General features: G+C 62.4%; 51 protein-coding genes and 1 pseudogene (2 of these 52 cut by a window edge). 25 read left to right on the top strand and 27 right to left on the bottom strand.

Annotated elements, in window-relative coordinates:
- Positions 1-825 carry the 3' portion of a pseudouridine-5'-phosphate glycosidase gene (locus tag H7R73_RS17945; RefSeq protein ID WP_010675445.1) on the top strand. Its footprint begins 84 nt before the window's first position, so the window shows 825 of its 909 coding nt (coding positions 85-909); its start codon lies beyond the left edge, outside the window; the stop codon is at positions 823-825.
- A gap of 73 nt (positions 826-898) precedes the next feature.
- On the opposite strand, the gene H7R73_RS17940 is transcribed toward H7R73_RS17945, so the two are convergent.
- A complete protein-coding gene (locus tag H7R73_RS17940; protein WP_103259644.1) occupies positions 899-1,624 on the bottom strand; it encodes a carbonic anhydrase in 726 nt (241 codons plus the stop codon).
- A 645-nt stretch (positions 1,625-2,269) separates the two neighbouring features.
- On the opposite strand from H7R73_RS17940, the gene H7R73_RS17935 reads away from it, so the two are divergent.
- The gene (locus tag H7R73_RS17935; RefSeq protein ID WP_010675443.1) at positions 2,270-3,025 is read left to right on the top strand and encodes a DNA/RNA non-specific endonuclease; all 756 of its coding nucleotides are present in this window, start codon (positions 2,270-2,272) and stop codon (positions 3,023-3,025) included.
- 208 nt (positions 3,026-3,233) lie between these two features.
- Entirely contained in the window at positions 3,234-3,581 is a 348-nt protein-coding gene (locus tag H7R73_RS17930; protein ID WP_103261091.1) for a DUF2541 family protein, read from the top strand.
- 31 nt (positions 3,582-3,612) lie between these two features.
- Here the strand turns inward: H7R73_RS17930 and mog are convergent, their stop codons facing one another.
- Positions 3,613-4,143, bottom strand: a complete 531-nt coding sequence (gene mog, locus H7R73_RS17925; RefSeq protein ID WP_010675441.1) for a molybdopterin adenylyltransferase — start codon at positions 4,141-4,143, stop codon at positions 3,613-3,615.
- A gap of 407 nt (positions 4,144-4,550) precedes the next feature.
- On the opposite strand from mog, the gene H7R73_RS17920 reads away from it, so the two are divergent.
- The 7 genes from H7R73_RS17920 to proX all read left to right on the top strand — a co-directional run bounded on the left by H7R73_RS17920 (position 4,551) and on the right by proX (position 10,711).
- Entirely contained in the window at positions 4,551-4,889 is a 339-nt protein-coding gene (locus H7R73_RS17920; protein ID WP_103259646.1) for a DUF3135 domain-containing protein, read from the top strand.
- A gap of 232 nt (positions 4,890-5,121) precedes the next feature.
- Positions 5,122-5,919, top strand: a complete 798-nt coding sequence (locus tag H7R73_RS17915; protein ID WP_182951344.1) for a threonine/serine ThrE exporter family protein — start codon at positions 5,122-5,124, stop codon at positions 5,917-5,919.
- Positions 5,916-6,383, top strand: coding sequence for a threonine/serine exporter family protein (locus H7R73_RS17910; RefSeq protein ID WP_010675437.1), 468 nt, complete (start codon positions 5,916-5,918; stop codon positions 6,381-6,383). Before H7R73_RS17915 ends, H7R73_RS17910 begins: the two co-directional genes overlap by 4 nt.
- 24 nt (positions 6,384-6,407) lie before the next feature.
- The gene (gene folA, locus H7R73_RS17905; RefSeq protein WP_103261092.1) at positions 6,408-6,899 is read left to right on the top strand and encodes a type 3 dihydrofolate reductase; all 492 of its coding nucleotides are present in this window, start codon (positions 6,408-6,410) and stop codon (positions 6,897-6,899) included.
- A 472-nt stretch (positions 6,900-7,371) separates the two neighbouring features.
- Positions 7,372-8,568, top strand: coding sequence for a glycine betaine/L-proline ABC transporter ATP-binding protein ProV (proV, locus tag H7R73_RS17900; protein WP_103259648.1), 1,197 nt, complete (start codon positions 7,372-7,374; stop codon positions 8,566-8,568).
- A complete protein-coding gene (proW, locus tag H7R73_RS17895; protein ID WP_103259649.1) occupies positions 8,565-9,713 on the top strand; it encodes a glycine betaine/L-proline ABC transporter permease ProW in 1,149 nt (382 codons plus the stop codon). Before proV ends, proW begins: the two co-directional genes overlap by 4 nt.
- Positions 9,710-10,711 (top strand): glycine betaine/L-proline ABC transporter substrate-binding protein ProX, encoded by a 1,002-nt coding sequence (proX, locus tag H7R73_RS17890; RefSeq protein ID WP_039040327.1) that lies wholly within the window; start codon positions 9,710-9,712, stop codon positions 10,709-10,711. The genes proW and proX overlap by 4 nt, the downstream gene beginning before the upstream one ends.
- A gap of 98 nt (positions 10,712-10,809) precedes the next feature.
- On the opposite strand, the gene H7R73_RS17885 is transcribed toward proX, so the two are convergent.
- The 3 genes from H7R73_RS17885 to H7R73_RS17875 are packed head-to-tail and all read right to left on the bottom strand — an operon-like array spanning position 10,810 to position 15,105.
- The gene (locus H7R73_RS17885) at positions 10,810-11,616 is read right to left on the bottom strand and encodes a phosphoadenylyl-sulfate reductase (RefSeq protein ID WP_103259650.1); all 807 of its coding nucleotides are present in this window, start codon (positions 11,614-11,616) and stop codon (positions 10,810-10,812) included.
- Positions 11,606-13,318, bottom strand: a complete 1,713-nt coding sequence (cysI, locus tag H7R73_RS17880) for an assimilatory sulfite reductase (NADPH) hemoprotein subunit (protein ID WP_042865065.1) — start codon at positions 13,316-13,318, stop codon at positions 11,606-11,608. The genes H7R73_RS17885 and cysI overlap by 11 nt, the downstream gene beginning before the upstream one ends.
- Complete coding sequence (locus H7R73_RS17875) at positions 13,318-15,105, bottom strand: assimilatory sulfite reductase (NADPH) flavoprotein subunit (RefSeq protein ID WP_103259652.1); 1,788 nt, start codon at positions 15,103-15,105, stop codon at positions 13,318-13,320. The genes cysI and H7R73_RS17875 overlap by 1 nt, the downstream gene beginning before the upstream one ends.
- A gap of 198 nt (positions 15,106-15,303) precedes the next feature.
- Between H7R73_RS17875 and H7R73_RS17870 the strand changes: the two genes are divergently transcribed.
- Entirely contained in the window at positions 15,304-16,116 is an 813-nt protein-coding gene (locus H7R73_RS17870; protein WP_182951343.1) for a PhzF family phenazine biosynthesis protein, read from the top strand.
- A 107-nt stretch (positions 16,117-16,223) separates the two neighbouring features.
- Here the strand turns inward: H7R73_RS17870 and lysS are convergent, their stop codons facing one another.
- Both lysS and prfB read right to left on the bottom strand, forming a co-directional pair.
- Entirely contained in the window at positions 16,224-17,759 is a 1,536-nt protein-coding gene (lysS, locus tag H7R73_RS17865; RefSeq protein WP_041215694.1) for a lysine--tRNA ligase, read from the bottom strand.
- A gap of 20 nt (positions 17,760-17,779) precedes the next feature.
- Positions 17,780-18,878 (bottom strand): peptide chain release factor 2 gene (gene prfB / locus H7R73_RS17860; RefSeq protein WP_102948437.1). Its coding sequence is split into 2 segments (ribosomal slippage): positions 17,780-18,802 and positions 18,804-18,878, totalling 1,098 coding nucleotides; the frame shifts between segments, so codons are not numbered across the junction.
- 252 nt (positions 18,879-19,130) lie between these two features.
- Here prfB and H7R73_RS17855 point away from each other — a divergent pair.
- Complete coding sequence (locus tag H7R73_RS17855) at positions 19,131-21,002, top strand: methyl-accepting chemotaxis protein (protein ID WP_041215693.1); 1,872 nt, start codon at positions 19,131-19,133, stop codon at positions 21,000-21,002.
- Positions 21,003-21,286: 284 nt separating this feature from the next.
- Here H7R73_RS17855 and gltS read toward each other — a convergent pair whose 3' ends face one another.
- Positions 21,287-22,486 (bottom strand): sodium/glutamate symporter, encoded by a 1,200-nt coding sequence (gene gltS / locus H7R73_RS17850; RefSeq protein WP_041215692.1) that lies wholly within the window; start codon positions 22,484-22,486, stop codon positions 21,287-21,289.
- Between the two features lie 489 nt (positions 22,487-22,975).
- Here gltS and ansA point away from each other — a divergent pair, with 489 nt between their 5' ends.
- A complete protein-coding gene (ansA, locus tag H7R73_RS17845; RefSeq protein WP_010675424.1) occupies positions 22,976-23,983 on the top strand; it encodes an asparaginase in 1,008 nt (335 codons plus the stop codon).
- Between the two features lie 251 nt (positions 23,984-24,234).
- On the opposite strand, the gene H7R73_RS17840 is transcribed toward ansA, so the two are convergent.
- Complete coding sequence (locus H7R73_RS17840) at positions 24,235-24,528, bottom strand: YeaC family protein (RefSeq protein WP_010675423.1); 294 nt, start codon at positions 24,526-24,528, stop codon at positions 24,235-24,237.
- 60 nt (positions 24,529-24,588) lie between these two features.
- Positions 24,589-26,022, bottom strand: a complete 1,434-nt coding sequence (locus H7R73_RS17835; protein WP_103259654.1) for a glyceraldehyde-3-phosphate dehydrogenase — start codon at positions 26,020-26,022, stop codon at positions 24,589-24,591.
- A 211-nt stretch (positions 26,023-26,233) separates the two neighbouring features.
- On the opposite strand from H7R73_RS17835, the gene H7R73_RS17830 reads away from it, so the two are divergent.
- Positions 26,234-27,037, top strand: a complete 804-nt coding sequence (locus H7R73_RS17830; RefSeq protein WP_041215690.1) for a DUF2989 domain-containing protein — start codon at positions 26,234-26,236, stop codon at positions 27,035-27,037.
- Positions 27,034-27,591, top strand: coding sequence for an NUDIX domain-containing protein (locus tag H7R73_RS17825; protein ID WP_045525756.1), 558 nt, complete (start codon positions 27,034-27,036; stop codon positions 27,589-27,591). The genes H7R73_RS17830 and H7R73_RS17825 overlap by 4 nt, the downstream gene beginning before the upstream one ends.
- Positions 27,592-27,653: 62 nt before the next feature.
- Here H7R73_RS17825 and sppA read toward each other — a convergent pair whose 3' ends face one another.
- A complete protein-coding gene (gene sppA, locus H7R73_RS17820) occupies positions 27,654-29,498 on the bottom strand; it encodes a signal peptide peptidase SppA (protein WP_045525758.1) in 1,845 nt (614 codons plus the stop codon).
- A 321-nt stretch (positions 29,499-29,819) separates the two neighbouring features.
- Between sppA and H7R73_RS17815 the strand changes: the two genes are divergently transcribed.
- The 3 genes from H7R73_RS17815 to H7R73_RS24425 all read left to right on the top strand — a co-directional run bounded on the left by H7R73_RS17815 (position 29,820) and on the right by H7R73_RS24425 (position 34,121).
- Positions 29,820-31,847, top strand: a complete 2,028-nt coding sequence (locus H7R73_RS17815) for an NADPH-dependent 2,4-dienoyl-CoA reductase (RefSeq protein ID WP_103261093.1) — start codon at positions 29,820-29,822, stop codon at positions 31,845-31,847.
- Between the two features lie 107 nt (positions 31,848-31,954).
- Complete coding sequence (locus H7R73_RS17810) at positions 31,955-32,503, top strand: NAD(P)H nitroreductase (RefSeq protein WP_010675416.1); 549 nt, start codon at positions 31,955-31,957, stop codon at positions 32,501-32,503.
- 538 nt (positions 32,504-33,041) lie between these two features.
- On the top strand, positions 33,042-34,121 hold the full coding sequence (locus H7R73_RS24425; RefSeq protein WP_103259656.1) for a methyl-accepting chemotaxis protein: 1,080 nt from the start codon (positions 33,042-33,044) through the stop codon (positions 34,119-34,121).
- A gap of 20 nt (positions 34,122-34,141) precedes the next feature.
- On the opposite strand, the gene H7R73_RS17800 is transcribed toward H7R73_RS24425, so the two are convergent.
- The 4 genes from H7R73_RS17800 to H7R73_RS17785 all read right to left on the bottom strand — a co-directional run bounded on the left by H7R73_RS17800 (position 34,142) and on the right by H7R73_RS17785 (position 38,456).
- Positions 34,142-34,690 carry a sugar O-acetyltransferase gene (locus H7R73_RS17800; protein WP_049048223.1) on the bottom strand — a complete coding sequence of 183 codons (549 nt, stop codon included), beginning with the start codon at positions 34,688-34,690 and terminating at the stop codon, positions 34,142-34,144.
- A 73-nt stretch (positions 34,691-34,763) separates the two neighbouring features.
- Positions 34,764-35,741 carry a D-2-hydroxyacid dehydrogenase family protein gene (locus tag H7R73_RS17795; RefSeq protein ID WP_103259657.1) on the bottom strand — a complete coding sequence of 326 codons (978 nt, stop codon included), beginning with the start codon at positions 35,739-35,741 and terminating at the stop codon, positions 34,764-34,766.
- 288 nt (positions 35,742-36,029) lie between these two features.
- Positions 36,030-36,908: a 50S ribosomal protein L11 methyltransferase gene (gene prmA, locus H7R73_RS17790; protein ID WP_010675412.1), complete on the bottom strand. Its 879-nt coding sequence runs from the start codon at positions 36,906-36,908 to the stop codon at positions 36,030-36,032.
- Between the two features lie 531 nt (positions 36,909-37,439).
- Positions 37,440-38,456 (bottom strand): zinc-binding alcohol dehydrogenase family protein, encoded by a 1,017-nt coding sequence (locus tag H7R73_RS17785; RefSeq protein ID WP_182951342.1) that lies wholly within the window; start codon positions 38,454-38,456, stop codon positions 37,440-37,442.
- Positions 38,457-38,556: 100 nt separating this feature from the next.
- Between H7R73_RS17785 and H7R73_RS17780 the strand changes: the two genes are divergently transcribed.
- Positions 38,557-39,429 carry a LysR family transcriptional regulator gene (locus tag H7R73_RS17780; RefSeq protein WP_182951341.1) on the top strand — a complete coding sequence of 291 codons (873 nt, stop codon included), beginning with the start codon at positions 38,557-38,559 and terminating at the stop codon, positions 39,427-39,429.
- On the opposite strand, the gene H7R73_RS17775 is transcribed toward H7R73_RS17780, so the two are convergent.
- From H7R73_RS17775 to H7R73_RS17725, 12 genes and pseudogenes are all read right to left on the bottom strand, one after another.
- Positions 39,430-40,854: a PTS transporter subunit EIIC gene (locus H7R73_RS17775; protein WP_109112679.1), complete on the bottom strand. Its 1,425-nt coding sequence runs from the start codon at positions 40,852-40,854 to the stop codon at positions 39,430-39,432.
- An 87-nt stretch (positions 40,855-40,941) separates the two neighbouring features.
- Positions 40,942-42,399 (bottom strand): sodium/pantothenate symporter, encoded by a 1,458-nt coding sequence (gene panF / locus H7R73_RS17770; protein ID WP_103259659.1) that lies wholly within the window; start codon positions 42,397-42,399, stop codon positions 40,942-40,944.
- Entirely contained in the window at positions 42,389-42,637 is a 249-nt protein-coding gene (locus H7R73_RS17765) for a YhdT family protein (protein ID WP_039040309.1), read from the bottom strand. Before H7R73_RS17765 ends, panF begins: the two co-directional genes overlap by 11 nt.
- A gap of 193 nt (positions 42,638-42,830) precedes the next feature.
- Positions 42,831-44,171, bottom strand: coding sequence for an acetyl-CoA carboxylase biotin carboxylase subunit (gene accC, locus H7R73_RS17760; protein ID WP_039040308.1), 1,341 nt, complete (start codon positions 44,169-44,171; stop codon positions 42,831-42,833).
- Positions 44,172-44,186: 15 nt separating this feature from the next.
- Positions 44,187-44,648 carry an acetyl-CoA carboxylase biotin carboxyl carrier protein gene (gene accB / locus H7R73_RS17755; protein ID WP_010675405.1) on the bottom strand — a complete coding sequence of 154 codons (462 nt, stop codon included), beginning with the start codon at positions 44,646-44,648 and terminating at the stop codon, positions 44,187-44,189.
- A 36-nt stretch (positions 44,649-44,684) separates the two neighbouring features.
- Positions 44,685-45,134: a type II 3-dehydroquinate dehydratase gene (gene aroQ, locus H7R73_RS17750; protein ID WP_039040307.1), complete on the bottom strand. Its 450-nt coding sequence runs from the start codon at positions 45,132-45,134 to the stop codon at positions 44,685-44,687.
- A gap of 283 nt (positions 45,135-45,417) precedes the next feature.
- Positions 45,418-47,364: an acetate--CoA ligase gene (gene acs, locus H7R73_RS17745; RefSeq protein WP_048207056.1), complete on the bottom strand. Its 1,947-nt coding sequence runs from the start codon at positions 47,362-47,364 to the stop codon at positions 45,418-45,420.
- Between the two features lie 175 nt (positions 47,365-47,539).
- Positions 47,540-48,847 (bottom strand): annotated as a pseudogene (locus tag H7R73_RS17740) (putative bifunctional diguanylate cyclase/phosphodiesterase); the annotation flags it as partial.
- 199 nt (positions 48,848-49,046) lie between these two features.
- Positions 49,047-49,328 (bottom strand): PAS domain-containing protein, encoded by a 282-nt coding sequence (locus H7R73_RS24585; RefSeq protein ID WP_103259660.1) that lies wholly within the window; start codon positions 49,326-49,328, stop codon positions 49,047-49,049.
- A 106-nt stretch (positions 49,329-49,434) separates the two neighbouring features.
- On the bottom strand, positions 49,435-49,803 hold the full coding sequence (locus H7R73_RS17735) for a hypothetical protein (RefSeq protein ID WP_103259661.1): 369 nt from the start codon (positions 49,801-49,803) through the stop codon (positions 49,435-49,437).
- Between the two features lie 7 nt (positions 49,804-49,810).
- Positions 49,811-50,479 carry a molecular chaperone TorD gene (gene torD / locus H7R73_RS17730; RefSeq protein ID WP_039040303.1) on the bottom strand — a complete coding sequence of 223 codons (669 nt, stop codon included), beginning with the start codon at positions 50,477-50,479 and terminating at the stop codon, positions 49,811-49,813.
- Positions 50,480-50,629: 150 nt separating this feature from the next.
- Positions 50,630-50,917: a hypothetical protein gene (locus tag H7R73_RS17725; RefSeq protein ID WP_042883236.1), complete on the bottom strand. Its 288-nt coding sequence runs from the start codon at positions 50,915-50,917 to the stop codon at positions 50,630-50,632.
- 341 nt (positions 50,918-51,258) lie between these two features.
- Between H7R73_RS17725 and glyA the strand changes: the two genes are divergently transcribed.
- The 6 genes from glyA to ribBA form a co-directional block, all read left to right on the top strand.
- The gene (gene glyA / locus H7R73_RS17720; RefSeq protein ID WP_010675397.1) at positions 51,259-52,512 is read left to right on the top strand and encodes a serine hydroxymethyltransferase; all 1,254 of its coding nucleotides are present in this window, start codon (positions 51,259-51,261) and stop codon (positions 52,510-52,512) included.
- A gap of 87 nt (positions 52,513-52,599) precedes the next feature.
- Positions 52,600-53,034, top strand: a complete 435-nt coding sequence (locus H7R73_RS17715) for a hypothetical protein (RefSeq protein WP_182951757.1) — start codon at positions 52,600-52,602, stop codon at positions 53,032-53,034.
- Positions 53,035-53,168: 134 nt separating this feature from the next.
- Complete coding sequence (gene nrdR / locus H7R73_RS17710; RefSeq protein WP_010675395.1) at positions 53,169-53,618, top strand: transcriptional regulator NrdR; 450 nt, start codon at positions 53,169-53,171, stop codon at positions 53,616-53,618.
- Positions 53,619-53,895: 277 nt separating this feature from the next.
- Positions 53,896-55,005, top strand: coding sequence for a bifunctional diaminohydroxyphosphoribosylaminopyrimidine deaminase/5-amino-6-(5-phosphoribosylamino)uracil reductase RibD (gene ribD / locus H7R73_RS17705; protein ID WP_039040300.1), 1,110 nt, complete (start codon positions 53,896-53,898; stop codon positions 55,003-55,005).
- A 55-nt stretch (positions 55,006-55,060) separates the two neighbouring features.
- Positions 55,061-55,714, top strand: coding sequence for a riboflavin synthase (locus H7R73_RS17700; RefSeq protein WP_039040359.1), 654 nt, complete (start codon positions 55,061-55,063; stop codon positions 55,712-55,714).
- 137 nt (positions 55,715-55,851) lie between these two features.
- A protein-coding gene (gene ribBA / locus H7R73_RS17695) for a bifunctional 3,4-dihydroxy-2-butanone-4-phosphate synthase/GTP cyclohydrolase II (protein ID WP_039040299.1) crosses the window boundary here: on the top strand, positions 55,852-56,371 show its start. Its footprint extends 590 nt past the window's final position; only the first 520 of its 1,110 coding nucleotides appear in the window; the start codon lies at positions 55,852-55,854; its stop codon lies beyond the right edge, outside the window.

Raw genomic sequence — 56,371 nt, 5'->3', positions numbered from 1 at the left:
ATCATCTCCCACGGCATGCCCTATCCCCAGAACGTGGAGACGGCGCGCCAGGTGGAGCAGGTGGTGCGGGACAACGGCGCCGTGCCGGCCACCATCGCCATCATCGATGGCCGCCTCAAGGTGGGTCTGGATGCGGGGGCCCTGGAGGCGCTGGGCCGGGCCGGCCACGCCGCCACCAAGTGCAGCCGCCGGGACATCCCCTTCGTGCTGGCCAACAAGGGGTTGGGGGCGACCACTGTGGCCTCCACCATGATCATTGCCGCCATGGCCGGGATCCGGGTGTTCGCCACCGGCGGCATCGGCGGCGTGCATCGCGGCGCCCAGGAGACCTTTGACATCTCGGCTGACCTGCAGGAATTTGCCCAGACCCCGGTGGCCGTGGTCTGCGCCGGCGCCAAGTCGATCCTCGACATCGGTCTGACCCTGGAGTACCTGGAGACCCAGGGGGTGCCGGTGATCGGCTACCAGACCGAGGAGCTGCCCGCCTTCTACACCCGGGAGAGCGGCTTCAAGGTGGATTACCGCCTGGAGAGCCCGGCGGCCATCGCCGAGGCGCTGCGTCTGAAGTGGGAGCTGGGGCTGGCGGGGGGCGCCGTGGTGGCCAACCCGATCCCGACCCAGTTTGCCATGCCCAAGGCCGACATCGACGCCGCCATTGCCCAGGCACTGCGTGAGGCGGACGAGCAGGGGGTCAAGGGCAAGGCGTCCACCCCCTTCCTGCTGGCCCGGGTGTGCGAGCTGACCGGTGGCAACTCCCTGGCGGCCAACATTCAACTGGTGCTGAACAACGCCGCCCTGGGGGCGCGCATCGCTGCCAGCCTGTAAACACCTTTGCGAAAGATGCAAAAGAGGGCCAATAGGCCCTCTTTTTATTGCGTGAATCGGTGAGATAACCCCCTTATTCCAGCACCAGTCGCCCGTTGAGAGGCTGGACGGGGCGGTTGTTGGGGTGGTGCATCACCGCCTTGAAGGCATCGATCTGGGCCTGGCTGGCCTGGACCGGCTCCTTCATCACCAGCCAGCGCACTCCTTCCGAGCAGGGTGGGGTGGTCAGGGACCCGCTGAAGCGGTAGTAGTCGTGCTGGGCGGGCAGCAGTTGCTCTGCCGAGATGGGTTCCTTGAAGGCATGGATCTCCCCCGCCTTGGCTGGCAACACCTGCCAGGCCTGGCTCAGGGCCCCGTTGGCCTGGCCCGGCTCGAACATCACGGCGACCACCGCCAGCTCCCCCTTGTCATTGGCATGGACCAGGTGACCCTCCAGGGGGTAGGACCTGCCTTCGATGAGGTTTTCGCTGGGGGCGTGGAAGTGGAACTGCTTGAGCTCGAAGTGCATGCCGTCGAGCTCAAGGGTGCTGCCGGGGGCATAGTTGACCTGCACCGTGTGGCCGTTGTTGACCAGCGTCTTGCCACCCGCCTGATAGTGGAACTGCAGGGGGGCCAGATCGGCCTTCACCAGACCCGAGAGGTTGACCGGCGACTGGTTGCTGCCGGCACACTGGCCATATTCCGGGGTCAGGCTGGCCCATTTCGCCGGGCCGACCTCGCCGCTGTATTCCCAGTGTGTGGTGGCGGCAAAGGCGGCAGGGCAGAGCAGCAGGGCGCCAGCCAGCAGGGACTTTTTCATCATGCATCCTTATCCTGATTGAAAAGCACGGCCATTCCTGGCCTTCCGGCAGGAAAGCCTCGTCAATGGCATCGTTGGAAACGCAGGGTACGCGGTGCCAGACCGGATTAATTGTTATGAAAGGTCTGTCGTCATCGTTATTTGAAGCGTGGCATGAGGCGGCGTCATGATGTATTCCGGCAACGGGGCACGCTTATTCATGAAGGAGAAATCCTGCGGGCATTTTTGCCATGAACGGCCCCCTTTCATGGCGCCCCAAATAGATGACGGGCTGATTCTAGAGGGCTTTTCATGGCTCCGTTTGATCTCGAGCAAACAAGCGCGGACTAATTATCGGGCTTGAGGATCCCTTATTTCGTTGGGATTTGTTCGATATTCCCTGACCCGGCCAGGGGCGTGCGTGGCGGGAGCCGGGCGCTGCGCTGACAGAGTGCCTCGGTGTTGACCCCTTATCTCTCTGATAGTGCTGGAGAAATTCCCCCCTCAGCACAGTGATGGCGGGATGACAATCCCCCGGTTGGCGGCGCCTTGTTTGCGGTTTTGCCGTCCTCTTCACATTTCCGGATTGCTCGCTATTTGTGCGATTGCCTTACTCATCCGACCTGGTGTCAAATCACTCCGCCTAACACAAGGAGTGGCATAATAATGAATAATATCAATAAATTAGTTCTGGCTATCGGATTCACTCTCACCACTTTCCCGAGCCTGGCGGCGGGATTCCAGTGCGGGGAGCACGTCACCCTGGGGGTACCCGGTCAATCCAGTCAGCTGTTGTGCCGGGAGGGCTATGCCGCCGGGTACAACTACGACACCAAGGTCTCTGACTGGGTCTCTTACCGGATGACGGCCGCCAGCGCCCAGGGCCAGGTGCCGCGCAAGGATGCCTTCGCCGAGGACAAGGAGGTGCCGGTGCAGTTTCGCGCCACCCTGTCGGACTACAAGGGCTCGGGCTATGACCGCGGCCACCAGGCACCGGCGGCGGACATGCGCTCCACCGCCAACACCATGAAGCAGAGCTTCCTGCTCACCAACATGACCCCGCAACTGCCGGCGCTCAACCAGGGGGCCTGGCGCATCCTGGAGGAGAAGACCCGGCAGTGGGCCATCACCTACAAGAGCGTGCAGGTGATCACCGGCCCCATCTTCACCCACTCCGATGGCGCCATCGGCAACGGCGTGACCGTGCCCCACGCCTACTACCGGGTGGTGATGGATCTGGCGGGCAAGCGGGCCATCGCTTTCATCCTGCCGCAAGAGAACGTCTCGGCCAGTCGGCTGGCGGACTATGTGGTGACGGTGGATGAGGTGGAGGAGCAGACCGGGCTCGACTTCTTCACCGAGCTGCCGGATGAGCAGGAAGAGGCCATGGAGTCGCGGCTGTCGGCCATGTGGGGCGGTTAGCGCGTCCGGCAGGGGTAACGGGGGCCCAGGCCCCCGTTACCCACACGGGCTTCCGGCCATTGTCATGGCCCCTGGTACAGGGCCAGTACAGCTTGGGTCTGGCATCGGGTCCTTATCATGACTCCTTTTTTCAGGAGGCATCATGTCAGCGCTGTTTTCCCTTCACTCCTCGTCCACTCTTGCCCGCGCGTTGCGCATCTGCGTACCCATGGCGCTGCTGGGGGGGGCTGTTCCCCCGGCCATGGCCGACGAGGATATCCGCTTGGGGCAGACCATTCTGCTCGGGGTCGGCGATCATCCCGCCATCATTCCCATGCTCGCCTGCCGGCCGACCAAATCCATCATGGTCAAGGCAGGGCGGGAGTTGACCCTGGAGCGGGTCAAGGTGTTCTACGGCAACGATCGCAGCAAGACCCTCTATTTCGACAAGGTGTTGAGAGAGGATCAGGAGTCGGGGTGGCAATCCCTCGGCAGCCGACTCTGCATCAAGCGCATCGAGGTGTACGGCAATTCGGAAGGGAGCAGGGCGGGGGTCAAGGTGTATGGGCGCAAATGAGCAAAGGGCGGGGGAAATCCCCGCCCAGTGCTTATTTCTTCGGGCGGAACGGTTTGATGATGGCCTCGTCGCACTCGAGATAGGGCCCTTCCATCAGGTCGATGCAGTAGGGGATGGCGGGGAAGACCGCATCCAGGCACTCGCGGATCGATTTGGGCTTGCCCGGCAGGTTGACGATGAGCGAGCTGCCGCGCAGGCCGGCGGTCTGGCGCGACAGGATGGCGGTCGGCACGAACTTGAGGGACTCGGCCCGCATCAGCTCGCCAAAGCCCGGCATCATGCGATCGCACACCGCCTCGGTGGCCTCCGGGGTCACATCCCGCCTGGCCGGCCCTGTGCCCCCCGTGGTAACGACAAGGCAGCACTGCTCCTCGTCCACCAGCCGAACCAGGGTCGCCTCAATCTGCTCCTGCTCGTCGGGGATCACCTGATAGACGGGCTCCCATTCCGAGGTCAGGTAGGCGTTCAGGGTGTCGATGATGGCCTTGCCGGAGAGATCTTCGTAGATGCCTGCACTGGCGCGATCGCTGACGGTGACGATACCGATTCTTGCCTTGCTCATGGTCTGCCCTTGGTTGCCGCAATAAAGTGGTAAATAAAATAACATAATCAGTGAGATATGTTAAACCGCCGGATGGTACAAGGGGAGGGCATCGAGCCTGGGGGAGAGTCGAATGAAAAACAATTTTGAGAAAAGTCCGTTAATAAGGAATAAGGCCGAGAAAAATGACGCTGAAATTTTATAAAAAAACTGACGCAGGCCGGATTCGGTTAATTTCATGAATCATAAGGAATAAATGATTTTTTCCGCCAACGATGCGCAATTCGTGCCAAAAACCGGACTCCTGTGGCTCGGCGGTGAATGACCCAAAATCGCCACCATCCTATATAACCTTCCCTAGGGACAGTGAAATAGTGATGTGCCCGGCGTCGTTCCATTCCATGGGCGAGGTCCGGCCAGGAGGGTATATGGAGCTGCCTGATTTCGATACCCTGAAGTACTGGGCGCTGGCCGAGCCGGAGCGACTCGACGCGCTACTGCACCAGCAGATAGAAACCTTGATCGCCCAGGTGGGGCCAGAGCGGCAACGTCGGCTGCGAGGTCTGCAATTTCGCATCGACTGCCAGCGCCGCCTGGCCAGAAACAACCTCGACAGCTGCATCCGGATAGCCAACATGATGCATGACTCCGTCTACGCCATGCGCCAGCACATTCTGGATCTGCAGAATGAATCTTGTCAGGAAATGGCAGAGCCCCCGCGGCCGGATAATGTGATAGCGTTTTCCAGTTATCTGAAACGGAAATAATTAAAGGCCCTGTTCAAGATATAAAAAAACAGGGTTTTTATTAATTTGTTTCACCCCTTCTCAAACAAGTTGTTAAGCAAGTTGGGTGAATTGTTTTTTATTTGCTGCAAATATTACCCGGGCGGCTGAATAATAGTGACCAGTGCCCGCAGTCCGATAGAGATGGATGAAGGTGTATTTATTTTGGGGTAATATCCAGACACATTTCATCTTGCTATGACTCAAAGGGATCATGAGAAGCATCACACCAGGAAGGGTGCTGTCGCGAGAGCAGCAGACGGAGATCACCCGGATCATCGTCAAGGCGGGCCAGATGCTGGCCCAGTTTGGGGCGGAGAGCCGCATCATCGAGCAGACCACGGTCCGCCTGGGCATGGCGCTCGGGCTGGAGAGCGTCGAGATGGCCATCTCTTCCAGCGCCATCGTCCTCACCAGTCTCTACCAGAGCAGTTGCGTCACCACCACCCGCCGGGTGCGGGAGCACGGCATCAACATGCAGGTGGTGTGCGAAATCCAGCGCATCTGCATCATGACGGAGAAGTCGCTTATCGGCGCGCGCGAGGTACGTCAGCGCCTCGAGGCCATCACGCCGTTCCACTATCACCCCTGGCTGGTGGTGCCCATGGTGGGGCTCTCCTGCGGTGCCTTCAGCCTGCTGTTTGGCGGTGACTGGCCCATCTTCCTGGTGACCTGCTGCTCGGCCTCGGTCGCCATGCGGGTGCGCCAGCTCATTGCCCGCCATCACCACAGCCCCCTCATCAACTTTGCCGCCACCGGTTTTATCGCCACCCTGCTCGCCTCCAGCGCCACTTTCTTCGGCTGGGGCGAACAACCCTATCTCGCCATGGCCGCCAGCGTGTTGCTGCTGGTGCCGGGGTTCCCGCTCATCAATGCGGTCTCCGACATGGTGAAGGGTTACTTCAACATGGGGCTGGCCCGCTGGGGCTCGGCGACACTGCTGACCATCAGCGCAGCCATAGGGATCATTCTCGCCATGTCGGTGACCGGTATCTGGGGGTGGAAGGTATGATGGAACTGCTCTGGCTGCTGGCCAAGGATGCCTTCTGGTCGGCCATTCCGGCGGTGGGCTTTGCCATGCTGTTCAACGTGCCGCCACGGATGCTCAAATATTGCGCCATGGGGGGCGCGTTGGCCCACAGCCTGCGTACCCTGCTCATCCACTACGGCATGCCCATCGAGTGGGCCACCCTGGCAGCGGCGACCACGGTCGGCTTTGTCTGTGTCTACTGGTCGCGCCGCCTGCTGGCACCACGCCCGGTGTTCAGCGTCGCCTCCATCATCCCCATGATCCCGGGCAGCTACGCGTTCAAGACCATGATCGCCATCGTGGAGCTCAATATCTCCGGGGTGACCATGGAGCTGCTTCAGAGCGCGGTGGAGAACGGCCTCAAGGCGCTCTTTATCGTGGGGGCCCTGAGTTTCGGTTTGGCGATTCCGTCTCTGGTCGTGTATCGTAACCGCCCCATTATATGAATGGTGAAGCGAGAAACTGATACCGTGAAGATTTCAATGATTGCTGCCCTCGCGAAAAATCAGGTGATTGGTAAGAACAACCTGATGCCTTGGCATATGCCCGCCGACTTGGCCCATTTCAAGCGGATCACCCTGGGCAAGCCGGTGCTGATGGGGCGCAAGACCTTCGAGTCCATCGGACGGCCGCTGCCCGACCGCCGCAATCTGGTGATTAGCCGTAATTCTGACTATCAAGCGGATGGTGTGGAGATGGTCTCTTCGGTGGAGGCTGCCTTGGCTCTTCTTCAGCGGGATAATGTAGAAGAGCTAATGGTGATAGGGGGTGGCTATCTTTATGAACAGTTACTGCCAAAGGCTGATTATCTCTATCTGACTCGGATTGATTTAGCTGTGGACGGGGATACCTGTTTTCCGAGTTTCTCGGAGGATTACTGGCAGAAGCTCAATAGTGAGTTCCATCAGCCTGACGAGAAGAACCCCCACCCCTACTGTTTCGAGACCTGGCAGCGGCGCTGAGTCCTCTGATGCCATGAAGAGCCCCTTGCGACAGCCGGGGGCTTTTTTGTGCCCTGTTGCCGCAAAGAGAAGAGCGCTGAACCGGCATGGCTGAAGGTGCCTGAAGCAATACCGGGATGCGCGGCATCAAAATGATTAGTAATGTAATCAAGTGACCATTCATCGCCCCGATGGGGGCCGTCCTCCCCACCCTCTCTTTTCGCCTGCTGCTAACGCCTTTTAATCATTAATGAAATGTGCTGCAAGTGCATCGATACTGTGGCGACCCTGTCTATTATAGGCGTTTTTATCGTGATTTAATGGATTTTTATGAATGAAAATAACTAATAAAAATCAATGACTTAAATTTAATCCTTTTAAGGTGGCTTCAATTGATTCTTTTGTTTGGGTGTGAAATTGCTTAGTGTTAAAAGTAATTGGCTCACGTTCGACGGTTTGCCAGGCAAGGCGTCGGCCAAGAAAAAAGGACAATATGACAGTCAAACTCGAGGTCAAATCCCTCTACAAAATTTTCGGCGATCAGCCGGATAAAGCGTTCAAACTGCTGGCGAAAGGGCATGATCGCGCCAGTATCCTGCAAAAAACCGGGCAGACCCTGGGGGTCCAGGATGTCAATCTGGCCATCAACGAAGGGGAGATCTTCGTGGTGATGGGCCTCTCCGGTTCGGGCAAGTCCACCCTGGTGCGTCTTTTCAACCGGCTGATCGAGCCGACCCGCGGCCAGGTGCTGATCGATGGCGAGGATATTGCCGCCATCTCGGAGCGCGAGCTGCGCCGGGTGCGCCGCAAGAAGATCAGCATGGTATTCCAGTCTTTCGCCCTGATGCCGCACCTGAGTGTGCTGGAAAATACCGCCTTCGGGCTGGAGCTGGCCGGTGTACCGCTGGCGGAGCGCCAGCAGAGCGCCCGTCAGGCGCTCCATCAGGTGGGGCTGGGACAGTGGATAGAGGCTTATCCGGATGCCCTCTCCGGCGGCATGAAGCAGCGGGTCGGGCTGGCCCGGGCCCTTGCCAATGACCCTGACATCCTGCTGATGGACGAAGCTTTCTCCGCGCTGGATCCCCTGATCCGCACCGAGATGCAGGATGAGCTGCTCAAGCTGCAGGCCAGTCAGCAGCGCACCATCGTCTTCATCTCCCACGATCTGGACGAGGCGATGCGCATCGGCGATCGCATCGCCATCATGCAGGATGGCCAGCTGGTGCAAGTGGGCACCCCGGACGAGATCCTGAACCAGCCCGCCAACGACTATGTGCGCGCCTTCTTTCGCGGGGTGGATCTGGCCCATGTGTTCAGCGCCCGCGACGTGGCCAGCCGCAAGCAGGTGCCCCTCATCAAGAAACACACCACCGACGGGCCGGGCAACGCCCTGCGCCAGCTCAAGGAGCTTGAGCGGGAGTTCGGGTACGTGGTGGATCGCAGCCGTCGCTTCCTCGGGGTCGTCTCGGTGGAGTCGCTCGGTCAGGCGGTAAGGGCCAAAGGCAGCCTGGAGCAGGCGTTGCTGGCGGACATCCAGCCCATTCTGGCGGACACCGCCCTCAATGAACTGATCAGCCAGGTGGCGGCAGCCCCCTGTCAGGTGCCCGTGGTCGAGGAGGATGGCACTTACCTCGGCCTCATCTCCAAGGCCAATCTGCTCAACACCCTGGACAGGAGTACCCCGGCATGAAGCTGATGAATCCCCGTTTCTTGCTGAGCGGGCTGCTGGCCCTGGTGCTGCTGGCGAGCCCTTCCCTGCGGGCCGATGAGGTGGCGGCAGATCCCTGGAGCGCACCTGCGTCCACCGAGGTGTCCGATCCCTGGGGCAGTACCGACACCCAGGCCACCGACTGGCAGAACCAGATCGAAGCCGCCGACACCACAACCGCCATCGACTGGCTGGATCCTTTCCAGCAGGCGCTGGTGCCGCTGGATACCTGGGTGGAAGGGGGCATCGGCTGGCTGGTGGAGAACCTGCGGCCGCTGTTCCAGCTGATCCGCGCACCGGTGGAGCTGACCCTGAACGCCATGACCCATCTGCTGCAGACGGTGCCCTCCACCCTGATGATGGGGCTCCTGGCCCTGCTTGCCTGGCAACTGGTGAACGGCCGCATGGCGCTCGGCACGCTCGTATCTCTTGTGGGGATCGGGCTCATCGGGGCCTGGTCCGATGCCATGGTGACCCTGTCCCTGGTGCTGACCTCGCTGTTCTTCTGCGTGCTGCTGGGGTTGCCCACCGGCATCCTGCTGGCCCGCAGCGAGCGGCTCTCCACCTGGACCCGGCCGCTGCTGGATGCCATGCAGACCACCCCGGCATTCGTCTACCTCATCCCCATCGTGATGCTGTTTGGCATCGGCAACGTGCCCGGGGTGGTGGTGACCGTCATCTTCGCCCTGCCGCCCATGATCCGGCTCACCATGCTGGGCATTCGCCAGGTGCCCACGGATCTGGTGGAGGCGGCCCACTCGTTCGGTGCCAGCCCCTCCCAGTTGCTGTTCAAGGTTCAGCTGCCGCTCGCCATGCCCACCATCATGGCCGGGGTCAACCAGACCCTGATGCTGGCGCTCTCCATGGTGGTGATCGCCTCCATGATCGCGGTGGGGGGCCTCGGCCAGATGGTGCTGCGCGGCATCGGCCGGCTCGACATGGGGCTCGCCTCCATCGGCGGCCTCGGCATCGTGCTGCTGGCCATCGTGCTCGACCGCCTCACCCAGGCGATGGGGCAACCGGATCGCACCCGTACCGGCCGCTGGTATCAGCACGGCCCCGCCGCCCTGCTGCTGCGCCTGGCCGGCCGTGACAAGAAAATCGATTACAAAGGAGTAAACGCATGAGACCGATCACCAAAGGATTGACCCTGGGCACATTGCTGCTGAGTGCCCAACTGCTGAGCCCGCTCGCCATGGCCAGCGCCGAGTTGCCGGGGGAGGGGGTTCGCGTTCAGCCCCTGCAGAGCTCCTTGCCGGAAGAGGCCTTCCAGAGCCTGCTGGTGAGCAAGCTGATGGCGCGTCTGGGTTACGATGTCCAGCCCGCCCAGGAGGTGGACTACAACGTGGCTTATGCCTCGGTGGCGCAGGGAGACGGCACCTTCCTCGCGTTCAACTGGGTGCCGCTGCAGGACAACAAGTACGAGCAGGCGGGAGGCGACAAGGTGTTCTTCCGTGAGGGCACCTATGTGGCCGGTGCCGCCCAGGGGTACCTCATCGACAAGAAGACCGCGACCCAATACGGCATCACCAACCTGGGCCAGCTCAAGGATCCCGAGGTGGCGGCGCTGTTTGACGGGGATGGCGACGGCAAGGCCGACCTCATTGGTTGCAACCCCGGCTGGGGCTGCGAGGGGGCGATCAACCATCACCTCGACGCCTTTGGTCTGACCCCCACGGTGGCCCACAAGCAGGGCAACTACGCGGCGCTGATCGCCGATACCCTGGCTCGCTACCAGGCCGGCAAGCCGGTGCTCTATTACACCTGGACCCCCTACTGGCTCAGCAGCGAACTGGTGCCGGGCAAGGATGTGGTGTGGCTGGAAGTCCCCGCCGACGCCCCGGATGCGGCCAAGACCCGTTTGCCGAACGGCAAGAACTACGGCTTTGCGGTGAACACCATGCATATCGTTGCCAACAAGCGGTTTGCCGAGGCCAATCCGGCCGCCGCCAAGCTCTTCTCCATCGTCAAGCTGCCGCTCAATGACATCAACGTGCAGAACGGCCTGATGAACAAGGGGCAGAACAAGCCGGCGGACGTGGAGCGTCATGCCGACGCCTGGCTCAAGGGCCACGAGGCACTGGTGAACGACTGGCTGAATCAGGCGCGCGCTGCCGCCATGTAATGAAGGGCGTTACATCACCCTTTTGCGCAAAGAAAAACGCCCGGCAGTTGCCGGGCGTTTTTTTGTGGGCGGGCGCAGCACATGGCCGGGCCGGGGGATCAGATGCCGGAGCCGTCGCTCTCGCCACCTTCCTCATGCAGGCCGCACTCGCGCTTGAGGCCGAAGAAGCGGGTCTGCTCCTCGCTCATGCCGGGCTCCCACTTGGCGGTGGTGTGCACGTCGCCGACCGAGAGGTAGCCCTGCTCCCACAGCGGGTGGTAGGGGAGGTCGAACTCCTTGAAGTAGTAGAAGACGTCCTTGTTGCTCCAGTCGATCACCGGCAGGAACTTGAAGCGACCGCGCTGGATGGCCAGCACCGGCAGCTTGCCCCGGCTGCCAGACTGCTCACGGCGCAGGCCCGAGAACCAGGTGCGGGCACCCAGCTCGTTCAGGGCGCGGTCCATGGGCTCCACCTTGTTGAGCTGGTTGTAGCGGGTGATCCCCTCCACCCCCTGCTCCCACAGGAGGCCGAAGCGGGCCTCCTGCCAGGCCGGGCTGAGTTCGGCCCGGTAGATTTTGAGGTTGAGCGCGAGACGCTCGGTCAGCTCGTCGATGAAACGGTAGGTCTCGGGGAAGAGGTAACCGGTGTCGGTCAGCACCACGGGCACGTCGGCCCGCTCGCGGCTCACCAGGTGCAGCATGAGCGCCGCCTGGATGCCGAAACTCGACGACAGCACATGCTCCCCCGGCAGGTTGGCCAGGGCCCAGCGCACCCGCTCGGGGGCGCTCATGGCGTCCAGCGCCCGGTTGAGGGGGGCCAGCGCCTCGACCTGCTCCTCCCGGCTCAGGGCCAGCAGGGCGTCGAGGTCGAGCCGGCCGTCGGCGGTGCGCGCAAGCCGGGCTGTATCAGTCTGTTCAGGCTGCATAGAAGTCCCTCGCGGAGTCGATAACCGGGGCGATGATCCCGGCGCGAATGACAAAATCGCCGAAGCACTCGTCCGGGTTGCGATCCTTGGCCCAGCGGCCGATCAGGGCGTCCAGTTCGGCCAGGATCTGCGGCTCGGTGATGTTCTCAAGATGCAGGCGCGGGATGCGGGTCCCCTCAAGGTTGCCCCCCAGGTGCAGGTTGTAGCGACCCGGCGCCTTGCCCACCAGACCCACTTCCGCCAGCATGGCGCGGCCGCAGCCGTTCGGGCAGCCGGTGACCCGGAAGATGATGGCGTCATCCGCCAGGCCGTGCTTGGCCAGCAGCCCCTCGATGTCGGTGACGAAGGCAGGCAGCATGCGCTCGGCCTCGGCCATCGCCAGGGGGCAGGTAGGCAGGGCCACACAGGCCATGGACTGCTTGCGCTGCTCGCTCACGCCGTCATCCAGCAGACCGTACTGACGCGCCAGGGCCTCAATGCGGGCCTTCTCGCCGGCAGGCACGCCCGCGATGATGAGGTTCTGGTTGGCGGTGAGGCGGAAGTCCCCTTGATGCACCTTGGCGATCTCCAGCATGCCGGTCTTGAGGGGCTTGCCCGGGAAGTCCAGCAGGCGGCCGTTCTCGATAAACAGGGTCAGGTGGTGCTTGCCGTCGATCCCCTCCACCCAGCCGAAGCGATCGCCACGGCTGGTGAATTCATAGGGGTGAACCGGCCCGAACTGGATGCCGGCGCGGTTCTCCACCTCGGCCTTGAAGGCCTCGACCCCCACCCGTTCAAGGGTGTACTTGGTCTTGGCGTTCTTGCGGTTGACCCGGTTGCCCCAGTCGCGCTGGGTGCTGACCACGGCGGCCGCCACCTCCAGCACGTGGGAGAGCGGAATGAAGCCAAAGTCGCTCGCCTTGCGCGGGTAGGTGGTGGTGTCGCCGTGGGTCATGGCCAGACCGCCCCCCACCAGCACGTTGAAGCCCACCAGCTTGCCGTGTTCGGCAATGGCCACGAAGTTGAGATCGTTGGCGTGGATGTCCACATCGTTGTGGGGCGGGATGACCACGGTTGTTTTGAATTTGCGCGGCAGGTAGTTGGAGCCCAGGATCGGCTCCTCGTCACCCCCCAGCTTCTCGCCATCCAGCCAGATCTCCACGTAGGCGCGGGTCTTGGGCAGCAGGTGCTCGGAGATCTTCTTGGCCCACTCGTAGGCCTCCTGGTGCAACTCGGACTCCACCGGGTTGCTGGTGCAGAGCACGTTGCGGTTCACGTCCCCCGCGGTAGCGATGGAGTCGATACCTGTGCTGTTGAGGGTCTGGTGCATCAGCTTGATGTCGCGCTTCAGTACCCCGTGGAACTGGAAGGTCTGGCGGGTGGTCAGGCGGATGCTGCCGTACATGCTGTGTTCTTCGGCGAACTTGTCGATCACCTGCCACTGGGCCGGGGTGATGATGCCGCCGGGCAGGCGGGCGCGCAGCATGACGTTGTGCAGGGGCTCCAGCTTCTGGGCGGCGCGCTCCGGGCGGATGTCGCGGTCATCCTGCTGATACATGCCGTGGAAGCGGATCAGCTGGAAGTTGTCGCCGTTGAAGCCGCCGGTGAGCGGGTCCTGCAAATCTTCGGCGATGGTGCCGCGCAGGAAGTTGCTCTCGCGCTTGAGGCGTTCGTTGTCAGCCAGCGGCCCTTCGACCGGTCCCGGAATAAGTTGTTTGCTCATCAATAGACATCCCTTTGATAACGTTTGGCACGACGCAATTCGCTCAGATACTCTTCTGCTTCCTCACGGCTCTTGTGGCCGTGTTCCGCAATCACTTCCAGCAGGGCTTCCTGCACATCCTTCGCCATGTGGTTGGCGTCGCCACACACATAGAAGTGAGCGCCTGCTTCCAGCCACTGGTAGAGCTCAAGCCCTGCCTCGCGCAGGCGGTCCTGCACATAAATCTTGTTGGCCTGATCCCGGCTGAAGGCCAGGGAGATTTTGGACAGCAGGCCCGATTTCACATAACGCTGCCACTCCACCTGATAGAGGAAGTCCTGGGTGAAGTGGGGGTTGCCGAAGAAGAGCCAGTTCTTGCCCTCTGCCCCCTGTGCTTCCCGCTCCTGCAGGAAGGCGCGGAACGGGGCAATGCCGGTGCCCGGGCCGACCATGATGACGGGGGTGTCGGGATTGGCGGGCAGGCGGAAGTTGTCGTTGTGCTCCACGAACACCCGGACCTCGGCATCTTCCGGCAGACGGTCCGCCAGATAGGAGGAGGCGCCGCCGCTTCGCACTGTGCCATCTTCTTGGAGGTAGCGCACCACGCCGACGGTCAGGTGCACCTCTTCTTCCACCTCGCTCTGGGCGGAGGCGATGGAGTAGAGGCGGGGGGTGAGGGGGCGCAGCAGTGGGATCAGTTGATCGGCACTCAAGGAAGCCGGGAAGCGTTTCAGTACGTCCACCACCTGGGCGCTGGCCACCAGGGCGTTGACCTGGGCCTTGTCACCGGCCAGATCTTTGAGCGCCGCGTTGTTCGTGATCTCGGCGAGGCCAGTGATCAGGCCCCCGTGCAACCGGGTCAGCTCGTAGTGACGGGTCAGCGCCTCGCGCAGGCTGCCATGGGGGGTGGCCTCCTCACCGGTCAGACCGGTCAGGGCCAGCACTTCCCCCACGAGATCGGCGTCGTTGTCGAACCAGATACCGAGCGCATCCCCCGGTTGATAGGTGATGCCGGACTCTTCCAGGTTGATCTCGATGTGACGGATGTCCTTGGTGGAGTCGCGGCCAGTGATCTTCTGGTTCACCGAGAGTCTGGCGGGGAAGGGGTTCTCCTTGTTGTACTGGCTGTGGCCGACGGCGGCCTGCACCGAGCCCGCCACGCTGGCTGTCGCGGCGCCGGCAGAGAGGGTGGCGGCGACCGCCGAAACGGCCTGCTCGCCCCAGGTCTTGGCGGCATCCTGATAATCCACATCGAGGCTAGCTAGCTCATGGATGCGCTCGGCCCCTGCCTTGGCGAGGAAACCATCGAAATCCTTGCCGGTCTGGCAGAAGAACTCATAGGAGCTGTCACCCAGCCCCAGCACGGCAAATTTGAGGCCCTCGAGTTTGCCAATCTTGCCTTTTTTAAGCTGCTCGAACAGATCGACGGCGCTCTCGGGGGGCTCCCCCTCCCCGTAAGTGCTCACTACCACCAGCAGGTGGCTCTCTTTCTTGAGCTGCTTGGGTTTGTAGTCCGCCATGGAGGTGAGGGTCACCGGCAGGCCGCGGGCCTCGGCCTGGGCCTTGATGGCGCTGGCCACGCCCTTGGCATTCCCGGTCTGGGAGCCGTAGAGAATGGTCAGGCTGCCGCCGGGTGCCGCGGCTTCTGCGCCTGCGCTCGCCACGGGCTGGACGCCCGCCTGGGAGAGGCCGTAGAGATAACCGCTGACCCAGGCCAGTTGCTGGGTATTGAGGGTGGTGAGAACTTGGTTGAGCTGGCGCTGCTGTTCGTCAGAGAGCGGGCTCAGGATGGGGGCTGTCAATGGCATCACACATGTCTTCCATGGTCTGATTTTTGGTCAGGGTAAGGGGTGTAATGAATAACAACAAAGAATAAAAATATCTTCTTTATGCGATTTATGAATTTATAAAGCCAAAATCCATCTCAGCCCCGGTGCGCCCGTGATATAAAAATGGCCTTGCCGAGCCCCCTGTCCCGGGGATCTCTCATGCCCCAAGGAGCAACCATGTCCCGTCTCTATCATGTCAACGCCTTCAGCCATCACCCCTTCGGAGGCAACCCCGCCGTGGTGGTGCTGGGGGAAGCGCGGCCCGACGCCGAGCTGCAGGCCATGGCAGCGGAGTTCAACCTCTCTGAGAGCGCCTTTCTGACCCAACTGGGAGAGGGGCATTACGGGTTGCGCTGGTTCACTCCGCAAGTGGAGGTGGACTTGTGCGGCCATGGCACCCTGGCGGCGGCCCATGTGCTGTGGCAGACGGGGGCGGTGGCCGAAGATCAGCCCATCCGCTTCGCGACTCGCAGCGGCGAGCTGGTGGCCAGGCGCGAAGAGAGCTGGATCTGGCTCGACTTCCCGCGTATCTCTCTGGCTCCTCTTGAGCTGGATCCTGCCTATGGGGCGGCTCTTGGCTGCCAGCCGCTGCAAACCCTGGCGGCCGGGGCCAAGTTCCTGCTTGAGCTCGCCAGCGAGGAAGAGGTTCGCGCGCTCACCCCCGATTTTCACGCCCTGCGGGCGCTGCCGGGCCGGGGGATCATGGTGACTGCGCCGTCGAGAGATCAGGGTCATGACTTCGTCTCCCGCTACTTCGCCCCCTGGGTAGGAGTGGACGAGGATCCGGTGACCGGCTCCAACCACTGCGCCCTGGTGCCCTTCTGGGCCGAGCGGCTCGGCAAACGGCAGCTGCGGGCCCGCCAGATCTCGGCCCGGGGCGGGGATCTCAGGCTGGAATTGCAGGAGGAGCGAGTGCTGATGGCGGGCCGGGCGCTGACCCTGTGGCAGGGGGAGTGGCTGCTGCCGCCTGGCGTACCAGCGGACCGATGACCGCTCGTCACGGTGTGAGTTCTGCATAAAAAAACGCCCCGCAATTGCGGGGCGTTTTGATTGCCATGGACGGCAGCAGTGCTGCTGCGGCCCTGTTTTTGCGGCGCTTACTTTTGTGGACGCAGAGCCGGGAACAGGATGACGTCGCGGATGGTGTGGCTGTTGGTGAACAGCATCACCAGACGGTCGATACCGATACCCTGACCGGCGGTCGGCGGCAGACCGTGTTCCAGTGCGGTGACGAAGTCGGCGTCGTAGAACATGGCTTCGTCGTCCCCTGCGGCTTTCTGGTCAACCTGGGCCTGGAAGCGCTCGGCCTGATCTTCCGCATCGTTCAGCTCGGAGAAGCCGTTGGCCAGCTCGCGGCCGCCGATGAAGAACTCGAAGCGGTCGGTGACGTCCGGGTTCTGGTCGTTGCGACGGGCCAGCGGGGAGACGGCGGCCGGGTACTCGGTGATGAAGGTCGGTTGCAGCAGCATGTGCTCCACGGTCTCTTCGAAGATCGCGGTGATCACGTGGCCCAGCTCCCAGCTCTTCATCAGCTCGATCTTCAGACCCTTGGCGACGGCGGTGGCCTTCTCAAGAGTGGCCAGATCGTCACGGGTCACACCCGGGTTGTACTTCAGGATGGAGTCAACCATGGAGAGGCGCTGGAACGGCTGACCGAAATCGATGGTCAGACCCTCTTCGCCCTCTTTGGCGTAACGGATCTTGGTGTCGCCCAGGATGTCCTGTGCCAGGGTGCGCAGCATCTCTTCGGTGAGATCCATCAGATCGATGTAATCGGCGTAGGCCATATAGAACTCGAGCATGGTGAACTCGGGGTTATGGCGAACGGAGATGCCTTCGTTGCGGAAGTTGCGGTTGATCTCGTAGACACGCTCGAAACCACCGACCACCAGACGCTTCAGATAGAGTTCCGGAGCGATACGCAGGTACATGTCGATGTCCAGCGCATTGTGGTGGGTGATGAAGGGACGTGCGGAGGCGCCACCCGGGATGACTTGCATCATGGGGGTTTCCACTTCCATGAAGCGCTTGTCATTCAGGAACTTGCGAATGCCGGCCACCACCTTGGTGCGGGTCACGAAGGTCTTGCGAGACTCTTCGTTGGCGATCAGGTCCAGGTAACGCTGGCGGCAGCGGGCTTCCTGGTCGGTCAGACCCTTGTGCTTCTCGGGCAGCGGGCGCAGGGCCTTGGTCAGCAGGCGGATGGTGGAGACGTGTACGGAGAGCTCACCGGCGTTGGTGCGGAACAGGGTACCCTCGACACCGACGATGTCACCCAGATCCCACTTCTTGAACTGCTCGTTGTAGAAGCCTTCCGGCAGATCGTCACGGGTCACGTAGATCTGGATCTTGCCAGCCATGTCCTGCAGGGTCGCGAAAGATGCCTTGCCCATGATCCGGCGGGTCATGATGCGACCGGCAATCTTCACCTGTTTACCCAGGGCGACCAGCTCGTCATTGCTCTTGTCGCCGAATTCGGCATGCAGATCGCCGGAGAGGCTGTCACGACGGAAGTCGTTGGGGAAGGGGTTGCCCTGGGCGCGCAAGGCGGCCAGCTTGGAGCGACGCTCAAGCATCTCGTTGTTCAGTTCGAGAGTCTGGTCGACTTCCGGGGTGGTGGTTTGTTCAGACATGGTGATTCCTGCTGCTCTGTTTACAGGCCTGATTTCAGGCTGGCTTCGATAAACTTGTCCAAGTCGCCGTCGAGTACCGATTGGGTATTGCGGGTTTCGACGCCGGTGCGCAGATCCTTGATACGGGAATCATCCAGTACGTAGGAGCGGATCTGGCTGCCCCAGCCGATGTCGGACTTGGTCTCTTCGAGGGCTTGCTTCTCAGCGTTCTGCTTTTGAATTTCCAGCTCGTAGAGCTTGGCCTTCAACTGCTTCATACACTGATCTTTGTTCTTGTGCTGGGAACGGTCGTTCTGGCACTGCACCACCACGCCGGTCGGCACGTGGGTGATACGCACCGCGGACTCGGTCCGGTTGACGTGCTGACCACCGGCACCGGAGGCGCGGTAGACGTCGATGCGAAGATCAGCCGGGTTGATCTCGATCTCGATGTCATCATCGATCTCGGGGTAGACGAACACGGAGCAGAACGAGGTGTGGCGACGGCCGCCGGAATCGAACGGCGACTTGCGTACCAGGCGGTGCACGCCGGTCTCGGTGCGCAGCCAGCCGAAGGCATACTCGCCGGTGAACTTGATGGTGGCGGACTTGATGCCGGCTACGTCGCCCTCGGAGCATTCGATGAGCTCGGGCTTGTAGCCGTGGGCATCGCCCCAGCGCAGGTACATGCGCAGCACCATGTTGGCCCAGTCCTGGGCCTCGGTGCCGCCGGAACCGGACTGGATGTCGATGTAGCAGTCGGAACCGTCGTGCTGACCGGAGAACATGCGACGGAACTCGAGATCCACCAGCTTGGCCTCCAGCTCGTCCGCTTCGACAACGGCTTCGTTGAAGGTCTCTTCGTCTTCGCCTTCGACGGCCAGGCTGACCAGCATCTCGACGTCATCGACGCCCTGGGTCAGGGTATCGATGGTGCTGACGACGTTCTCCAGGGAGACGCGCTCCTTGCCCAGCGCCTGTGCGCGCTCGGGTTCGTTCCAGACATCCGGCTGTTCCAGCTCGGCATTGACCTCTTCTAGACGCTCTTTCTTGGCGTCATAGTCAAAGGTACCCCCTAAGCAGCTCGGTCCTCTCAGACAGCTCCTTAAGCTTGTTTAATACAGGATTGACTTCAAACATCGTGAAAACTCTCGGGGTCGATGTGATTTAAAAACGGGATATTCTAGCCAATTGCAGAAGGAATAAACAGGGTTGGCTGGCCCCGCTCTTTTTCCTGCTCCAATTTTCCGCAGCATTTTTAAAATTTCCGCGTAAAATATCGTCACTCACGCCATTCGCCGCTTCAGTTTTGCGCAGATTGGCCGCTAACAACACACAGTGCCACGCACTCCCGATTGATCCTGTTCCCGACCCCCACAAGAAGAAAACACGATGAAAAACCTATCACTCAAGCAGAAGATACTGTTGTCTGTGGTCATCGCCTTGTCACTGGTGATCCTGCTGCTCTCCTGGCAGAGCTACACCAGCCAGAAGTCCATGCTGCTGCAAGGCAGTCAGGAACAGGTGCAACGCCTTGGCAGCCAGCAGGCCGCCAGCGTCAGCGACTGGCTCGCGGCCCGTCGTGACGTTATCCAGGCCCTTGGCAACAAGGCCGGTGCCGAGCCCCTCAACGCCCTGCAACAGGCCCAGGTGTCCGGCCGTTTCCAGCTCACCTATTTTGGTGAGGGCAGCGGCAAGATGAACGACTCCGACCCCTCCATCAACCGCGATGGTTACGATCCCCGCTCCCGTGGCTGGTATCAGGAAGCCATGGCCAAGGGCGGCATGATCGTCACCAAACCCTACCTCGACGTGGCCTACAACATTCTGGTGGTGACCCTGGCCCAGCCGGCCCAGGGCGGCGTGGTGGGGGGGGATCTCTCCATCGCCTCCCTGGTGGATGACATCACCAAGATGAAGCTGCCAGCGGACGGCTTCGCCATCCTGATGCACAAGGATGGCACCGTCATCGCCTACAAGGATGCGGCCAAGGCGATGAAGCCAGCCAGCGAGATCGACAACGATCTGACCAATGCCCTGATCGAGCAGAGCAAGGCGAGCAACAGCCTGGTGCCTGCTTTCTTCGACAACGAGGGGCGTGACAAGCTGCTGTGGGCGACGGACATTCCGGACACCGACTGGGAGCTGGTGCTGGTACTGGACAAGAGCACCCTGGAGGCGCCGCTCTCCTCCCTGCTGATGACCCAGCTCGGCCTGGCCCTGTTGGTGCTGGTGGGCAGCATTCTCGCCATCTCCTGGCTGGTCAGCCTGCTGCTCGGTCCCCTCACCAAGGTGTCCCAGGCCCTGGCCCGCATCGCCGACGGTAACGGCGATCTGACCCAGCGCATCAAGATCGACGCCAATGACGAAGTGGGCCAGCTCGCCGGCAGCTTCAACCGCTTCGTGGGCAGCCAGCATCAGCTCATCGCCAACATCCGTCAGCTTGCCAACGAGCTGAACGCCGATGCCGAACGCAGTCTGGTGACCAACCAGGCCGCGGTGGAAGAGCTGCAACGCCAGCAACAGGAGGTGACCATGGTCGCCACCGCCGTTACCGAGATGGCGAGTGCCACCATGGAGATCGCGGGCAACGCCGAGAACACCGCTGCCGCCGCCCAGCAATCCGCCCAGAGCAGTGAACAGGGCAAGATCCTGGTGAACCAGACTCGCCAGTCCATCAACAACCTGGCCGAGGAAGTGGGGCAGGCGACCGGCGTCATCGGCGAGCTGAGCCGTCACGCTCAGGCCATCTCCGGCATCCTCTCCACCATCCAGGGCATCGCCGAGCAGACCAATCTGCTGGCGCTGAACGCGGCCATCGAAGCGGCCCGTGCCGGCGAACAGGGTCGCGGTTTCGCCGTGGTGGCGGACGAGGTGCGGGTGCTGTCGCGCCGTACCCAGGATTCCACCCAGGAGATCCAGTCCACCATCGAAACCCTGCAACAGACCACGGCCCGCGCGGTGAGCCTGATGCAGACCAGCCAGGGGCTGGCGGACAACAGCGTGAAGGATGCCGACGCTGCCGCTGCGGCTCTGGAGGAGATCACCCAGGCCGTCAGCCTCATCTCCGACATGGCGGGCCAGATCGCCACCGCCGCCGAGGAGCAGACCCAGGTGACCGGTGAAATCACCCAGAACACCACCGCCATCAAGGATGTGAGCGACGAGATCACCGCTTCCGCCATGCGCGACTTGGATCAGGCGCACAACCTCAAGGGGCGTGCCACCAACCTGAACCAGCAGGTGTCGACCTTTATTTTGTAAGGAAGGTCAGGCCGCAATCTGAACCAGCAGGTGTCGGCCTTCATTTTGTAAGGAAGGTCAGGCCACAATTTGAACCAGCAGGTATCGACCATCCTCCTGTAAGTTCTGGCACGCGGCGATCAAGGCCGCCATGACAAAGCCCCGCACTCTGCCGAGTGCGGGGCTTTTTGTTTAGATGTTTCCCAGCGGGCACCCATGAAGGATGGGATTCAGTGCTGCTGGCGAGCAGAAATGACAGAGCCCACCGCAAGGTGGGCTCTGTCATACGGGGCCTGCGCCCGGGATCACAGGAAGGGCAGGGCCAGGAACAGCTTGATCACCACGGCGTTGATGATGTCGATGAAGAAGGCACCGACCATGGGTACTACCAGGAAGGCCAGGTGGGAGGGGCCGAAGCGCTGGGTGATGGCCTGCATGTTGGCAATGGCAGTGGGGGTGGCGCCGAGGCCGAAGCCGCAGTGACCCGCCGCCAGCACGGCCGCATCATAGTTGCGCCCCATGACCCGGAAGGTGACGAAGATGGCGTAGAGCGCCATCGCTACCGTCTGTACGGCCAGCAGGATGAAGATGGGCAGGGCCAGGCTTGCCAGCTCCCACAGCTTGAGGCTCATCAGCGCCATGGCGAGGAAGAGCGACAGGCTGACGTTGCCGAGCAGGGAGACCTCACGGTCGCTCACTTCGTGCCAGTTGAGCAGGGTGAGCAGGTTGCGCAGCAGCACGCCGACGAACAGCACGCAGACGAAGATCGGCAACTCGAAGACGCCGCCCTTGAGGTAGAGGGCCAGCATTTCGCCCCCTTTCAGGCTGATGGCGATGAGTGCCAGGGTCTCGATCAGGCTGAAGGTGGTGAGCGGGCGCTCCATGTCCGGCATCTCGAAGCCCTGGGGGGCGCCGTCACGGTTGTGCTCCTCACCGGGCACCTGCACTTTCTTCACCAGATAACGGGCCACCGGGCCGCCGATGAGGCCCCCCAGCACCAGGCCGAAGGTGGCACAGGCAATCGCCAGCTCGGCGGCGGATTGCACGCCGTATTTCTCGGTGAAGATGGAGCCCCAGGCCGCCCCGGTGCCGTGGCCGCCGGAGAGGGTGATGGAGCCGGCCAGCAGCCCCATGTGGGGATCCAGCCCCAGCAGGGTGGCCAGACCCACCCCCAGGGTGTTCTGCACCAGCAGCAGGCCGGTGACCACCAGCAGGAAGGTGGCCACCGCCTTGCCGCCGCGCTTGAGGCTGCCCAGATCGGCGGAGAGGCCGATGGAGGCGAAGAAGGTCAGCATCAGGGCCGTCTGCAGGCTGGTATCAAATTGCAGTTCGATCTGCAGGGTGGAACGCAGCACCAGCAGCACTAGGGCAACCACCAGGCCACCGGCCACGGGTTTGGGGATGTTGAAAGTGCGCAGGGGTCCTATCTTGTTGACCAGCAGGCGGCCAAGCAGCAGCACCAGGGTCGCGGCGACCAGGGTGGCGTAGGCATCAAGTTGTAGCATTCAGTGCTCCCATGTTGATCGGCTGTGTCTTTGGCGAGAAAGACTCACGGATCCAGCCGGGATGAAACAGAGTGGCGAACGCGCCAGTGACAGAGGGGCCGCAGCCCCGTCCCTGTGCAAAAGAGGGGGTCGACACGAGCCCGTGTTCGTCGGGCGTCCAGATGAGATTTGTGAAAAATCCGCCGGATACTAGCAAAAAACACCAAGTACATCCACATATGTCACATTAATGATTAAAACATGGTGTTAACATGGCATTTAAAACTGCCTCGCCGAGTGTGCTCCGGATCGCAACAATGCTGCTGCGGCTGTCATTTGCAGCGGCACTCTTTATAATTCGCCCGGTTCCGCCCCCACGGGAGGACACAGACCCTCAAGAGGTCTGCTGATGACCGATATTGAGCCCGCCCGCACCATCTGAAGGACGGGGGCTGTATCGGTTGAGCCCTGTTTGATTTGCCGGTTTCCAGTCCAGAGAGAGGAGAGGGTGTGAAGAAGTCCATCTACATTGCCTACACAGGCGGCACCATAGGGATGCAGCGTTCCGACCACGGTTATGTACCGATGGCGGGCTTCATGGAGGACTGTCTGGCACGGATGCCCGAGTTCCATCGACCGGAAATGCCCGATTACCATATCCACGAATATGCCCCCCTCATCGACTCTTCCGACATGACGCCGGCAGACTGGCAGCGCATCGCCGAGGATATCAAGGGCAACTACGACAAGTACGACGGTTTCGTCATTCTGCACGGCACCGACACCATGTCGTTCACCGCGTCTGCGCTCTCCTTCATGCTCGAAGATCTGCACAAGCCGGTCATCATCACCGGCTCCCAGATCCCCCTGGCCGAGCTGCGCTCGGACGGTCAGCAGAACCTGCTCAACGCCCTCTATATCGCGGCCAACTACCCGATCCACGAGGTGACGCTCTTCTTCAACAACCAGCTCTATCGCGGCAACCGCAGCAAGAAGGTGCATGCCGACGGCTTCCACGCCTTCGACTCGCCCAACTACCCGCCCCTGCTCAATGCCGGTATCGCCATCTCCCTGGAGGCAGGTGAGCTGGGAGTGCCGTGCGATCGCCCCCTGGTGCTGCACGACATCACCCCCCAGCCCATCGGGGTGGTGACCCTCTACCCGGGGATCTCGGCTGAGGTGATAGCGAACATCCTGCAACAGCCGGTGCGTGCGCTGATCCTGCTCTCCTTCGGGGTGGGCAATGCGCCCCAGAACCCGGCCATGCTGGCGCTGCTCTCAGAGGCATCTGCCCGGGGCGTCATCATCGTCAACCTGAGCCAGTGCCTGCACGGCAAGGTCAACATGGGGGGCTATGCCACCGGCAACGCCCTCTCCCGTGCGGGAGTCATCTCGGGCTTTGACATGACCGCCGAGGCGGCGCTCACCAAGCTGCACTTCCTGCTGAGCCAGGATCTGCCGGCGCCGCGCATCCGCGAGCTGATGCAGCAGTCCCTGCGGGGTGAACTGACCCCCTGACTTTCCCTCCCACCCTAACCCTCTCCCAGCGGGAGAGGGGATAGATCGAGGTGGCGAGGTTTGCCATGAAGATCGCCGGCAGGTGGCCCGCTGACTGCTCGCAGGTGCGTGCCAGTTCCCTTCTCCCCTGGTGGGAGAAGGGCCGGGGATGAGGGGGATGAGTCATCCTGCATAGAGAGGAAAAAAAGAGGGGAGCCATAATGGCTCCCCTCTTTCGTTTCGTTACCGCGATAGGTGACGTGCGGCCTGCCTCAGTGGCTAAGGTCGACCCGCACTATCTCTTCCTCGTCGCGATATTGGCGCTTGAGCTCGCTCTTGCTCTTCATCACGATCTCGCCGTCACGGCCGATGTTCATGTGCTCGGGGTTCTCAAGGTGCATCGCCTGCCAGGCCATCACGGCCTGCAGGGAGGTGGCCTTCTGCTCCTCGGTGAGGGGCTTGCCATCCGGCCACTTGCCGAGCTCGACCGCAGTCTTGAGTCGCTCGTACACCTCTTTGGGCATCTGCGCTATCGCTTGTTGAAACGTCACTTGCTGAGACGACATCCGGCCTCTCCTTGAAAATTGAGCCATGAACACGGGGTCAGGCGGGCAGATCCTGTCGGACTATACCGGTAGATCCTGGCGGACTACGCCAGCCATCTGCTCCATCACCCGTACTACCTGACAACTGTACCCGAACTCGTTGTCATACCACACGTAGAGCACGCAGTGATCCCCCTCGGCGATGGTGGCTTGAGAGTCGACGATGCCCGCAAAACGGGAGCCCACCATGTCGGAGGAGACCAGCTCGGTGCTGGCGCTGAAGTCGATCTGGCGATGCAGGGCCGAGCTCAGTGCCATCTGCTGCAGATAGCCGTTGAGGCTCTCCCGATCGGTGGTCTGTTCCAGCGACAGGTTGATGATGGCCAGGGACACGTTGGGTGTGGGCACCCGGATGGCGTTGCCGGTCAACTTGCCCTTGAGCTCCGGCAGCGCCTTGGCCACCGCCTTGGCGGCGCCGGTGCTGGTCATCACCATGTTGAGGGCGGCGCTGCGACCGCGGCGCTCGCCCTTGTGATAGTTGTCGATGAGGTTCTGATCGTTGGTGTAGGAGTGGACCGTCTCCACGTGGCCGTGGCGGATGCCGTACTTGTCCTGCATCACCTTGAGCACCGGGGTGATGGCGTTGGTGGTGCAGGAGGCGGCGGAGACTATCTTGTCATCCGGGCCTATCACCTCGTGGTTGACCCCGAACACCACGTTCTTCATCTCCCCCTTGCCGGGGGCGGTCAGCAGTACCCGGGCGGCGCCGCGGGCCTTGAGGTGCTCGGACAGCCCCGCCTCGTCACGCCAGACGCCGGTGTTGTCAACGATCAGCGCATTGTCGATGCCGTAGGCGGTGTAGTCGATGTCGGCCGGGCTGTTCGCATAGATCACCTGGATGAAGGTGCCGTTGGCGATGATGGCACTGCGTTCAGCATCCACCTCGATGGAGCCGTTGAAGGGGCCGTGCACCGAATCGCGGCGCAGCAGGCTGGCACGCTTCTCCAGATCCCCGTCGCGACCGCCGCGCACCACGATGGCGCGCAGGCGCAGGGAGTTGGCGGCGCCGGTGCGCTCGATGAGCAGGCGGGCCAGCAGGCGGCCGATGCGGCCGAAGCCGTAGAGCACCACGTCGGTCGGGGCGGGCACGGCACTGCGGTTCAGGGCCGGTGCCAGCTTGGCACGCAGATAGTCCTCGATGCCGGCTTCATCCTGGTGATCCTGCCAGTAGCCCACGGCCAGTTTGCCGAGATCGACTTCGGCGGCGGTGGGGTTCAGGGCGACGATGGCGCGCAGGAGAGGGAAGCTTTGCTGGATGGGCAGCGGGGTGCCCTGGTGGCGGCGAACGACCCGGTGGGCCTTGAGGATATCGATGGTGGAGGCGTTTTGCAGCGGGCGTCCGTAGAGGGTGATCTCTATCCCTTGCTGTCGGTAGAGGCGACCTATCAAGGGTTGCATGGCTTCGGCGAGCTCCTGGCTCTCCTGCCACGCCTGCAAGTAGTGCTCGTGGGTCATTAACCAGATCCTTTTATTTCACGTTGTTGAAGCAAGTTGCCTGGGCAAATTGAAATTCGTCGAAGGCAGATCAGTGTAGGGCTGATGGTTTCGTTATATTATTCTGCAATCGCGGCCTTATACGGCGCGCGCATTGTAATGGATATGTAGCCTGTTTGCTAGTTGGCGGTGGCCGGTGCGGGTTGCGATTGTTATCAACCAGATGTGAACCATGACCCTATTCTCACAGCGTCCGTTACTGCTTTCCCTCGCTTGTTGCCTGACGTTGACGGCCTGCGACGACGACAGGATCCACAACATCTGCTCCCAATATCCCGCCCTGTGCGCGGACCTGGTGGACGACGGCTGGTGTCGCTATGAGCGCAGCGACGTCATTCGCGGTCGTTACTATCTCCAGGAAGAGGGGACGGACAGGCGCAAGTACGATCTGATGCGCGGCCTGGAGCGTTATCTGCAGTGCGCCGAGCACTCCACCAACATCGAGTACAAGCGGGCCAGGGAGCAGAAGAGCCCCAGAGTGGAAGGGATGCTGGCCGCCGGCCGTCAACTGGAACAGCTGGATGGGCAAACCCGGAACTCCCGGGATCCCTACCTGCTGCTCTGGCACTGGACCAACAACACCAGTCCCGAGGCCCGCGCCAGCTTCCTCGCACAGGAGGGGACGCCGAGCCTCGAGGAGCCCGAGCTGCAACTGGCGCTCGGCGGCATTTATGCCAAGAGCGAGCCCGAGAAGGCCATCAGGCTGATGCACCATGCGCTCTCCCTCTATCGGGAGGGGGACAAGGTCAACAGCCGGATCCTCACCGCCCTCAGCACCCTCTACATGGGGCAGAAGCGATTTGATCAGGCCTATCTGTGGGGCAAGGTGAGCGAGTCATTCCAGGAGAGCCCCGAGGTCTCCGCCACCCGGCTCGGCATTTACCATGCCATCGGTAAGGAGGAGCAGGAGACGCTGGACGACCAGGCGGCCACCATCGTCGATGCACTCAGGCAGGGGAGCTACCGCACACCATGAATCCGACCCTGTCAGAAGCCCGGGAGTGGGCCCATCCCTTCGATATCCGTCTCGTCCACGGCCAGATCCGCGGCGAGGACAGGGTGCTTGAACGGGCCACGGTGAGGGCCGTGGTGATGCGCGGTGATCGATTGCTGCTGGTGCACTCCAGCGTCAACGGGGATCTCATGTTCCCCGGTGGCGGCATCGAGCACGGGGAGGCGCACGATGCGGCCCTGGCCCGGGAGCTGCGGGAAGAGTGTGGCGCCGAGCTGGTGGCCGTGGGCCCCCTGTTGGGAGAGACCCGGGAGTATCGTGCCGCGCGCGAGCCGGATTACGATGCCTACTGCATCCGATCGTCCTATTACCTCTGCCGGGTCGGGGAGGACTGGAGTGCGCCGCGCCCCCAGCCCTACGAAATCCGCCTCGGCTTCACGCCGGGCTGGTTCCCCCTGGCCGAGGCACTGCAAACCAACAAGACCCAGCTGGCGGGTCCCTGTCCCCAGTGGACGGCGCGAGAGACCCGGGTGCTGGCAGAGTTGCACCGCTGGCAAGCGTCCGGCTTGCTGACCTGACAAGGCAGCTTGCCCCATAAAAAAACCGCCTGTCGGCGGTTTTTTTATGGCTGTCCCCGGCGTCAGGGGAGACAGACCGGGCAGAAGGCGTAGGTGCCCTGGGGATCGTTGAAGCGGGTCAGCGGGTCCAGAGTGCGGTTCATCTCCAGCAGCGCCTTGCCAAGCCCGGCGGGCAGCCAGCTTTGCAGGTGCGGGGCCAGCGCCTGGGCGCTGCTGTCAAACAGCTCGCGCAGGAACTTGTCCCTGGCCGACTCTTCCGGTGCGATGGGGGTGACCTGCCAGCTCTTGAGGTTGGCGAGATCGGCGGCCGCCTTGAGGGCGTCATCCAGATTGCCAAACTCGTCCACCAGCCCCAGTGCCTTGGCATCCTGCCCGGTCCAGACCCGGCCTTCGGCGGCTTTTTCCGCCTCTTCCGGGCTAAGGCCGCGGCCCTTGCCCACCAGGCCGACAAAGCGCTGATAGGTGTCTTCCACGCTCAGTTGAATGGCTTCACCCACGTGATCCGGCAGGGCACGGGTCAGCCCGACCCCCACGAAGTCGGTGGTGCCGACGCCGTCGGTGTGTACCCCGTACTGGGAGAGCGCCTTGTCGATGGTGGCGAACATGCCGAACACCCCGATGGAACCGGTGAGGGTGGTGGGGGAGGCGAAGATCTTGTCCGCATCGGCGGAGATCCAGTAGCCACCGGAGGCGGCGTAGCTGCCCATGGAGATGACCACCGGCTTGCCCGCCTGTTTCAGGGCCAGCAATTCGGCGCGGATCTGCTCGGCGGCGAAGGCGCTGCCGCCGGGGCTGTCCACTCGCAGCACCACGGCTTTCACCTGATCGTCACGGCGGGCCTCGGCCAGCAGATCGGCAAGGCTGTCGCCGCCGATGGTGCCGGCAGGCTGGACGCCATCCATGATGGCGCCGCTGGCGGTGATGAGGCCAACCTCATCCTTGCCGCTCTGGGGGTACTGTTCCGGGATGGCGGCCAGATACTCTTTCAGGCCCACGCCCTTCCAGCCGTGATCATCGGCCTCGCCCACTTCCTTGATCACCGCCTGGGTCATCTCGTCGCGGGTGGCGAGCTGATCCACCAGACCGTTGTCGAGGGCGTAGCTGGCCGCATTGCCGCCGGCCTTGCGCAGCAGTTCGAGGAAGTGATCCTTGTTCGGTGCGACGGCATCCGGCTCGATCTCCCGCTGCTCCGCCACGTCGGCCACATAGGATTGCCACAGCTGATCCAGCCAGCGCTGGTTCGCCTCCTTGCTCTCGGGGGACATTTCGTCCCGGGTGTAGGGCTCGACGAAGGACTTGTAGGTGCCGACCTTGAAGACGTGCGGGGTGATATTGAGCTTCTCCAGTGCCGACTTGAAGTAGGTCTGGTAGACACCCAGCCCCTCGATCAGCACGGCACCACTCTGGTTGAGCAGCACGTGGTCGGCGTGGGCGGCGAGCAGATAGGCCCCCTGGCTGTAGTAGTCCGCCATGGCGATGACCGGCTTGCCGCTCTCTTTGAAGGCGTCGATGGCGGCCGTCACCTCCTGCAGTTTGGAGAGGCTGGCCCCTTGCAGACCCTGGGGCTTGATCACCAGTGCCTTGATGCGATCGTCATTCCCCGCGCTCTTGATGGCCCACAGCAGATCGGAGAGGACGATTTCGCTTGGCTGCTCGTCCCCCTTGTCCATCTGCCTGAGCAGTTGCACCGTGGGATCGGTCTGGGTGCGCTGTTCTACCAGCACACCGGAGAGATTGAGGGTGAGCGCCCCCTCGATGGGGGTGCTTGGGGTCTCGCTCTGGCTGACGCTGAAGACAATGACCAGCACGACGAGAAGAAACAGCAGGTTGACCAGCATCAAGCGGGTAAAGTTGAGCAGGCGCCAGAGGCTGCGAAAGAGCCATCCCAGACCTTTGAAAATAGACATAGCTGCGTTGTCGCCCTGTTAATGGGTTGAGAGCAGCCATTATTAACCAGTTGCGCAGCCAATTGCCATTTCCCCTTGAGTCGACTGCCCCCCGCCACTTCGGAACACGGCTGTTCGCTGAAAAAATGTCCAAACATTTGTTTGAAAAAGAGTTTTCGATTCTTTACTCTAGCTCCAGTTTGATAACAAAAAATTAACTGAAAGGCCCGATGAGCCGACCCCATCTCCACCCACCCCCTTCTTTTTACTGCCCGTCACCCGAGGCAGCCAGGAAGGCTGGAGCATGACCCCGTGCACATCGACCTCGACAAGGAGTGCATCATGAGCCGTTATCCCACGCTGCTGACCCCCCTCGATCTGGGTTTTACCCAGTTGCGCAACCGCGTACTGATGGGGTCCATGCACACCGGCCTCGAGGAGGAAAAGGGGGGCTTTGACAAGCTGGCCGCCTTCTATGGCGAGCGGGCCCGTGGCGGGGTCGGTCTCATCGTGACCGGCGGTATCGCCCCCAATTTGCGGGGGCGGCTGGTGCCCCACGGCTCCCAGCTGAGCTTTCCCTGGCAGGTAGCCAAACACCGCAAGGTGACCGAGGCAGTGCACCAGGAAGGGGGCAAGATAGCGCTGCAGATCCTTCATGCGGGCCGCTACGCCTACCATCCGTTCAGCCTGGCGCCGAGCGCCCTCAAGGCTCCCATCTCCCCGTTCAAGCCGCGGGCCATGAGCGAGCGGCAGATCCGTGGCACCATTCGCGACTTCGCCGCCACTGCGGCGCTGGCCAAGGCGGCCGGTTATGACGGGGTCGAGGTGATGGGGTCGGAAGGCTATCTCATCAACCAGTTCATCTGCGAGCGCACCAACAAGCGCACCGATAGCTGGGGCGGCAGCAGCGAAAACCGCATGCGCTTCCCGGTGGAGATTGTCCGCGCCATCCGTGAGCGGGTGGGCACGGATTTCATCATCATCTTCCGCCTCTCCATGCTGGACCTGGTGGAGCAGGGCTCCTCCCTTGAGGAAGTGATCGCACTTGGCCGGGCACTGGAGCAGGTGGGGGTGACCCTCATCAACACCGGTATCGGCTGGCACGAGGCGCGCATTCCCACCATCGCCACCAGCGTGCCGCGCGGTGCCTTCAGCTGGGTGACCGCCGAGCTGAAAAAGCACCTCAAGGTGCCCCTCATCACCACTAACCGCATCAACACCCCCGAGGTGGCGGAGCGCATCCTGGCGGGGGGGGAGGCGGACATGGTCTCCATGGCGCGCCCCTTCCTGGCGGACCCCGAGTTCGTCATCAAGGCGGCTGAAGACAGGGCGGACGAGATCAACACCTGCATCGCCTGCAACCAGGCCTGCCTCGACCACGTGTTCAAGCAAAAGCGTGCCTCCTGCCTGGTCAATCCCCGCGCCTGTTTCGAGACCGAGTTGACGTTTGGCCGGGTGCCCCAGCCCAAGAAGCTGGCGGTGGTGGGGGCGGGTCCTGCGGGGCTGGCGTTTGCCTGCTATGCCGCCGAGCGGGGCCATCAGGTGAGCCTGTTCGATCAGGCGAGCGAAATCGGCGGCCAGTTCAACTTTGCCAAGCAGATCCCGGGCAAGGAGGAGTTTCAAGAAACCCTGCGCTACTTCGCCAAACGGCTGGAGAAGTGCGGCGTCGAGCTCTATCTGGGCCAGCGCCAGAGTGCCGAGAGCCTGCTGGGCGGCGGTTTTGACGAGGTGATCCTCGCCACCGGCATCCGCCCGCGCACTCCCAATATCCCGGGTATCGAGCACCCCAAGGTGTTGAGTTATCTGGATGTGCTGCGGGATCACAAACCAGTCGGCCAGGCAGTGGCGGTCATCGGCGCCGGCGGCATCGGCTTTGACGTGGCCGAATACCTGGTTGAGAAGAGAGGATCACCGGATGCCGCAAGCCATCGCGATCACTGGCTCAAGGAGTGGGGCATCGACAAGCAACTGGGTGAGCGCGGCGGCCTGACTACCCCCGAAATTGATGCGCCCGAGCGCCAGATCTGGTTGCTCCAGCGCAAGGAGAGCAAGGTGGGCGACGGCCTTGGCAAGACCACCGGCTGGATCCATCGCACCGTGCTCAAGAATCGCAAGGTGCAGATGCTCTCCGGCGTCCAGTATCTGCGTATCGACGATGCCGGGCTTCACATCCAGGTGGGCGACCAGCAGCAGTGCCTGCCGGTGGATCAGGTGATCATCTGTGCCGGACAGGAGCCCCTCAAGGAGTTGCAGGCCGGTCTGCAGGCTGCTGGCAAGCCGGTGCACATCATCGGCGGGGCCGACGTGGCCGCCGAGCTGGATGCCAAACGAGCCATCCGGCAAGGGGCGGAGCTGGCTGCTGTCATCTAGCCTCCCGACCCTTTCGTATCCTGACAAACCCCTGAACCTCAGGGGTTTTCTTCATCTGGTGCTGTGCTAAGGTAGCGCCATCATCGCCTTTGACAAGGAACTGCCCCATGGATGCCCTCCATCTGTTACTCAATCGCCACTCTTGTGGTCGTCTGGCCGAGCCTGCCCCGAGTGGCGAAGTGCTCGACAATATCCTCAAGGCCGGGCTGCGGGCGCCGGATCACGGCACTCTGACCCCCTGGCAGTTCATCCTGTTCGAAGGGGAGGGGCGTGAGCGCCTGGGGACATTGCTGGCCGATGCCGCCCATGCCCGTGGCGAGGATGCGGACAGTGTCGAGAAGTGCCGCGCCGCGCCACTGCGTGCTCCCCTGGTGATCGCGGTGGCGACCCGTTATCAGGCGCACCCCAAGGTACCGAAACTGGAGCAGGAGCTCTCTGCCGGTTGCGCCCTGATGGCGATGCAGATGGCGGCCCAGGCCCAGGGCTTCAACGGCATCTGGCGCTCCGGCTGGTTCATCTTCGACGAGCAGATCCATGGTGCACTGGGGCTGGCACCGGAGGATCAACTGGTGGGCTTCCTCTACCTTGGTACCCCCATGCTGGAGGCCCGCAAGCTGCGCGAGTTGCCCATCCAGGACTTCGTGCGCAGCTTCTGAAGCGCAGAACGCAAAAAGCCCTGATTATTCAGGGCTTTTTTGTTTTCTGACAGAGCCGTCAGGCTGTACTGATAAATGCGCACTTGCCAAGAGGGTAGAAGGGGGTTGGCCGGACATTTTTTGAATTGTGAGAGATTCTTCTCACTCCTGGTTTATTACGCTATGTAAAACGTTTGTGCCACGTTATTATCCCTGTGCCAGTTTAGAAGGTGACCCCTTCTAATTTTCTGCGATGAGAGTCGCAATTCCGTAGCACCTTTTTACAGCCCAACGTCTTGATGACATTGGGCTTCATTTTTTGTAGGGCTGGCACTTCCGCGTTCTTTTTTCTCTGCCTCTTATCTACCTCACCCGGCCTCTTTGCGTCGATCTTTTGCACAGCCATGCGTGTGGCCTCGATTGGAATCAGGATCAGGATCAAAGATCCTGCATTTACAGGTGAAATCCGGCCCGGGATCCGCCAGCATCGACAGAGACAAGAGAGCCAGAGGTTTCCCTTTGACATCGACTGCCCGCACCTATGCCATCCGGAGGCCATATGTGGTTCAACCGCAAGCTTGAAAAAGAGAATCAACAGCTTAGGGAGGCGTTGCTTCTCAAAGAGCAGCAGCACCAGAGCGAGCTGGCCGAATTGCGTGCCACCATCGGTGAGTACGAGCACATGCAGCGCACCAGTCGGGAGCGTGGCGATCTCTTCAATCAGGTGATCTCCTGTCAGAATCAGGGGGGAGAGATGTTGCAGAGCGTGCGGGAAGCACTGGCCGGCAGTGCCGAGCACCTGATGGCGGAAAAGGGAGCACTCTGCGAGCTGGATCAGCTCTTTGCCCAGACCAGGGGCGCCATCACCCGTCTTTCCAATCGTGCCCATGCCATCACGGATGAGGCTGTTCGCAGTCTCACGGCCGTCCATCAGCTCGATGCCAGCACATCCGCCATCAACCAGTTCGTGACCGCCATTCAGGGGATTTCGGAGCAGACCAACTTGCTGGCACTCAATGCGGCCATCGAGGCGGCCAGGGCCGGTGAAGCTGGTCGAGGATTCGCCGTGGTCGCCGATGAGGTGCGTCAGTTGGCGAGCAAGGCCCATGAGGCCAGCAGCCAGATCGAGGTGCTGGTCAAGCAGATAGTGGCCCAGGCACAGGAGATCAAGTCCATCATCGATGACAACCAGGCCAGTGCCGCCGAAGTGGCGACCTCCTCCTCCCAGATCGATGTGGTGGTGACCCAGGTGTTGGCACAATCTGGCCGGATGCAGCAGGTGATCCACAGCGCGGCCACCACCTCCTTCCTCAATACCACCAAGCTGGATCACGCCGTCTGGAAAAACACCATCTATCGGCTCATCGATCAGCAGCATTTTCACGAGCCGGTGAGCGACCACGCTCAGTGCAGGTTGGGTAAATGGTATTTAGAGGGGCAGGGTGCCGAGCTCTTTGCCCACAAGCCGGGCTTTCGTGAACTGGACGGGCCGCACAAGCGGGTCCACGAGAGCGGCAAGGCTGCCCTGCACGCGCGCGAGCAGGGGGATATCAAAGGGATGGTCGAGCAGCTCAAGACCATGGAAAACGCCAGCATGCAGGTGGTGCACTGCATCGACCGCTTGCTGGAGAGCGCCTGAGCGAGCCTCGGGCCCTCTGCCTAGTCTTTGACTGGCAAAAGCCGGGCCGGGTTGCCCACCACCCTGGCGCCGGCCGGCACGTCTTTGGTGACCACGGCTCCAGCGCCCACAACAGCTTCCCGCCCTATGGTGACACCGGGCAGCAGGATGGCACCGCCGCCAATCCAGACCCTGTCTTCAATGGTGACCGGCAGCGCCGTCTCAACCCCCTGAATGCGCTCATCGGCATCCAGCGCATGGGCGGCGGTGTAGATCTGCACGTTTGGCCCAATCATCACCTCGGCGCCGATGCGAATGGGGGCATTGTCCAGCAGGGTGGCCCCCATGTTGATGTAGCTGCGCTCGCCAAGGTAGATGTGGCGGCCATAGGTGCAGTAGAGGGGCGGGCAAATGAAGGCACCCTGGGCCAGCTCGCCGACGATCTGCTGCAGCAGCGCCAGCTGCTCATCCTCCTTGTCGCTGCGATTGAGGCGGCGGTACAGACGGGCCGTCTCCCGGCGCAACAGATCCAGTTCCGGTGCCATGCAGTTGTAGGGCTGGCTGGCGATCATCTTGTCGTACTCGGTCATGGCTGCTCCTGTGGCTTGCCTTGGTGGCGCATGGGGTTCACATGTTAGCGGTCCGGCCGTCGGATAACCGTGATCAGCGGCCCGCTACGGGCAGCACCAGATTGGTCGGCCTGCCCTCGGCAAAGGCAATCAGGTTGTCAAAGGCGGCCTGAAAGTAGAGCTCGTAGCTGTTGCGCTCCACATAGCCGAGATGGGGCGTGGCCAGCACATTGGGCAGGCGCAGCAAAGGCTCGCTTTGCGCCGTGGCCGGCTCTGCGTCGAACACGTCGAGCGCTGCACGCCGGGTGGGGTTGGCGGCGAGTTCAGCATAAAGGGCGCCCGGCTCGACAAGCTCAGCCCGACTGACGTTGACCAACAGGGAGTCCGGTTTCATCCGCGCGAGATCGGTGCGGGTCACACAGCCACGGGTTGCCTCGTGCAGGCGCAGATGCAAAGAGAGGATGTCGGCGTCACGAAAGAAGGCCTCCTTGTTGGGGGCGCTGGCATGGCCATCCCGCTCGGCCTGCTGGCGGGAACCCTCGCTGCCCCAGATCAGCACCGACATGCCAAAGGCCCGGCCGTAACCGGCCACCAGCCTGCCAATCTTGCCGTAGCCCCAGATGCCGAGCGTCAGCCCCTGCAAGGTACGGCCCAGCCCCAGTGTGCCGGATTGCTGCCACTGTCCCTGGGCGAGGGCATGACAATAGGCCGGGAGGTGGCGGGAGGCGGCCATGATGAGCGCCCAGCAGAGCTCGGCGGGCGCCACCGGGCTGCCGATGCCTTCAGCGACGGCCACCCCGTGGCGCTGACACAGGAGGGGGTCGATATGCTGGCTGATCTTGCCGGTCTGACTGATGAGCCGAAGGGAGGGGAGCCTGCGCAGCAACGCCTCGTCGATGCGGGTGCGCTCGCGGATCAGTACCAGCGCCTCCACCCCTGCCAGCTTGGCGGCAAGGCGCTCGGGGTCAGGTTCGCTTTGGGTGAGAATGGTGACATCGTGGCCTGCCAGGCGCGTAAAGCAGGGCAGATGACGCACCTGATCCTGATAGTCATCCAGTATGGCAATCCGCATAGGCACTCCGTGTCGCAAGAGGGACTGGCGGCCTATCCTACCGGAAACGGGGTGAGCTGTGTGGTCAAATGAGCACTGATTGCAGTGCGGGTATGGATGGTGCTGGTTGGCCGTACCAGAGAGGTGGCTGCTGCGGGCAGGTTGAAAACAGGCGAGGCTCCCGTGTGGGAGCCCCGTTGGCAGCTTTGTGTCAATGACTTAGCCGAGTTTGCAGCAGTTGCCGTAGCTTGTTGTTTATCAGCCGAGTTTGCGGCCGATGGGTTGGCAGCCGCCGTGGTTTGTTGCTTATCAGCCGAGTTTGCGGCCGGAGAGGCGGCACCACTCTTCCTTGACGGCGGTCGGGTCCATCTCGAACCACTGGCCGTAGATGGTTTCCAGCTCCGGCGCCTGGCTTTCCAGCACGCCGGAGAGGGCCATCAGGCTGCCCGCTTTGCCGTGGCCGGCGATCAGCGGCGCCAGTTCGCGCAGCGGGCCGGCCAGGATGTTGGCGACCACCACGTCCGCTTCGACATCTTGCGGCTGATCCGCCGGCAGATAGAGCTCTATCTGATCGGCGACGCCATTGCGCTCGGCGTTGTCACGGCTGGCCTGGATGGCCTGCGGATCGATGTCGATGCCGATGACCCGGGCGGCGCCCAGTTTCAGGGCGGCAATGCCGAGGATGCCGGAGCCGCAACCAAAGTCGACCACGGTTTTACCGGCCAGATCCAGCCCGTCCAGCCACTGCAGGCAGAGCGCCGTGGTAGGGTGGGTACCGGTACCGAAGGCCAGGCCCGGGTCCAGCATGACGTTGACCGCATCGGGGTTCGGCACGTCGCGCCAGCTCGGGCAGATCCAGAGCCGCTCGCCGAACTGCATGGGGTGGAAGTGATCCATCCACTCGCGCACCCAGTCCTTGTCTTCCAGCTGTTCGACCTTGTAGCCCACGTCTTCGCCGAAGATCTGCTGGAAGAAGGCGATGGTGGGAGCCGGATCGGTTTCGGCGTCGAACAGTCCCATTACTTCGGTCTCTCCCCAGAGCGGGGTTTCACCGGGCATGGGCTCATAGACGGGCACATCCTTGGCATCCATAAAGGTCACCGCCTGGGCCCCACGCCCCAGCAGCATGTTGCTCACCTTGTCTGCGGTCTTGGCAGTGGCGTTGATTCGAATTTGTATCCAGGGCATGGCGTCGGCTCTTCATAAATGTGAAACCGCGGGATTCTATCATCATGGGCCCGTGCTGTCGTGGTTTGACCATGGCCTCATGGGGAAGGGAGGTAACTCTGCCAAGTTGGCACGGTTAATGTATTCCTTCATGGGTGACGGGAAGCAACTTGTTCCCGCTGAATGCTTTGCTCTATGAAGTTCCGTCATCTTTTTTCAGCCACCTTCGGGTGGCTTTTTTTATGCCGGTGCGCTGAAAAGCGGTTAATTGGGAGGGAAAAGCAGAGATTGGCACGCTATCTGCAAAGTTACAGATGTCCTGCATAAGGATATGTGTGTGATTGTTACCCCAACGTTCAGGTTTTTAGGGCCATCCCGACGGGATGGCCTCTTTTTTATGGTTTTTTCGGGGGAGATGCCCCGTCAGGGACAAAGGTTACCTGCGGGGCTGTGCACTCTTGGGGCTTGTCACTGGTGATTTCACCCCATGATGGTGCATTTATTTACCTACAAGGGAATAGTCAGGACGACGATACCCGCTCTGGCGGCGCCTCAGCGATGGAAACCGCTCATGTCGATCACCAGCTTGCCCACCATGCGACCCGCTTCCAGCTCGGCATGAGCCCGGGCCAGGGTGAGGGGTGTCAGTTCGGGCACCACCTTGCTGAGGGTGGTCTTGAGCACCCCTTCATCGATCAGGGCCGCGACCCGGCCGAGCAGGTTGTGCTGCTCTATCATGTCCGGGGTCTGGAACAGGGAGCGGGTAAACATGAACTCCTGGCTGAAGGTGACGCTCTTGGGTTTGAGCAGACCCAGATCCCAGGGGTCACTGGACTCGGCGATGGTGCAGATGTGGCCAAACGGACGGATGAGGCTGGCCATGGCATCCCAGTGCTGCTCGGTGGCGTTGGTGCAGAAGATGGCATCCACCTCGTTGATGCCGAGCGCCTTGAGCTCCGCCTGCAGATGGTGATGGCTCACCACCTGGTGGGCCCCCATGTCCAGGCACCACTCCCGTGTTTCGGGGCGCGATGCGGTGGCGATCACCTCCATGCCGGTGAGCTGGCGGGCGAGCTGGATGGCGATGGAACCGACTCCGCCGGCGCCCCCGATAATCAGCAGTCGCCCGGTGCTTTCGCGGGTGAGGCTCATGCGCTCGAACAGGGTTTCCCAGGCGGTGATGGCGGTGAGCGGCAGGGCGGCGGCTTCCAGATCGGTCAGGGTGACTGGGGCGATGGCGGCGATGCGCTCGTCCACCAGTTGCAGGGCGCTGTTGCTGCCCGGGCGGCTGATGTCGCCGGCATACCAGACCCTGTCACCGGCCTTGAACAGGGTGACGTCGCTACCGACGGCGATCACCTCGCCCACGGCGTCCCAGCCCAGCACTCGCGGGCTGCTCTCGACCTTGGCCTTGGGGGCGCGCACCTTGGTGTCGACCGGGTTGATGGAGGTGGCGTTGACCCGCACCAGCAGGTCGCGCGGGCCCGGTGTCGGGTCGGCCAGATTGACCTCGATGAAGCAGTCGGGATGATCGCTCGGCAGATAGTGGGTCAGGGCGATGGCTTTCATGGCAGTTCCTTTCAAATCGGTTGGATGGGGATTGCCAGCCACTCTAGTCTGGTTGATTATTCAGATTAAGATGGGTAATTGGTAAAGACTGTTTGAATATATGAACAATGTCGAACTGGAGCTGATGGGGCTGTTTGCCACTGTGGTGGAGCAGGGCAGTTTTACCGGGGCGGCCGAGCTGCTCGGCATGCCCAAATCCTCGGTCAGCCAGAAGATCTCGCGGCTCGAATCCCAGCTCGGGGTGCGCCTGTTGCAGCGCACCACCCGCCGGCTGAGCCTGACCCCGCAGGGAGAGGTCTATGTGGAGCAGTGCCGGGCGCTGCTGGCACTGGCCCGCAGCGCCAATCTGGCGATGGCGCGGCTGCGCGCGGCCCCGGCCGGCCGGGTGCGGATCACCGCGCCGGAGGCGACCGGCACCCTGCTGCTCGGCCGGATCCTGGCCGAGTTTCGGGCCCTCTACCCCGAGGTGGTGCTGGAGCTGACCCTCTGCGATGAGCAGCTTGATCTGGTGGGGGAGGGTTATGATCTGGCGCTGCGGGCGGCACCGCTGAAAGATTCCAGCCTGATCTGCCGGCGCATCGGCCAGGTGGCGCGCCATCTGGTGGCATCTCCCGGTTACCTGGCGGCCAACGGGACGCCGCTCCAACTCTCGGAGCTGGCCGGACACGCCTGCCTGGTACATGGCTCCTTGCCGGTGTGGCCATTGCAGGAGGGGGGCTGGCGCCCTCGCGGGGCCTGCCAGAGCAACAGCCTGTTGGCGCTGCGGGAGCTGGCACTCCATGACGGGGGGATTGCCCTGCTGCCGGCCCATGTCTGCGGCGACGATCTGGCGGCGGGGCGACTGCTCAAGGTGCTGCCGGATCTCCTGGTTCCGGTGAACCCCTTCTATCTCATCTACCCGAGCCGGGAACACCTGGCCCCCGCCCTTCGCAGCCTGATGGACTTCGTGGCCGAGCGTCTTCCCTTTGCCTGATCACTGGTGCTGGCCAAGGGGAGCCTGAGCCGGTTCGAGACCGAGCGGGACCGACTGGCGTTCCGCCAGCATGCGGATCTGCCCTTCGATGAGGCCGGCATGGGGGCCGAGCACCAGCACCAGCTGATGTTCGTTCAGCACGACCCAGGAGAGGCAGCCCAGTCTGGCCAGGCAGGATTGATCCACCAGGGCCATGTCGCGAACTCGCAGGCTGAGGCGGGTCAGGCAGACGCTCATGGCCTGCAGGTTGTCCATGCCCCCCAGCATCTTGAGGTACTGGATAGCCAGCATCTGGGGATCGGTGGGGGCCACGGTCGCGAGCCGGGAGAGATCCTCGGCCATGGGTTTGCCCGGCAGACTGAGGGGGGCGTGTTCCAGCAGCCGGGAGAAGAGCAGGGCATAGACGACGAAGAAGAGGATGCCCAGGGGGATGAGCCAGAAGCTGTGCAGACCGGCGTGGTAGCTCAGCACCAGATCCAGCAATCCGGCGGAAAAGTAGCTGCCCACCTGGATGTCGAGCCCGCTGCAGATGGCCAGCGACAGCCCGGTCAGCAGGGCATGGGCCAGAAACAGCCAGGGAGCGGTGAAGGCAAACAGGAACTCGATGGGCTCCGTGATGCCCACCAGTGCCGAGGTGAGCGCCAGGGTGAGCAGCAGCCCTCCCTGGGGTAGTTGCTGCATCCGCTGGCGATGGATCCAGATGGCAAAACAGGCACCGGGCAGGCCGAACATGATGACCGGATAGAGCCCGGCCACATAGCCTTCATGCAGCGGCTGGGCGGTCGAGAGGGCTTGCAGGTTGCTCTCCCCGAGCCCGATGAGGCTGCCCAGCACCTGGTGCAGACCGAGGGGGATCAGCAGCCGGTTCAGCACGCCATAGCAGAAGGCGCCAAAGGGCGTGGTGAGCAGATCGGAGGCGAGCAGGGTGAGCCCCTGTTCCAGCAGCGGCCAGAGGATGGAGAGGGGGAGCACCAGCAGCAGGCAGGCCAGCGCCGAGAGCAACATGCCCGGCAGATCTTCCTGCAGGGGGCGCAACCAGCCCGGCAGCCGCAGAGCGCGGGCCCGGGAGCAGACCATGGCGGTGACGAGCCCGGCCAGCAGGCCGCAGATCATGTCCGCATGCAGCCCGGGCACCAGGGTGCCCAGCGCCGAGCTCAGCAGCAGGAAGTTGACCGCACCGGCGAGCGCCTGGGCTCCTTGCCCCTGGCGACTCAACCCGAAGGCGATGGCCACCGCATAGATGAGCGGCATCTGGCTGAAGAGGGCGCGACCGGCGAGGGAGAGCACGGCGAGATCCAGCACGTCCGGCTGGCCGAGCCGGTGGAGCAGGGCGGCCAGGGGCAGGATGGAGACGGGCAGCAACAGGGCATAGCCGAGGCGCTGCAGGGACTGGGTCAGGATCTTTCTGGCGTTCTGGACTGGCATGGGGGCACGGTATTTGTGACGTGGCGCACATTTTACCCGTGAGCCCCCATTTGGGAATAGGCGAGCCTTCCTTTATTGATCCTTTTCTTAATTTTGATCAAACAATCGACGGACACGCTGATCCGGGGCAGGAGTGAGCAGGCTGACCAGGACAAAGGCTGCCAGGCCAAGGGTCAGGCTCGGGACGATGGCGTGCAGGCTGGCCACCTTGATCCCCCACTGGCTCAAGGTACCGTAACAGAGGATGCCGCAGACCATGCTGGCCAGGGCTCCCGGGCCGTTGGCCCTGGACCAGTAGAGGCCGAGCACCAGGGGCCAGAGGAAGACCGCCTGCAGGCCGCCGAAGGCGAGCAGGTTGAGCCAGATGATCATCTCGGGGGGCTGGAGCGCCGCCAGCAGCACCAGGGTACCCAGGATCAGGGTGCAGAGCAGGGAGAGGCGCGGCACCCGGACCTCCAGCTTCTCCTGCCTGGGGTTGAGGTAATTGAGGTAGAGATCTTTCACCAGGGTGGCGGAGGCCTGGATCAGCTGGGAGTCGATGGTGGACATGATGGCCGCCATGGGGGCGGCCAGGAAGACCCCGGCCAGCCAGGGGGGGAGCACCTCCATCATCAGGGAGGGCATGATCTTGTCCGGGCTGTCCATGCCGGGCAGGATGGCGCGGCCCAGCGCCCCGGCCAGGTGCATGCCGAACATCAGCAGGGCGCAGACGATGGTGCCGATGAGGATGCCCCGGTGCAGCGCCTTGCTGTCCCGGTAGCCAAAGCAGCGCAGCGCCGAGTGGGGCAAGCCCACCACCCCGATGCAGACCAGCACCCAGAAGCTCAGCATGAAGGGCTGGGTCAGCATGTCGCCGGCCCCCTGGGGGCTCACCAGCTTGGGATCTATCTCCTTGAGCTGGTGGACAAGATTCGGCAACCCGTCACCGGCGATGAGGATGCCCGCCAGCAGGGCGCCAGTGCCGATGAGCATGACAATGCCCTGCAGGGCATCCGTCATCACCACGGCGCGAAAGCCGCCGATCACCGTGTAGAGCAGCACGCAACTGGCAAACAGGAAGAGCCCCTGCTGATAGCTGAGGCCGGTCGCCGTTTCCAGCAGACGGGCGCCGCCGATGAACTGCACCACCATGGTGGCGATGAAGGCGAGGATGATGGTGACCGAGCCCAGCACGACCACCGCCCTGCTCTGGTAGCGGGCCCACAGCATGTCGTTGATGGTCACCGCATTGACCCGGCGGGCGATGATGGCGAACTTCTTGCCAAGCACCCCCAGAGTGAGCCAGACGGTGGGCAGCTGGATCATCGCCAGCAATACCCAGCCGAGGCCGACCTTGTAGGCGGCACCCGGCCCGCCGATGAAGGACGATGCAGAGGTATAAGTGGCCACCAGGGTCATGGCGAGCACCAGCCCCCCCATGCTGCGGTTGCCGATGAAGTACTCCTGCATGAAGTTGCCGCCGGTCCGGTGGCGACTGGCCCAGAAACCGACCCCCAGTACCAGCACAAGATAGATGCAGAGCGGCAGCATCAGCTCAAGATTCATGGGGGGGGACCTCGCTATCCAGGGGAATATCGACGAACAGGCGATCCACCATGAGGGCGCAGAGGCCGATGAACAGCAGGGGCATCAGGATGCAACTGAGCAGGAACCAGAGGGGCAGGTCCCACAGCTCGAGATCCTCGGGGATGAAATAAGCCGAGCCATACCAGGCGACAAAGTAGAGCAGGGTCAGCAGCAGGCAGAAGGCTGCTTCCCGACGGGCGAGTGCGAAACGGTTCACTGTGGCCTCCGACGAGTGAGCGGGGCGCAAGAATAACAAAAAAGGGCCATGTCGCCATGGCCCTTTTTTACGTTGGCGATCCGGGTGGATCGCGCAATATCCCGATGAAAGGGGTCTTTGCAGACCCGACTTCTTGTGCAGGTAGTGGCTGTTCTGTGTTGCCACCGTGCTCAATGGGTCGGGCCTCAAGCCATTACAGACCCAACTTCTTGTGCAGGTAGTGGATGTTAGTGCCACCGTGCTGGAAGTTTTCGTCCTTCATGATCTCTTTTTGCAGGGCGATGTTGGTCTTGATCCCTTCTACCACCAGCTCGTCGAGGGAGTGACGCATGCGGGCGATGGCCACGTCGCGGTTCTCCCCGTAGCAGATCAGCTTGCCGATCATGGAGTCGTAGTAGGGGGGGACCTTGTAACCCGCATAGATGTGGGATTCCCAGCGCACGCCCAGGCCGCCCGGCGCGTGGAAGCGCTGGATGAGACCGGGAGAGGGCAGGAAGGTGGCCGGATCTTCGGCATTGATCCGGCACTCGATGGCGTGGCCACGGATGCGGATGTCCTGCTGGGTGATCGACAGGGGCTGACCGGCGGCAATGCGCAGCTGCTCCTTGATGAGGTCGACGCCGGTGACCATCTCGGTGACCGGATGCTCCACCTGGATACGGGTGTTCATCTCGATGAAATAGAACTCGCCGTTCTCGTACAGGAACTCGAAGGTACCCGCACCGCGGTAGCCGATCTCGAGACAGGCGCGCACACAGCGCTCACCGATGAACTTGCGCATCTCCTCGGTGATGCCGGGGGCCGGCGCCTCTTCCACGACCTTCTGGTGACGGCGCTGCATGGAGCAGTCCCGCTCACCCAGATAGAGGGCGGTACCCTGACCGTCAGCCAGCACCTGGATCTCGATGTGGCGCGGATTCTCCAGGTACTTCTCCATGTAGACCATGTCGTTCTTGAAGAACTGGCCCGCTTCGGATTTGGTCAGCGCGATGGCGGAGGCCAGTTCGGCCTCGTTGCGCACCACGCGCATGCCGCGACCACCACCGCCACCGGCGGCCTTGATGATCACCGGATACCCGATCCGCTTGGCGATGGCGGCGTTGCGCTTGGCATCGTTGTCCACCGGGCCGTCGGAGCCGGGTACGCAGGGCACGCCCGCCTTCTTCATCGCCTCGATGGCAGAGACCTTGTCACCCATCAGGCGAATGGTCTCGGCGCGCGGGCCGATGAAGATGAAGCCGGATTTCTCGACCACTTCGGCGAAGTCGGCATTCTCGGAGAGGAAGCCGTAGCCCGGGTGGATGGCGACGGCACCGGTCACCTCGGCGGCGGCGATGATGGCCGGCACATTGAGGTAGGACTCACCGCTGGCAGGTTTGCCGATGCAGATGGTTTCGTCCGCCAGGAGCACATGCTTGAGCTCCCGATCGGCAGTGGAGTGAACGGCCACTGTCTTGATCCCGAGCTCTTTGCAGGCGCGCAGGATCCGCAGGGCAATTTCACCGCGGTTGGCGATGACTACTTTGTCCAACATGGGTGGCATTTTCCCTTATTCGATGATGAACAGCGGCTCGTCAAACTCGACGGCCTGACCATTTTCAACCAGGATCGCTTTGATCACGCCGGCCTTGTCAGACTCGATTTGGTTCATCATTTTCATGGCTTCGACGATGCACAGGGTGTCGCCGACATTGACGTGCTGACCGACTTCCACGAACGGCTTGGCTTCCGGGCTGGAGGAGCGGTAGAAGGAGCCCACCATGGGGGAGCGCATCAGATGACCGCTCGGGGCGGCATCGGCAGCAGGTGCAGCGGCTGCTGCCGGAGCAGCGGCAACCGGTGCGGCAACCTGAGCTGCGGCCTGGGGCATGATCATCTGCGGGGCAACGCTAACCTGGCCGGAGAAATTACGGCTGATGCGAACGGACTCTTCCCCTTCGGAGATTTCCAGCTCGGCGATGCCGGACTCTTCAACCAGTTCAATCAGCTTCTTGATTTTGCGGATATCCATTAGCATTCTCTTTCTTCTTTATCTGATCAGTGATTATCAAGCCGCGCGCAACTGATGCACGGCCGCGGTTAAAGCGAATTGGTAACCATCGGCACCCAACCCGCAGATCACCCCCTTGGCGACATCAGACAGATAGGAGTGATGACGGAAGGGCTCCCTGGCATGAACGTTTGACAGGTGAACCTCGATAAAGGGGATGGCCACACCCAGCAGGGCATCGCGCAGGGCAACGCTGGTATGGGTGAAGGCGGCGGGATTGATGATGATGAAATCCACCTGGCCCATGGCCTGATGGATGCGGCCGATCAGCTCGTGCTCGGCATTGGATTGCAGATGTTCCAGGGTGACACCGAGTTCGCTGGCGCTGCGCGTCAGATCGGCGACGATCTCATCGAGCGTCTTGCTGCCGTAGATTCCCGGTTCCCGCTTGCCCAGCAGATTCAGATTGGGGCCGTTAAGCAGGAGGATTCGGTGATGTTGCGACATATTGAGTACATCCTCGATGATTATGCTGCTATCTATCAGCTATCTTTGGACTACCAAAAATCTAGCCAATTTTTGCACAAATCGGTGTGCCCTGACACACAGATTTCGCAATTATATTGATTTCGTGAAAATTAGCAGCATTTTACTGGTCTAATCTCTACATCTGGCTATTTATTGGTCTGGTTTGCCCGCAAGCCCGGCCTGCCACCGAACTCTGCCCTGTCCGGATCCCGAAGACAACAAAGCCGGCACGTGGCCGGCTCTGTTGACGTGTGGAAGAGACTCACGCCGCTTCCGACTTCTCGCGGATCAGCTTGTCCACGACCCCCGGATCCGCCAGGGTGGAGATATCCCCCAGGCTGTCGGTTTCGCCGGTGGCGATCTTGCGCAAGATACGCCGCATGATCTTGCCGGAACGGGTCTTGGGCAGCCCCTCGGCCCAGTGGATCACGTCCGGTGTCGCGATGGCGCCAATCTCCTTGCGCACCCACTCCTTCACTTCCTTGTGCAGCTCGCGGCTCGGCTCTTCCCCGGCGATCAGGGTGACATAGGCGTAGATGCCCTGTCCCTTGATCTCGTGGGGAACACCCACCACCGCCGCTTCGGCGATCTTCGGATGGGCCACCAGAGCGGACTCGATTTCGGCGGTGCCCATGCGGTGGCCGGAGACGTTGAGTACATCATCCACCCGGCCGGTGATCCAGTAGTAGCCGTCCTCGTCGCGACGGGCACCGTCGCCGGTGAAGTAGCGACCCGGGAAGGTGGAGAAGTAGGTCTGCTCGAAGCGCTCGTGATCGCCGAACACGGTACGCATCTGGCCGGGCCAGGAGTCGGTGATCACCAGGTTGCCCTCGGTGGCGCCTTCCAGCGGCTCACCCAGGTTGTCCACCAGAGCAGGCTGTACTCCGAAGAAGGGACGAGTGGCCGAGCCGGGCTTGAGCGCGGTGACGCCGGGCAGCGGAGTGATGAGGATGCCGCCGGTCTCGGTCTGCCACCAGGTGTCGACGATGGGGCAGCGCTCGTCGCCGATGGTGCGGTAGTACCACTCCCAGGCTTCCGGGTTGATGGGTTCACCCACCGACCCCATGATGCGCAGGCTGGTGCGGGAAGTGCCTTCGACAGCCTCCTTGCCCTTGGCCATCAGTGCGCGAATGGCGGTGGGGGCGGTATAGAGGATGGTGACCTGGTGTTTGTCCACCACCTGACTCATGCGGTTGGTGGCCGGGTAATTGGGCACCCCTTCGAACATGACGGTGGTGGCGCCGTTGGCCAGCGGCCCGTAGACCAGATAGGAGTGACCGGTGACCCAGCCCACGTCGGCGGTACACCAGTAGATGTCCTCTTCGTGGTAATCGAACACGTATTTGAAGGTGAGGGCGGCATAGACCAGATAGCCGCCCGTGGTGTGCAGCACACCCTTGGGTTTGCCGGTGGAGCCGGAGGTGTAGAGCACGAACAGGGGATCTTCGGCGCCCATGGCTTCGGGCGGACAATCCGGGCTGGCGGCGTTGACCGCATCATGCCACCAGATGTCTCTGTGATCGTGCCAGGCCACGTTGCCACCGGTGCGCTTGAGGACGATCACCTTGCTGACCTTGGTATCCGGGTGGGTAAGGGCCTCATCCACGTTCTTCTTGAGGGGGATGGGGCGACCGCCTCGCAACCCCTCATCGGCGGTGATGACGACGGAGGCGCCGGAGTCGATGATGCGGCCCGAGAGCGCCTCCGGCGAGAAGCCGCCGAAGACGATGCTGTGCACGGCCCCGATGCGGGTACAGGCCAGCATGGCGATGGCCGCCTCCGGCACCATGGGCATATAAAGGCAGACCATGTGGCCACGCTTGACCCCCTGGGCTTTGAGCACGTTGGCAAACTTGCACACTTCGGCGTGCAGTTCGCGATAGGTGATCTTGCGATCTTCGGCCGGGTTGTCCCCTTCCCAGATGATGGCGACCTTGTCGCCGCGCTCGCTCAGATGACGATCCAGGCAGTTGGCCGAGACGTTGAGCAGACCATCCTCATACCACTTGATGGAGACGTGGCCCGGATCGTAGGAGGTGTTCTTGACGCGGGTGTAGGGGGTCATCCAGTCGAGGATCTTGCCCTGCTCCCCCCAGAAGGCGTCCGGATCCTGCACCGACGCCTGATACATGGCTTCATAACCTTCCTTGTCCAGCAGGGCGCCGTTGCCGATGTGGGCCTTGACCGGGTAGACCTTGCTCTCGCTCATCTCTCACTCCTGTGAATACATTTTCTTAATGATTGAGTAACAACTTATACCTTTGGTTCCCGAGGGCAATTAGACTTTTGGATAGCGACGAAGATAGCAGGTGAGAGGACACGTTGAGGGCAAAGAAGGGAGCCATGGGCTCCCTTCTTTGCTTTCGTGGTGGCGCGGCCAAGGCTCAATGGCGGACGGGGAGCAGGGAAGGCAGCTGGGGTTCTGGCAGGGGATGGCTGAACAGGTAGCCCTGTCCCTCCTCGCAACGCAGGGATTGCAGGAACTGGCGCTGGGGCTGGGTTTCTATCCCTTCCGCCGTGACGGCCATGCCGAGGGAGCTGGCCAGCTGGACTATGGTACGGCACAGCTCGCGGCTGTGCTTGTCGTCGGGCAACGCCTGGACGAAGGCCCTGTCTATCTTGATGCGATCGATGGGCAGGCTCCTGAGCAGGCTCAGGGAGGAGAAACCGGTGCCGAAGTCGTCGATGGCGATCTGTACCCCCAGCGCCTTGAGGCGGGTGAAGAGCCGCAGACTGTGATCCACGCTCTGGATGATGCTCTCGGTCACCTCGATCTCCAGCCGTTCGGCAGGAAAACCGGTCTCGGCCAGAATGGCTGTCACCCGCTCCACGTAGTCGTGGGAACGCATCTCCCTGACCGACACATTGACCGAGAGCCGGGGCACGGCGAGCCCTTCGGCCAGCCACTGCTGCCCTTGCCGGCAGGCGGTGCGCATCACCCATTCGCCCAGTGGTTCGATGAGACCGCACTCCTCTGCCACCGGAATGAAACGGTCCGGGGATATCATGCCAAGGCTGGGATGCTGCCAGCGGATCAGGGCCTCCAGGCCGCTGAGATGACCATCCGCCAGATCCGTCATGGGTTGGTAGAGCAGGCGAAACTCTTGCTGCTCAATGGCCTTGAGCAGTCCCTGCTCCAGCAGCATCCGCTCCCTGGTCTGTGCCGTCATGTCGGGGGAGTGGAACAGATAGCCGTTGCGGCCACGGCGCTTGGCTTCATGCATGGCGTTGTCCGCCGCGCTGATAAGGCTGTCCGGGGTCTGGCCATGCTCCGGATAGAGGGAGATGCCGATGCTGGCGGAGAGCCTCACCCGCTCCTGGGCGATGTCGGCGGGATCGTGCAGCCTGCGTTGCAACCCCTCGATGAGACCCAGCAGATCCTGGGTGTCTCTGATGGCGGGCAGCAACACCAGAAATTCGTCTGCCCCCAGCCGGATGGCGATGTCTCCGGGGCGCAGGCAGTGGCGAATGCGGTCTGCCGACAGCTTGAGCAGCAGATCGCCGGCACTGTGCCCCAGGTTGTCGTTGATGAGCTTGAAGCCGTCGAGATCGATGAACAGCAGCGCCAGGACGTGGCGGTTCACCCTGGCCGTCTCTATCTCCAGAGTGAGGCGCTCTTGCAGCAGATGGCGATTGCCGAGATCGGTGAGAGGATCGTAATAGGAGAGGTGCTGCAAGCGGGCTTCGGCCTGATAGAGACGCAGTGCATGGCGGTGGGCCATCTCCTGCAGGCCGGGGGACGCGGGTGCGTCGAGGTGGGTGCTTGTCTGTACGGACTCCCTCATCACGAGGAAGATGCCGCTGAAGGTGCCCTCCTCATCCAGCACGGAGCTGACGCTCACTTGCCAGCGTGCGGGGGAGGCCGCGCGGGAGAGACCGACCGTCTCCACCTCAAATGCGCATCGGGGGGGGCCCTTGTCGCAGTTGCTGAAACAGCGGGAGCAGTTGGGGAGTCTGGGCAGGGACAATGTCGAACAGCGTCTTGCCCGGGTGCTCTGCCCGCGCGAGGCCGGTCAGTTCGGCAAAGCGTCCGTTGACGTCGCGACACCTGAATTCGTGATCGAAGACCCCAATCCCGACGGGCGCCTGGGCGAACAGCTGTTGCAACTCGTAGGGAGAGAGCGGGCCTGACAAATACCGTGTCGGAACCGATTCGGGCAGCACTTTTTCCATGGAGGCTCCTGAATTGATTGCTTTGTCATTAGGACGACTGTGTCAGTATGGCAGGAAGTGTCAGGAGAGAAAGAAAGTGTGAGAAGGGTGTGAAATCAACGAGATGTCAGCCTTTCTGGCGGCCAAACGCCTGGATCCCGCGAACAAATACCAGCCAGCCCACCAGATGAAACGGCAACGCCATGGCGTAGAGCACCAGCCAGTGGCTCTCGGTGCCGCTGCTGTTGATGAAATCTGCCCAGGCGGCGAGCAGGGCCAGCATGCCCGCTATCTGGAAGCGGCGACGCAGCACCACTTCCACCCCGAGATTGGCGAGGTAGAGGGCCAGCAGGATGCCGGCAAAGCCGGTGAGCTGGGCGGTGCCGTAGAGCGCGCGGTCCGGGTTGAACAGCAGCGTCACGAGGGGAGTGAGACCCTGATCCAGCGGGATCAGGGCCAGCAGCCAGCATGCGATAAGAAGCAGGGCTGTCTTCATGCCGGGCTCAGTCGGCGGACGGTGCCGGTTTGACCAGGGAGAGGTAGTTGGCGTCCATCTTGAGGAACACCCCCAGCAGGCGGGCACTGGCACCGTAGAAGCCAAACGTGTCGGCGGCCCGGCAGGCCTGCTCGAAGCGCTCGAACCAGCCCAGCAGGTGACCGTGCAGCAGGGACTCCTGCTCGCCAAGCCACGCCTCGCGCTGGTCGGCGGTGGTCGACTCGGCGGCGCGGATGATGAGGCTGCCCATCAGATCCAGCTCGATGGCCAGATGATCGGCAGGCTCATTGTATTTGTCGCTGACGTTGATGCCGAGGCGATCGAGGCGTGCCTGCATCTCGGTCATGGGGGCCTGCATCAGCTGCTTGCCTTCGCCCCGGTAGAGGGATTCGTAGGGCAGGGCACCCTGCCCGGGAGCGCTCAGGAACAGGCCGGCGAAGTCGGCGGCCAGCGCCGTCTGGCGCTCGGGGCGCACCAGCAGGCGGGCGATGGCGTCGTTGAGCTCGGCCACGGCTTCGCGCATGGGGTCGAGAGTAGAGAGGCTCTTCAAGAAGCTGCGCACGTCATAGGTGTCGTATTCAGCGATCTGTGCATCACTGAGTTCGGCAGCAAACAGGGTGGAAAACCACCAGTAAAGCTCGGCCCGGCGTTCGCTGGTCGCCATGAATTCCTGCATTTTTCCTCCGTGGATGACAATCGGGAGCCTTGATGGCCCCCGATTCTAACGACTTTAAAAATAAAGGAAACTCATGGGGCCTTTTGGCTGGATAGCGCCAGGAGAGGGGGGCGCTATTGCGGGATCGCCGTGGGCGACGAGAAGGCCAACCTACTCCTCGACGCGATAGAGCACCTGCTTGCAACGGGGGCAGATGTGCTGTCGGCGGTAATCCACCTGGTGCACCAGGCCGACCTCCCGCTGCTGATGGTGACCGCAATGGATGCAGAAGATGAGATCCCCGTCGGCGGCGCCGGGATGGGCCGCCAGGTACTGCTCCCGGGTGGGAAGTGTCTCCCAGTTGGCGGTGCAGGCACCCTTGCGGCTGGCGGTGTAGTAGACCCAGTAGAAGAGAGCGAAGACCGCGACAATCACGAACAGCATCAGATGATCCATCATGGCGTTTCCCCTTGTGTTCCGGGATGGCAGGGAGCGACACCCGCTCGTGCAGATGTCCCATGGCCTAAAGATGTTATCTATTAGTAAATGCTATATCCATGATCTGGCTCTGGTTTTCATCGCCTTGCCCGGGAAGCGGGGACGATGGCTGGAGCCGGATTGCGGGTGTGGGGAGGCCGGGGGGATGAGCGAAGCCAGGGGGCGGGATTCGAAATTTGCGACGTATTTTACATTTTATAAACAATTTTTTGGGTGGTTGGACTGTCTCTTTGATCCAGCTCACGTTACAATGCGCGGGCCCACTTCACCTATCGCGCAAACGATTTTCAGGAGATAAACGGATGTTGAAACGTGACATGACCATCGCCGGCTATGATCCAGAGCTGTGGCAGGCCATCACAGACGAGACCCGTCGTCAGGAAGAGCACATCGAGCTGATTGCGTCCGAGAACTACACCAGCCCCCGCGTCATGGAAGCCCAGGGCTCCCAGTTGACCAACAAGTACGCCGAAGGCTACCCGGCCAAGCGTTACTACGGCGGTTGCGAGTATGTGGATGTGGTTGAAACCCTGGCCATCGAGCGCGCCAAAGAGCTGTTCGGTGCCACCTACGCCAACGTGCAGCCACACTCCGGCTCCCAGGCCAACAGCGCCGTCTACATGGCCCTGCTGCAACCGGGCGACACCGTGCTCGGCATGAACCTGGCCCACGGCGGTCACCTGACCCACGGCTCCCCCGTCAACTTCTCCGGCAAGCTGTACAACATCATCCCCTACGGCATCGACGAGTCCGGCAAGATCGACTACGACGAGATGGAGCGCCTGGCCGTTGAGCACAAGCCGAAGATGATGATCGGCGGCTTCTCCGCCTACTCCGGCATCGTCGACTGGGCCCGCATGCGCGAAATCGCCGACAAGATCGGTGCTTACCTGTTCGTGGACATGGCCCACGTGGCCGGTCTGATTGCCGCCGGCGTCTACCCGAACCCGGTGCCCCACGCTCACGTGGTCACCTCCACCACCCACAAGACCCTGGCCGGTCCGCGCGGTGGTCTGATCCTCTCCGCCGCGGACGACGAAGATCTGTACAAGAAGCTGAACTCCGCCGTCTTCCCGGGTGGTCAGGGTGGCCCGCTGATGCACGTCATCGCCGGCAAGGCCGTGGCCTTCAAGGAAGCGCTGGAGCCCGAGTTCAAGACCTACCAGGCCCAGGTCGTCAAGAACGCCAAGGCCATGGCGGCGACCTTTATCGAGCGCGGCTACAAGATCGTCTCCGGCGGCACCGACAACCATCTGATGCTGGTTGACCTGATCGGTCGCGAGCTGACCGGCAAAGATGCCGACGCAGCCCTCGGCAAGGCCAACATCACCGTCAACAAGAACTCCGTACCGAACGACCCGCGTTCCCCGTTCGTGACCTCCGGCGTGCGTATCGGCACCCCGGCCATCACCCGCCGCGGCTTCAAGGAAGCCGAGTCCATCCAGTTGGCCAACTGGATCTGTGACGTGCTGGACAGCCACGACAACGAAGAAGTGCTGGCGACCGTGCGCGAGAAGGTGCTGGACATCTGCCGCCGTTTCCCGGTCTACGCATAATCAGCCTGACCTTCAGGTTGAAGACCAATGCCACCCTCGGGTGGCATTGTTTTTTGCAGCGTCTGGCAAGATGAGACAGAGGTGACCATGTGCAATGACATGGAAGAGGACGCGCTGGAGGCGTCACTGCGGCAGACGGTTCGCGCCCAGTACCACTTTCGCGCCAGCGAACAGGGGCTGCTGGCCTGGGATGTGCGCCGCTTGATCCGGCTGAGCCGCAACCTGCCGGTGCAGGCGGTGGCACTCGGCGAGATTGCCGAGCTTGACCGCGACCGCTGGTACGGCCATGGCGACGCCACGCCCACGGTGCGCAGCGTGGTGGCGCATTGCCAGCTCATGATGGCGGCGGATCTCGCCTATCCCATCCTGCTGGACAGCGCCGGCCGGGTGATGGATGGCATGCACCGGGTGGGCAAGGCGCTGATGCTGGGCCACAGCCATATCGAGGCGCGTCGTTTTGTTGTGGATCCTGAGCCCGATTACCTGGATTGCGACCCCGAGGCGTTGCCCTATGATGACTGAGTCCTGCCCGAAGGCCCGGCAGGTTGTCCCTTGTTTTCATGGGCTTTTACCGGTTCTGGATGGCCGTGTTACACTGGCCGGCCTAGCGCCAGCCCCCGGGGCCCGCGCCCATTTTCATCCACGCCGGAGGTCAGATGCATTGCCCTTTCTGTAGTGCCGTTGATACCAAGGTGATCGATTCCCGTCTGGTGGCCGAGGGCCATCAGGTGCGCCGCCGTCGCGAATGCCTGCTCTGTCACGAGCGTTTTACCACCTTCGAAATGGCCGAACTGGTCATGCCCCGCGTCATCAAGTCCAACGGCTCCCGCGAGCCCTTCAACGAAGACAAACTGCGGGCCGGCATTCTGCGGGCGCTGGAGAAGCGGCCGGTGAGCATGGAGGCCATAGAGAAGGCGGTCAACCACATCAAGTCCCGCCTGCGGGCCACCGGCGAGCGGGAGGTGGCCTCCCAATTGGTGGGCAATCTGGTGATGGATGAGCTCAAGAGCCTGGACAAGGTGGCCTACATCCGCTTTGCCTCCGTTTACCGCAGCTTTGAAGACATTCGCGAATTCGGGGAAGAGATCGCCAAGCTGGAGAAGTAACGCCGGCCTGCCGCTCCCTATGTGAATAAGAGAGGGCCTGCCGTTGCGGCAGCGCCAGTTGTTACACCAGTGAGACATCTAGATAGCGCATCGTTGCACTGGTGAAAAAGTATGAGGGCGTGCGGCCGCATCCTGCGATGTGTGTGCCCGTCGCCATGGCGTCAGATGCCATGGCCGATCTGCCCGAGAAGGCGTGCGGCAAGCGCGTACACCCTATTTTCTTGTCCCATCGGATGGCCGTGCCACGGGGGACAGGTTGCTGGACACAGGAGCCCGGATGTTTAGTCAAGACGATTACCAATGGATGAGCCGGGCCCTCGAACTGGCCCGGCGCGGCCGTTACACCACGGCTCCCAACCCCTGCGTCGGCGCCGTGCTGGTGAAGGCCGGCGTGGTGGTGGGGGAGGGCTGGCACAAGCGGGCCGGTGAGCCCCATGCCGAGGTCTATGCTCTGCACGCGGCAGGGGAAGAGGCCCGCGGTGCCACCGCCTATGTGACCCTGGAGCCCTGCTCCCATCATGGTCGCACGCCGCCCTGCGCCGAGGCGCTCATCAAGGCCGGGGTGACCCGGGTGGTGGCAGCCATGGTGGATCCCAATCCCCAGGTGGGCGGGCGCGGCCTGCGGATGCTCTCCGAGGCGGGGATCAAGACCGATTTCGGCCTGCTGGCCGCGGAAGCCGAGGCCCTGAACCCCGGTTTCTTCAAACGGATGCGCACCGCGTTTCCGCTGGTGACGGTCAAGCTGGGGGCGAGCCTGGATGGTCGCACCGCCATGGCGAGTGGCGAGAGCCAGTGGATCACCTCTCCGGAGGCGCGCCGGGACGTGCAGCGGCTGCGGGCACGTCACGATGCGGTCCTCTCCAGCGCCGAAACCGTGCTGGCGGATGGTGCCTCCCTCACCGTGCGCTGGGACGAGCTGCCCCCCTCGGTCAAGGCGGTCTATCCCAAAGAGACCCTGCGCCAGCCACTGCGGGTCATCGTGGATTCGCAAAACCGGCTCACCCCGGATCTGCCCCTGTTCCAGAGCGAGAGCCCGGTACTGCTGGCCCGCCACAAGGCATCAGGTGAGTGGCCCGCCTGGGTGCAGCAGCTGGAGGTGCCGCTGCTGGATGGCAAGCTGGATCTGGTCAGCCTCTTCATGCTGCTGGCCAAACAGAACGTCAACTCGGTACTGGTGGAGGCGGGGCCGCGGCTGTGCGGCGCCCTGCTGGAGAAGGGGCTGGTGGACGAGCTGGTGCTCTATCAGGCGCCCAAACTGATGGGGGATGAGGGGCGCGGCCTGTTCCATCTGCCGGGGCTGACCCGGCTGTTCCAGGCCCCCAAACTCAACCTCAAGGATGTGCGCATGCTTGGCCAGGATATTCGCATCACTGCGAAAATAGCCTGATTTTTCAATGTTCACGGGGGCATCCGTCGCCCCCGTCATCAGCAAGGTGATCTGCATGTTTACCGGAATTATCGAAGCGGTGGGAACCCTGGCCGAGCTGCGTCGCCAGGGGGAGGACATGGCCCTCACCGTGCACGCGCCGACCCTGGACTTCAGTGACGTCAAGCTGGGCGACTCCATCGCCACCAACGGCGTCTGCCTCACCGTGGTGGCGCTCGGGGATCACAGCTATACCGCCGACGTCTCCCTGGAGACCCTCTCCCGCACCGGTTTTTCTGCCGCCAAGGTAGGGGATCCGGTCAACCTCGAGAAGGCGTTGATGCCCACTTCCCGCCTCGGCGGCCACCTGGTCTCCGGCCACGTGGACGGTATCGGCGAGGTGAAGAGCAAATCGTCCAGCGGCCGCGCCATCGAATACTGGATCAAGGCGCCGGGGGAACTCTCCCGCTACATCGCCGAGAAGGGGTCGATTGCGGTGGATGGCATCAGCCTCACCGTCAACGCCGTGCAGGGGGATCTCTTCCGGCTGACCATCGTGCCCCACACCGCCCAGGAGACCACCATCGCCCGCTGGAAACCCGGCTACCGGGTCAACCTCGAGGTGGACCAGATAGCCCGCTATCTGGAGCGGCTGATGACGGGCAAGCGCGAGGAGAGCAGTGCCTCTACCCTGACCCTGGAGAAGCTGGCCCAGTCCGGATTCTTGTGAGCCGTTTTGACGGGAAAACGCGGTTCTGTGATCCCGCGCGGATTGAAACGGGGCCGCGTGCCCCCATCTAGAGCACAATACGCAGTATCAAGTCGAGCCGACTGGCTCAATCCCCAAGCATGTTGATGGAGTAGCCCATGGCGCTGAGCACGACCCAGGAAATCATTGCCGATATCAAGGCTGGCAAGATGGTGATCCTGATGGATGACGAAGACAGGGAGAACGAAGGGGACCTGATCATGGCCGCCTCCTGTGTCCGCCCGGAAGACATCAACTTCATGGCGCGCTACGGTCGTGGCCTCATCTGCCTGACCCTGACCCGGGATCGCTGCAAGCAGCTGGCGCTGCCGCTGATGGTTGATCGCAACAATGCCCAGTTCTCCACCGCCTTCACCGTCTCCATCGAGGCGGCGGAAGGGGTGACCACCGGCATCTCCGCCGCCGACCGCGCTGTCACCGTGCAGGCCGCGGTGGCGCCCCATGCCAAGGCCGCCGATCTGGTGCAGCCCGGCCACATCTTCCCGCTGATGGCGCAGGATGGCGGTGTGCTGACCCGCGCCGGCCACACCGAAGCGGGCTGCGATCTGGCCCGGTTGGCCGGCTTCGAGCCAGCCTCCGTCATCGTCGAGATCCTCAACGAAGACGGCACCATGGCCC

The organism is Aeromonas sp. WP2-W18-CRE-05 (genome assembly GCF_014168615.1).
Classification (GTDB): domain Bacteria; phylum Pseudomonadota; class Gammaproteobacteria; order Enterobacterales; family Aeromonadaceae; genus Aeromonas; species Aeromonas caviae.
Note: the sequence above shows the minus strand (reverse complement) of the source record. Positions and strands in the feature narration are given on the sequence as shown.

Coding starts and splice junctions, on each gene's coding strand:
- H7R73_RS17935 (WP_010675443.1), top strand. CDS start 2,270: ATGAATAATATCAATAAATTAGTTCTGGCTATCGGATTCACTCTCACC.
- H7R73_RS17910 (WP_010675437.1), top strand. CDS start 5,916: ATGATGGAACTGCTCTGGCTGCTGGCCAAGGATGCCTTCTGGTCGGCC.
- H7R73_RS17915 (WP_182951344.1), top strand. CDS start 5,122: ATGAGAAGCATCACACCAGGAAGGGTGCTGTCGCGAGAGCAGCAGACG.
- gltS (WP_041215692.1), bottom strand. CDS start 22,486: ATGCTACAACTTGATGCCTACGCCACCCTGGTCGCCGCGACCCTGGTG.
- H7R73_RS17735 (WP_103259661.1), bottom strand. CDS start 49,803: ATGAAGACAGCCCTGCTTCTTATCGCATGCTGGCTGCTGGCCCTGATC.
- lysS (WP_041215694.1), bottom strand. CDS start 17,759: ATGTCTGAACAAACCACCACCCCGGAAGTCGACCAGACTCTCGAACTG.
- cysI (WP_042865065.1), bottom strand. CDS start 13,318: ATGAGCAAACAACTTATTCCGGGACCGGTCGAAGGGCCGCTGGCTGAC.
- accB (WP_010675405.1), bottom strand. CDS start 44,648: ATGGATATCCGCAAAATCAAGAAGCTGATTGAACTGGTTGAAGAGTCC.
- prmA (WP_010675412.1), bottom strand. CDS start 36,908: ATGCCCTGGATACAAATTCGAATCAACGCCACTGCCAAGACCGCAGAC.
- panF (WP_103259659.1), bottom strand. CDS start 42,399: ATGAATCTTGAGCTGATGCTGCCGCTCTGCATCTATCTTGTGCTGGTA.
- sppA (WP_045525758.1), bottom strand. CDS start 29,498: ATGTCTATTTTCAAAGGTCTGGGATGGCTCTTTCGCAGCCTCTGGCGC.
- H7R73_RS17815 (WP_103261093.1), top strand. CDS start 29,820: ATGAGCCGTTATCCCACGCTGCTGACCCCCCTCGATCTGGGTTTTACC.
- H7R73_RS17840 (WP_010675423.1), bottom strand. CDS start 24,528: ATGTCGTCTCAGCAAGTGACGTTTCAACAAGCGATAGCGCAGATGCCC.
- torD (WP_039040303.1), bottom strand. CDS start 50,479: ATGCAGGAATTCATGGCGACCAGCGAACGCCGGGCCGAGCTTTACTGG.
- H7R73_RS17830 (WP_041215690.1), top strand. CDS start 26,234: ATGACCCTATTCTCACAGCGTCCGTTACTGCTTTCCCTCGCTTGTTGC.
- H7R73_RS17920 (WP_103259646.1), top strand. CDS start 4,551: ATGGAGCTGCCTGATTTCGATACCCTGAAGTACTGGGCGCTGGCCGAG.
- mog (WP_010675441.1), bottom strand. CDS start 4,143: ATGAGCAAGGCAAGAATCGGTATCGTCACCGTCAGCGATCGCGCCAGT.
- proW (WP_103259649.1), top strand. CDS start 8,565: ATGAAGCTGATGAATCCCCGTTTCTTGCTGAGCGGGCTGCTGGCCCTG.
- H7R73_RS17780 (WP_182951341.1), top strand. CDS start 38,557: ATGAACAATGTCGAACTGGAGCTGATGGGGCTGTTTGCCACTGTGGTG.
- H7R73_RS17800 (WP_049048223.1), bottom strand. CDS start 34,690: ATGACCGAGTACGACAAGATGATCGCCAGCCAGCCCTACAACTGCATG.
- H7R73_RS17700 (WP_039040359.1), top strand. CDS start 55,061: ATGTTTACCGGAATTATCGAAGCGGTGGGAACCCTGGCCGAGCTGCGT.
- H7R73_RS24585 (WP_103259660.1), bottom strand. CDS start 49,328: ATGGAAAAAGTGCTGCCCGAATCGGTTCCGACACGGTATTTGTCAGGC.
- H7R73_RS17875 (WP_103259652.1), bottom strand. CDS start 15,105: ATGCCATTGACAGCCCCCATCCTGAGCCCGCTCTCTGACGAACAGCAG.
- H7R73_RS17810 (WP_010675416.1), top strand. CDS start 31,955: ATGGATGCCCTCCATCTGTTACTCAATCGCCACTCTTGTGGTCGTCTG.
- H7R73_RS17870 (WP_182951343.1), top strand. CDS start 15,304: ATGTCCCGTCTCTATCATGTCAACGCCTTCAGCCATCACCCCTTCGGA.
- H7R73_RS17855 (WP_041215693.1), top strand. CDS start 19,131: ATGAAAAACCTATCACTCAAGCAGAAGATACTGTTGTCTGTGGTCATC.
- ribD (WP_039040300.1), top strand. CDS start 53,896: ATGTTTAGTCAAGACGATTACCAATGGATGAGCCGGGCCCTCGAACTG.
- acs (WP_048207056.1), bottom strand. CDS start 47,364: ATGAGCGAGAGCAAGGTCTACCCGGTCAAGGCCCACATCGGCAACGGC.
- glyA (WP_010675397.1), top strand. CDS start 51,259: ATGTTGAAACGTGACATGACCATCGCCGGCTATGATCCAGAGCTGTGG.
- H7R73_RS17795 (WP_103259657.1), bottom strand. CDS start 35,741: ATGCGGATTGCCATACTGGATGACTATCAGGATCAGGTGCGTCATCTG.
- H7R73_RS17885 (WP_103259650.1), bottom strand. CDS start 11,616: ATGCAGCCTGAACAGACTGATACAGCCCGGCTTGCGCGCACCGCCGAC.
- H7R73_RS17940 (WP_103259644.1), bottom strand. CDS start 1,624: ATGAAAAAGTCCCTGCTGGCTGGCGCCCTGCTGCTCTGCCCTGCCGCC.
- nrdR (WP_010675395.1), top strand. CDS start 53,169: ATGCATTGCCCTTTCTGTAGTGCCGTTGATACCAAGGTGATCGATTCC.
- aroQ (WP_039040307.1), bottom strand. CDS start 45,134: ATGTCGCAACATCACCGAATCCTCCTGCTTAACGGCCCCAATCTGAAT.
- H7R73_RS17725 (WP_042883236.1), bottom strand. CDS start 50,917: ATGATGGATCATCTGATGCTGTTCGTGATTGTCGCGGTCTTCGCTCTC.
- proV (WP_103259648.1), top strand. CDS start 7,372: ATGACAGTCAAACTCGAGGTCAAATCCCTCTACAAAATTTTCGGCGAT.
- H7R73_RS17930 (WP_103261091.1), top strand. CDS start 3,234: ATGGCGCTGCTGGGGGGGGCTGTTCCCCCGGCCATGGCCGACGAGGAT.
- H7R73_RS17835 (WP_103259654.1), bottom strand. CDS start 26,022: ATGACCCACGAGCACTACTTGCAGGCGTGGCAGGAGAGCCAGGAGCTC.
- H7R73_RS17715 (WP_182951757.1), top strand. CDS start 52,600: ATGTGCAATGACATGGAAGAGGACGCGCTGGAGGCGTCACTGCGGCAG.
- H7R73_RS17785 (WP_182951342.1), bottom strand. CDS start 38,456: ATGAAAGCCATCGCCCTGACCCACTATCTGCCGAGCGATCATCCCGAC.
- H7R73_RS17775 (WP_109112679.1), bottom strand. CDS start 40,854: ATGCCAGTCCAGAACGCCAGAAAGATCCTGACCCAGTCCCTGCAGCGC.
- H7R73_RS24425 (WP_103259656.1), top strand. CDS start 33,042: ATGTGGTTCAACCGCAAGCTTGAAAAAGAGAATCAACAGCTTAGGGAG.
- accC (WP_039040308.1), bottom strand. CDS start 44,171: ATGTTGGACAAAGTAGTCATCGCCAACCGCGGTGAAATTGCCCTGCGG.
- H7R73_RS17825 (WP_045525756.1), top strand. CDS start 27,034: ATGAATCCGACCCTGTCAGAAGCCCGGGAGTGGGCCCATCCCTTCGAT.
- proX (WP_039040327.1), top strand. CDS start 9,710: ATGAGACCGATCACCAAAGGATTGACCCTGGGCACATTGCTGCTGAGT.